General features: G+C 65.0%; 55 protein-coding genes (1 of these 55 cut by a window edge). 39 read left to right on the forward strand and 16 right to left on the reverse strand.

Going from position 1 to position 57,671, the window contains the following annotated elements:
• The first annotated feature begins 10 nt into the window (after nt 1–10).
• Nucleotides 11–499 carry an Lrp/AsnC family transcriptional regulator gene (locus tag CSW57_RS23170; RefSeq protein ID WP_099384958.1) on the forward strand — a complete coding sequence of 163 codons (489 nt, stop codon included), beginning with the start codon at nt 11–13 and terminating at the stop codon, nt 497–499.
• Here the strand turns inward: CSW57_RS23170 and CSW57_RS23175 are convergent.
• Both CSW57_RS23175 and CSW57_RS23180 read right to left on the reverse strand, forming a co-directional pair.
• Complete coding sequence (locus tag CSW57_RS23175) at nt 455–1,699, reverse strand: NAD(P)/FAD-dependent oxidoreductase (protein ID WP_099384959.1); 1,245 nt, start codon at nt 1,697–1,699, stop codon at nt 455–457. The two genes, CSW57_RS23170 and CSW57_RS23175, sit on opposite strands and share 45 nt — an antisense overlap.
• Nucleotides 1,696–2,046 carry a bifunctional 3-phenylpropionate/cinnamic acid dioxygenase ferredoxin subunit gene (locus tag CSW57_RS23180; RefSeq protein ID WP_099385064.1) on the reverse strand — a complete coding sequence of 117 codons (351 nt, stop codon included), beginning with the start codon at nt 2,044–2,046 and terminating at the stop codon, nt 1,696–1,698. The genes CSW57_RS23175 and CSW57_RS23180 overlap by 4 nt, the downstream gene beginning before the upstream one ends.
• Before the next feature lie 161 nt (nt 2,047–2,207).
• Here CSW57_RS23180 and CSW57_RS23185 point away from each other — a divergent pair, with 161 nt between their 5' ends.
• From CSW57_RS23185 to CSW57_RS23275, 19 genes are all read left to right on the forward strand, one after another.
• A complete protein-coding gene (locus CSW57_RS23185) occupies nt 2,208–2,987 on the forward strand; it encodes an IclR family transcriptional regulator (protein WP_099384960.1) in 780 nt (259 codons plus the stop codon).
• A 128-nt stretch (nt 2,988–3,115) separates the two neighbouring features.
• The gene (locus CSW57_RS23190) at nt 3,116–5,587 is read left to right on the forward strand and encodes a GcvT family protein (protein ID WP_099384961.1); all 2,472 of its coding nucleotides are present in this window, start codon (nt 3,116–3,118) and stop codon (nt 5,585–5,587) included.
• A 50-nt stretch (nt 5,588–5,637) separates the two neighbouring features.
• Entirely contained in the window at nt 5,638–6,735 is a 1,098-nt protein-coding gene (gene solA, locus CSW57_RS23195) for an N-methyl-L-tryptophan oxidase (protein ID WP_099385065.1), read from the forward strand.
• Nucleotides 6,732–7,913, forward strand: coding sequence for an aromatic ring-hydroxylating oxygenase subunit alpha (locus CSW57_RS23200; RefSeq protein WP_099384962.1), 1,182 nt, complete (start codon nt 6,732–6,734; stop codon nt 7,911–7,913). Before solA ends, CSW57_RS23200 begins: the two co-directional genes overlap by 4 nt.
• 59 nt (nt 7,914–7,972) lie before the next feature.
• Entirely contained in the window at nt 7,973–9,451 is a 1,479-nt protein-coding gene (locus CSW57_RS23205) for an aldehyde dehydrogenase family protein (protein WP_223249463.1), read from the forward strand.
• Nucleotides 9,452–9,547: 96 nt separating this feature from the next.
• Entirely contained in the window at nt 9,548–11,032 is a 1,485-nt protein-coding gene (locus CSW57_RS23210; protein ID WP_223249482.1) for an APC family permease, read from the forward strand.
• A 6-nt stretch (nt 11,033–11,038) separates the two neighbouring features.
• Nucleotides 11,039–12,589, forward strand: coding sequence for a GMC family oxidoreductase (locus CSW57_RS23215; protein WP_099384964.1), 1,551 nt, complete (start codon nt 11,039–11,041; stop codon nt 12,587–12,589).
• A gap of 88 nt (nt 12,590–12,677) precedes the next feature.
• Nucleotides 12,678–13,430: a 4-hydroxy-tetrahydrodipicolinate reductase gene (dapB, locus tag CSW57_RS23220; RefSeq protein ID WP_099384965.1), complete on the forward strand. Its 753-nt coding sequence runs from the start codon at nt 12,678–12,680 to the stop codon at nt 13,428–13,430.
• A 7-nt stretch (nt 13,431–13,437) separates the two neighbouring features.
• Nucleotides 13,438–13,932 (forward strand): hypothetical protein, encoded by a 495-nt coding sequence (locus tag CSW57_RS23225; protein ID WP_099384966.1) that lies wholly within the window; start codon nt 13,438–13,440, stop codon nt 13,930–13,932.
• Nucleotides 13,925–14,380 (forward strand): flavodoxin family protein, encoded by a 456-nt coding sequence (locus CSW57_RS23230; RefSeq protein ID WP_099385067.1) that lies wholly within the window; start codon nt 13,925–13,927, stop codon nt 14,378–14,380. Before CSW57_RS23225 ends, CSW57_RS23230 begins: the two co-directional genes overlap by 8 nt.
• Before the next feature lie 63 nt (nt 14,381–14,443).
• Nucleotides 14,444–15,289, forward strand: coding sequence for a thymidylate synthase (locus CSW57_RS23235; RefSeq protein WP_099384967.1), 846 nt, complete (start codon nt 14,444–14,446; stop codon nt 15,287–15,289).
• A 7-nt stretch (nt 15,290–15,296) separates the two neighbouring features.
• Nucleotides 15,297–15,797: a dihydrofolate reductase gene (locus tag CSW57_RS23240; protein ID WP_099384968.1), complete on the forward strand. Its 501-nt coding sequence runs from the start codon at nt 15,297–15,299 to the stop codon at nt 15,795–15,797.
• A complete protein-coding gene (locus tag CSW57_RS23245) occupies nt 15,794–17,038 on the forward strand; it encodes a winged helix-turn-helix domain-containing protein (RefSeq protein WP_223249464.1) in 1,245 nt (414 codons plus the stop codon). Before CSW57_RS23240 ends, CSW57_RS23245 begins: the two co-directional genes overlap by 4 nt.
• Before the next feature lie 80 nt (nt 17,039–17,118).
• The gene (gene thyX, locus CSW57_RS23250; RefSeq protein WP_062797859.1) at nt 17,119–17,871 is read left to right on the forward strand and encodes an FAD-dependent thymidylate synthase; all 753 of its coding nucleotides are present in this window, start codon (nt 17,119–17,121) and stop codon (nt 17,869–17,871) included.
• Nucleotides 17,872–17,951: 80 nt separating this feature from the next.
• Nucleotides 17,952–18,857, forward strand: a complete 906-nt coding sequence (gene dapA / locus CSW57_RS23255) for a 4-hydroxy-tetrahydrodipicolinate synthase (RefSeq protein ID WP_099384970.1) — start codon at nt 17,952–17,954, stop codon at nt 18,855–18,857.
• Nucleotides 18,854–20,863 carry a ribonuclease J gene (locus tag CSW57_RS23260; RefSeq protein WP_099384971.1) on the forward strand — a complete coding sequence of 670 codons (2,010 nt, stop codon included), beginning with the start codon at nt 18,854–18,856 and terminating at the stop codon, nt 20,861–20,863. The genes dapA and CSW57_RS23260 overlap by 4 nt, the downstream gene beginning before the upstream one ends.
• Before the next feature lie 27 nt (nt 20,864–20,890).
• Nucleotides 20,891–21,511: a TIGR03085 family metal-binding protein gene (locus CSW57_RS23265; RefSeq protein WP_099384972.1), complete on the forward strand. Its 621-nt coding sequence runs from the start codon at nt 20,891–20,893 to the stop codon at nt 21,509–21,511.
• 79 nt (nt 21,512–21,590) lie between these two features.
• Nucleotides 21,591–24,410, forward strand: coding sequence for an FtsK/SpoIIIE family DNA translocase (locus CSW57_RS23270; protein WP_099384973.1), 2,820 nt, complete (start codon nt 21,591–21,593; stop codon nt 24,408–24,410).
• Between the two features lie 284 nt (nt 24,411–24,694).
• Nucleotides 24,695–25,717: a TerC family protein gene (locus CSW57_RS23275; protein WP_099384974.1), complete on the forward strand. Its 1,023-nt coding sequence runs from the start codon at nt 24,695–24,697 to the stop codon at nt 25,715–25,717.
• Here the strand turns inward: CSW57_RS23275 and CSW57_RS23280 are convergent.
• Nucleotides 25,689–25,973 carry a YciI family protein gene (locus CSW57_RS23280; protein WP_099384975.1) on the reverse strand — a complete coding sequence of 95 codons (285 nt, stop codon included), beginning with the start codon at nt 25,971–25,973 and terminating at the stop codon, nt 25,689–25,691. The genes CSW57_RS23275 and CSW57_RS23280 overlap by 29 nt on opposite strands.
• A gap of 11 nt (nt 25,974–25,984) precedes the next feature.
• Entirely contained in the window at nt 25,985–26,569 is a 585-nt protein-coding gene (locus tag CSW57_RS23285) for an amino-acid N-acetyltransferase (RefSeq protein ID WP_099384976.1), read from the reverse strand.
• A gap of 147 nt (nt 26,570–26,716) precedes the next feature.
• Here CSW57_RS23285 and pgsA point away from each other — a divergent pair, with 147 nt between their 5' ends.
• The 8 genes from pgsA to CSW57_RS23325 all read left to right on the forward strand — a co-directional run bounded on the left by pgsA (nt 26,717) and on the right by CSW57_RS23325 (nt 32,481).
• A complete protein-coding gene (gene pgsA / locus CSW57_RS23290; RefSeq protein ID WP_099384977.1) occupies nt 26,717–27,379 on the forward strand; it encodes a CDP-diacylglycerol--glycerol-3-phosphate 3-phosphatidyltransferase in 663 nt (220 codons plus the stop codon).
• Between the two features lie 274 nt (nt 27,380–27,653).
• A complete protein-coding gene (locus CSW57_RS23300) occupies nt 27,654–27,983 on the forward strand; it encodes a helix-turn-helix domain-containing protein (protein WP_099384979.1) in 330 nt (109 codons plus the stop codon).
• 84 nt (nt 27,984–28,067) lie between these two features.
• Nucleotides 28,068–28,871: a phage shock protein PspA gene (gene pspA, locus CSW57_RS23305; protein WP_023959686.1), complete on the forward strand. Its 804-nt coding sequence runs from the start codon at nt 28,068–28,070 to the stop codon at nt 28,869–28,871.
• Nucleotides 28,872–28,982: 111 nt separating this feature from the next.
• On the forward strand, nt 28,983–29,156 hold the full coding sequence (locus CSW57_RS24575) for a hypothetical protein (RefSeq protein WP_189339415.1): 174 nt from the start codon (nt 28,983–28,985) through the stop codon (nt 29,154–29,156).
• Between the two features lie 21 nt (nt 29,157–29,177).
• Nucleotides 29,178–30,341 (forward strand): glycosyltransferase, encoded by a 1,164-nt coding sequence (locus CSW57_RS23310; protein ID WP_099384980.1) that lies wholly within the window; start codon nt 29,178–29,180, stop codon nt 30,339–30,341.
• A gap of 22 nt (nt 30,342–30,363) precedes the next feature.
• Nucleotides 30,364–30,558 carry a DUF3046 domain-containing protein gene (locus CSW57_RS23315; protein WP_099384981.1) on the forward strand — a complete coding sequence of 65 codons (195 nt, stop codon included), beginning with the start codon at nt 30,364–30,366 and terminating at the stop codon, nt 30,556–30,558.
• Between the two features lie 239 nt (nt 30,559–30,797).
• A complete protein-coding gene (recA, locus tag CSW57_RS23320; protein ID WP_099385068.1) occupies nt 30,798–31,838 on the forward strand; it encodes a recombinase RecA in 1,041 nt (346 codons plus the stop codon).
• A gap of 13 nt (nt 31,839–31,851) precedes the next feature.
• Complete coding sequence (locus CSW57_RS23325) at nt 31,852–32,481, forward strand: regulatory protein RecX (RefSeq protein WP_223249465.1); 630 nt, start codon at nt 31,852–31,854, stop codon at nt 32,479–32,481.
• Between the two features lie 3 nt (nt 32,482–32,484).
• Here the strand turns inward: CSW57_RS23325 and CSW57_RS23330 are convergent, their stop codons facing one another.
• Genes CSW57_RS23330 through CSW57_RS23345 form a run of 4 tightly spaced genes read right to left on the reverse strand, consistent with a single transcriptional unit; the run spans nt 32,485 to nt 35,796 of the window.
• Nucleotides 32,485–33,351, reverse strand: coding sequence for an amino acid ABC transporter permease (locus tag CSW57_RS23330; protein ID WP_099384983.1), 867 nt, complete (start codon nt 33,349–33,351; stop codon nt 32,485–32,487).
• Nucleotides 33,348–34,031, reverse strand: coding sequence for an amino acid ABC transporter permease (locus CSW57_RS23335; RefSeq protein WP_099385069.1), 684 nt, complete (start codon nt 34,029–34,031; stop codon nt 33,348–33,350). The genes CSW57_RS23330 and CSW57_RS23335 overlap by 4 nt, the downstream gene beginning before the upstream one ends.
• On the reverse strand, nt 34,028–35,041 hold the full coding sequence (locus tag CSW57_RS23340; RefSeq protein WP_099384984.1) for a glutamate ABC transporter substrate-binding protein: 1,014 nt from the start codon (nt 35,039–35,041) through the stop codon (nt 34,028–34,030). Before CSW57_RS23340 ends, CSW57_RS23335 begins: the two co-directional genes overlap by 4 nt.
• Before the next feature lie 26 nt (nt 35,042–35,067).
• Nucleotides 35,068–35,796, reverse strand: coding sequence for an amino acid ABC transporter ATP-binding protein (locus CSW57_RS23345; protein WP_143696609.1), 729 nt, complete (start codon nt 35,794–35,796; stop codon nt 35,068–35,070).
• 214 nt (nt 35,797–36,010) lie between these two features.
• On the opposite strand from CSW57_RS23345, the gene miaB reads away from it, so the two are divergent.
• Together miaB and CSW57_RS23355 are read left to right on the forward strand one after the other, a co-directional pair.
• Nucleotides 36,011–37,534: a tRNA (N6-isopentenyl adenosine(37)-C2)-methylthiotransferase MiaB gene (gene miaB, locus CSW57_RS23350; protein WP_099385070.1), complete on the forward strand. Its 1,524-nt coding sequence runs from the start codon at nt 36,011–36,013 to the stop codon at nt 37,532–37,534.
• Complete coding sequence (locus tag CSW57_RS23355) at nt 37,534–38,169, forward strand: Rv2732c family membrane protein (RefSeq protein WP_030163432.1); 636 nt, start codon at nt 37,534–37,536, stop codon at nt 38,167–38,169. Before miaB ends, CSW57_RS23355 begins: the two co-directional genes overlap by 1 nt.
• A gap of 64 nt (nt 38,170–38,233) precedes the next feature.
• On the opposite strand, the gene CSW57_RS23360 is transcribed toward CSW57_RS23355, so the two are convergent.
• Nucleotides 38,234–39,610, reverse strand: coding sequence for a DUF349 domain-containing protein (locus tag CSW57_RS23360; RefSeq protein ID WP_099384986.1), 1,377 nt, complete (start codon nt 39,608–39,610; stop codon nt 38,234–38,236).
• Nucleotides 39,611–39,805: 195 nt separating this feature from the next.
• On the opposite strand from CSW57_RS23360, the gene CSW57_RS23365 reads away from it, so the two are divergent.
• The 5 genes from CSW57_RS23365 to CSW57_RS23385 all read left to right on the forward strand — a co-directional run bounded on the left by CSW57_RS23365 (nt 39,806) and on the right by CSW57_RS23385 (nt 45,056).
• Nucleotides 39,806–40,516 carry a hypothetical protein gene (locus tag CSW57_RS23365; RefSeq protein WP_143696605.1) on the forward strand — a complete coding sequence of 237 codons (711 nt, stop codon included), beginning with the start codon at nt 39,806–39,808 and terminating at the stop codon, nt 40,514–40,516.
• On the forward strand, nt 40,513–41,424 hold the full coding sequence (gene miaA / locus CSW57_RS23370; RefSeq protein WP_099385071.1) for a tRNA (adenosine(37)-N6)-dimethylallyltransferase MiaA: 912 nt from the start codon (nt 40,513–40,515) through the stop codon (nt 41,422–41,424). Before CSW57_RS23365 ends, miaA begins: the two co-directional genes overlap by 4 nt.
• Before the next feature lie 27 nt (nt 41,425–41,451).
• Nucleotides 41,452–42,345 (forward strand): diaminopimelate epimerase, encoded by an 894-nt coding sequence (dapF, locus tag CSW57_RS23375; protein ID WP_099384988.1) that lies wholly within the window; start codon nt 41,452–41,454, stop codon nt 42,343–42,345.
• A gap of 45 nt (nt 42,346–42,390) precedes the next feature.
• A complete protein-coding gene (gene hflX / locus CSW57_RS23380; RefSeq protein WP_099384989.1) occupies nt 42,391–43,827 on the forward strand; it encodes a GTPase HflX in 1,437 nt (478 codons plus the stop codon).
• An 86-nt stretch (nt 43,828–43,913) separates the two neighbouring features.
• Nucleotides 43,914–45,056, forward strand: coding sequence for an acyl-CoA dehydrogenase family protein (locus CSW57_RS23385; protein WP_023959665.1), 1,143 nt, complete (start codon nt 43,914–43,916; stop codon nt 45,054–45,056).
• 108 nt (nt 45,057–45,164) lie between these two features.
• On the opposite strand, the gene lexA is transcribed toward CSW57_RS23385, so the two are convergent.
• Nucleotides 45,165–45,884, reverse strand: coding sequence for a transcriptional repressor LexA (gene lexA / locus CSW57_RS23390; protein WP_189339416.1), 720 nt, complete (start codon nt 45,882–45,884; stop codon nt 45,165–45,167).
• A gap of 222 nt (nt 45,885–46,106) precedes the next feature.
• Between lexA and CSW57_RS23395 the strand changes: the two genes are divergently transcribed.
• Both CSW57_RS23395 and nrdR read left to right on the forward strand, forming a co-directional pair.
• Nucleotides 46,107–46,628 (forward strand): LysM peptidoglycan-binding domain-containing protein, encoded by a 522-nt coding sequence (locus tag CSW57_RS23395; RefSeq protein WP_099384991.1) that lies wholly within the window; start codon nt 46,107–46,109, stop codon nt 46,626–46,628.
• 95 nt (nt 46,629–46,723) lie between these two features.
• On the forward strand, nt 46,724–47,173 hold the full coding sequence (gene nrdR / locus CSW57_RS23400) for a transcriptional regulator NrdR (protein WP_023959662.1): 450 nt from the start codon (nt 46,724–46,726) through the stop codon (nt 47,171–47,173).
• A 31-nt stretch (nt 47,174–47,204) separates the two neighbouring features.
• Here nrdR and hrpA read toward each other — a convergent pair whose 3' ends face one another.
• Complete coding sequence (gene hrpA, locus CSW57_RS23405) at nt 47,205–51,053, reverse strand: ATP-dependent RNA helicase HrpA (RefSeq protein ID WP_099384992.1); 3,849 nt, start codon at nt 51,051–51,053, stop codon at nt 47,205–47,207.
• A gap of 143 nt (nt 51,054–51,196) precedes the next feature.
• Between hrpA and CSW57_RS23410 the strand changes: the two genes are divergently transcribed.
• Nucleotides 51,197–52,435, forward strand: a complete 1,239-nt coding sequence (locus CSW57_RS23410; protein WP_099384993.1) for an aminotransferase family protein — start codon at nt 51,197–51,199, stop codon at nt 52,433–52,435.
• A gap of 90 nt (nt 52,436–52,525) precedes the next feature.
• Here CSW57_RS23410 and CSW57_RS23415 read toward each other — a convergent pair whose 3' ends face one another.
• Nucleotides 52,526–53,056: an alkyl hydroperoxide reductase gene (locus CSW57_RS23415; protein ID WP_099384994.1), complete on the reverse strand. Its 531-nt coding sequence runs from the start codon at nt 53,054–53,056 to the stop codon at nt 52,526–52,528.
• Nucleotides 53,057–53,082: 26 nt separating this feature from the next.
• Nucleotides 53,083–53,670: a peroxiredoxin gene (locus CSW57_RS23420; RefSeq protein WP_099384995.1), complete on the reverse strand. Its 588-nt coding sequence runs from the start codon at nt 53,668–53,670 to the stop codon at nt 53,083–53,085.
• Nucleotides 53,671–53,782: 112 nt separating this feature from the next.
• Here CSW57_RS23420 and CSW57_RS23425 point away from each other — a divergent pair, with 112 nt between their 5' ends.
• Nucleotides 53,783–54,739, forward strand: coding sequence for a hydrogen peroxide-inducible genes activator (locus CSW57_RS23425; RefSeq protein WP_223249466.1), 957 nt, complete (start codon nt 53,783–53,785; stop codon nt 54,737–54,739).
• 24 nt (nt 54,740–54,763) lie between these two features.
• On the opposite strand, the gene CSW57_RS23430 is transcribed toward CSW57_RS23425, so the two are convergent.
• The 3 genes in view from CSW57_RS23430 to CSW57_RS23440 are tightly spaced (at most 39 nt apart) and all read right to left on the reverse strand, a layout consistent with a single transcriptional unit that may run on beyond the window.
• On the reverse strand, nt 54,764–55,219 hold the full coding sequence (locus CSW57_RS23430; RefSeq protein ID WP_099384997.1) for a MarR family winged helix-turn-helix transcriptional regulator: 456 nt from the start codon (nt 55,217–55,219) through the stop codon (nt 54,764–54,766).
• Nucleotides 55,216–55,857, reverse strand: coding sequence for a DJ-1/PfpI family protein (locus tag CSW57_RS23435; protein ID WP_099384998.1), 642 nt, complete (start codon nt 55,855–55,857; stop codon nt 55,216–55,218). The genes CSW57_RS23430 and CSW57_RS23435 overlap by 4 nt, the downstream gene beginning before the upstream one ends.
• A 39-nt stretch (nt 55,858–55,896) precedes the next feature.
• Nucleotides 55,897–57,671: the 3' portion of a DEAD/DEAH box helicase gene (locus CSW57_RS23440; protein ID WP_099385072.1), read on the reverse strand. 730 nt of this gene lie beyond the right edge of the window; only the last 1,775 of its 2,505 coding nucleotides appear in the window; its start codon lies beyond the right edge, outside the window; its stop codon occupies nt 55,897–55,899.

The raw sequence follows: 57,671 nt of genomic DNA on the forward strand, positions 1-57,671 counted from the left end.
GGAGGTTCGCATGTCACCTGAGCCGAATAATGTTCGACCGCGGGCGGCCGGGCTGGACGATGTCGATCGCAAGATCTTGGCGTTGCTGCAAGCCGATGCGCGTATGTCCAACAGTGCCCTGGCTGCCGAGGTGGGCATCGCCGCTTCGACCTGCCATGGCCGGATTCGCCGGTTGGTCGACATGGGAGTGGTGCGCGGGTTCTTCGCCGATATCGACCCGGCTGCGGTTGGACGACCGCTACGGGCGATGGTGGCGGTGAGTCTGCAATCGGACGCGCGCGGCCAGATCCGTCGCTTCGTGGCGGAGATCGGTGTGCACGACGAGGTGATCGACGTTTTCTTTCTCGCAGGTACGGACGATTACTTGCTCCATGTGGCCACGGCCGACACCGAGACGCTTCGTCAGTTCGTGGAGATGCTCAACTCGCGTCCCGAGGTGGCCGGGACCACAACGTCATTGGTGTTCGAGCACCTGCGCGGTTCGGCGCCGATCTTCTGAACGGTCGATGTATTTGCGTAGTCGGGTGAAAGTGCGGCCACCGCCCGCCGCCACCACGGCGACGGGCTCGTCGACGTCGCCATACACCGCCACGAAGCGATCCGACTCCAGATTGCCTTCGACGATGGTGGGCGAGTGCCCCGCGGGTATGGTCCCGCACACCTGAAGCCTCAGATCATACTGATCCGACCAGAAGTACGGCGCCGTGTACTTCGGCGGAGGCAGGCGCAGCAGCGACCGCGCCGCTCGTCGTGCATGATCGAGTGCCGCCGCCCAATGTTCCTGTCGCACATGGGTAGCCGTGATGGGGTTGTACACGCGGGCGCAGTCTCCGACCGCGTATACGCCGGCCACCGCGGTGGCGCACCGTTCGTCGGTGAGGAAGCCGCGGTCGATCGCCATCCCGGATGCGGCAGCCCACTCGGTGTTGGGGAGGGCTCCGATTCCGATCACCACAGTGTCTGCCGGTAGTTCGGTGCCGTCGGCGAGCGTCACCGACTCAACCCGGGCGGTTCCGTTGATCGTCTCGATCGCTGTCCCGGTACGCAAGGTCACCCCGTGGCCGGCGTGCACGCTGTGTAGCCAGTGCGCCAGTCGCGCACCGAGCAGGGCCGCACCGGGGGCCTCGGACGCCTCGACGATGGTCACCGCCATGCCCACTGCTGTTGCACTCGACGCCACTTCACATCCGACGAAACCGGCGCCGATCACAACCATGTGACCGCCACGCTGCATGGATTCGCGGAGCTCGAGGGCATCGTCAAGGGTTCTGAGGGTGTGTACGCCGGTCATGTCTGCGCCGATCAGGGTGCGCGGCCGAGCGCCGGTCGCCACCACCACGGTCGCTGCGGTGACCGAAGTGCCGTCGTCGAGCAGTACATCGTGCCCGGCTGCGTGATGGTCGATGCCGATCGCCGACGATCCCAGGCGCCATCGGAACGCACTCACATCCTCGTCGTCGGTCAGGCCGACGGGTACGCTGACCAACCCTTGGCACAGAACAGCTTTCGACAGTGGTGGCCTGTCATAGGGCAGATGGCCCTCCGCCCCGATGAGGGTGATCTCGCCGGTGTGCCCGAGTGCGCGTAGTTCCCGGGCGGTCGACAGACCGGCAAGCGAGGCCCCGACGATCGCCACGGAGGCGGTGGACGGGTCTGCGAGCGATGGTTCGGCCGTGGTGTCCGATGGCGTCCCGCTCACGCGGCGTCGTGCCCGGAGAGCTGCAGGTAGATCCGGCCGTCCTCGACCAGGGTCTGATGAGTGCGGACCGCGATCTTCGCCGGGGGTCCCGACGGCAGTCCGGTCCGGAGGTCGAAGCAGGCTTCGTGCAGCGGGCACTCCACCGCGCAGCCTTCCACCCAACCGTCGGCCAGCGACGTCTCCTGGTGCGTGCAGGTGTCGTCGATCGCGAACACCCCGTCTTCGGTGTGGAACACAGCGATGGGTGGCTGACCCGGGGGAGTGACACGCGCAACCTCCCCGGCCGGCAGGGCGTCGAGAGTGGACACCAAGTAGTGCTGAACGGCCTGGTCAGGAGTGATTGTCATGGCAGCCTCGATGAAGTCGGTGTACAACTCAATACGGTTGAGTTGCGTCAGTTGCAACTAAGTGCGGTATGCGCAACAGCGTCGCATCCGGCGAAGCGTCAGTCAAGCCGACCGGCCGGTTCCGGCGGTGTCCCGGGAGCGCCGCATTAGGCTGAGCGACGATGACTGAAGCCGAGAGTGAAACCCGTCCCGCATCGATCCAGTCGGTGGACCGCGCCCTCCAGGTGCTGGAGATCCTTGCCCGCCAGGGCCAGGGCGGGGTGTCGGATATTGCCGACACCCTCGGAGTCCACAAGTCGACGGTGTCCCGGATCGTCTCGGTCCTCGAGGCGCGGGGGTTCGTCGAACAGTTGTCTGATCGCGGCAAGTACCGGCTCGGCTTCACGATCGTGCGGTTGGCCGGGGCGACGATGGCGACCCGCGATCTGGGTAAGGAGAGTCGCGAGATCTGTGAGGCGCTTGCCGACGAGGCCGGCGAGACGGTGAATCTGGCGATCCTGGAAGGTGATCGGGCGATCAACATCACCGAGGCGAGCGGCCCGCTCGGGATCGCGCTGCGAACCTGGGTGGGGCAGAGTTCGCCCGCGCACGCGACATCCAGCGGCAAGGTCCTCCTCGCCGCCGTGCCGGAAGGGCGGTTGGGGCAGACCCTCGGTGATGAACTCGAGAGGTTCACCCCTCGCACCATCACCGACCTGACGGAGTTGCGCGAGCAGCTGCAACTGATCTCGGCGCGCGGGTGGTCCTGCGCAGTCGAAGAGCTCGAGGACGGCCTCAATGCGATCGCTGCGCCGGTTCGTGACCACACCGGCGATGTGATTGCGGCGCTGAGTATCTCCGGACCCAGCTTTCGGCTCACACCTGACGCGATGGATGCGTTCTCGCCTCGGTTATGTGGTGCGGCCCTGGACGTGAGCCGGAGACTCGGCTTCCCGGGCTGAGCTGCTCGATTGAGCTGTCCGCTTGACACATGGTTGGCGCGGCTTCACCATTTGTTGCGTAGGGCACGAACGCGTTGCGTAATACGCAACGTTCGGGCCGTCTCGCCGCAAACGTTTGGAGTCCCCGGGTGGTGCAACCGCGATTTCTGATCATCGGTGCGGGTGTGGTCGGATCGGCCTTGGCCGATGAGCTGACAGCGCTGGGATACACAGAGGTGACCGTCGTCGACCGCGGTCCACTCGCCCCTGGTCAGACGCCGATGACAGGTGGGTCAAGTTCGCACGCACCCGGATTGGTGTTCCAGACCAACCCGTCGCGGACCATGGCGGAGTTCGCGCACTACACGGCCACCAAGTTCAGGTCGTTGAACACGGCGGACAGCCTCTGTTTCAACACTGTCGGCGGGCTCGAGGTTGCCACAACGCCCGAGCGACTGGCCGACCTGCACCGGAAGGCGGGCTGGGCGCAGGTCGAGGGAATCGAAGCCGCGGTCGTCGATGTCGACGAGTGCGCGCGACTCCATCCGCTGATTGATCGAGACATCGTTCTGGGTGGCCTTCATACACCCGCCGATGGCCTGGCCGGTGCGCCGGCCGCGATCGGGATGCAGATGCGGCGGGCAATCGACCGGGGCGCAACGTTCTTCGGTGGCCAGCAGGTGATCGAGATCAGCCAACGGGCTGGTGTGGTGACCGGTGTCCGTACTACCGAGCGCACGTTCGAGGCCGACGTCGTGGTCTCGTGTGCCGGGTTCTGGGGCGCCGAACTCGGGAACCTGGTCGGACTGCGCGTGCCCCTGGTCCCGATGGGGCACCAGTACGCCAAAACCACTGCGCTGCCTGTTCTTCGGGATCATCGCGATCAAGCGCGAGGCCACGCCGACGCGAGACTGCCCATTCTTCGGCATCAGGACGCCGACCTCTACTATCGCCAGCACGGCGAGGCGGTGGGCATCGGCTACTACGGGCATCGCCCGATGCCGGTGGACATGGCCTCTCTCGAGGAATTGACCGCGGCCCAGCCGATGCCCTCGATGCTGCCCTTCACCGATACCGACTTCGCTCCTGCCTGGACCGAGTCGGTGCGCCTTCTGCCTGCGCTTGCCGAAGTCGGCGTGGTCGAGGGGTTCAACGGCATCTTCTCGTTCACCCCGGACGGGGGCCCGATGATGGGCGAACATCCCGCGCTGTCCGGATTCTGGGTGGCGGAGGCGGTGTGGGTCACGCATTCGGCCGGTGTGGCCAGGACGATGGCCCGGTGGATCACAGCCGGAACCCCCGACCTCGATCTCCATGGTTGTGACCTCGCCCGGTTCACCACTCCGCAGCTTTCGGTCGATTACGTGGCCGACACGAGTGCACAGGCTTTTGTCGAGGTGTACGACATCATCCATCCCCGCGACCAACGTTCGGTGCAGCGCGGCGTCGCCACGAGCCCGTTCCATGCGAGGCACGTGGACGCGGGAGCGGTGTTCCACACCGGCCGAGAGTGGGAGCGACCGGCCTGGTTCGAGAGCAACGCGGGCTTGGTCGACTGCGACGTCACATACCCCCGCGACGGATGGGCCGGCCGGAACTGGTCGCCGATCGTGCCGGCCGAAGCCCTCGCAACCCGCCGCCGTGTGGGCTTGTATGACATGACGTCGCTCATGCGGATCGAGGTCACGGGCGCCGACGCCACGAACTTCCTCGACAGGATGCTGACCCGTACGGTGCGGCGACCGATCGGGACGGTGATCTACGCGCTGCTCCTGGACGAGTCCGGCGGTGTCCGCAGTGATGTGACGGTTGCCCGGCTGGGCGAGAACACCTTTCAACTCGGTATAAACGGACCGATGGACATCGACTGGCTGCAACGTCATCGAGCCGACGCCGACGTCATCGTCACCGACATCACCGCCGCCACCTGTTGCGTGGGTGTATGGGGGCCGCTGGCCCGTGAACTGGTGGCGCCTCTGTGCTCGATCGATCTGTACGACACCACACTTGGTTACTACCAGGCTGCCCGCGCGATCATCGGCGGCATTCCGGTGACCATGATGCGTATCTCCTACGTCGGCGAGCTGGGTTGGGAGATATACGCCGACGCCGCGCACGGCGAATTGTTGTGGGACACATTGGCGGACGCGGGAGAACCACTCGGTGCGGTGTGGGCGGGGCGCGGGGCGCTGGACGTGTTGCGCCTGGAAAAGGGTTACCGCGCCTGGGGCACCGACGTGGATGCCGAGATGTCTCCCGAGGAAGCAGGGTTGTCCTTCGCGGTGGGAAAGATGCACGACTTCCTCGGCAGGCACGCGCTCGAGGCGAGGGTGGTGCGCTCCAAGCTCCACACCCTCGTCGCTCGAGACCCACAGGCGATCGTCATGGGTGGCGAGCCGGTGTCCGCGACCGGTCAGGTGGTCGGCGTTGTCACCTCGGCTGCATACTCCGCACTGGTGGGCCGGACGATTTGCTATGCCCGACTGGCGCCGCACCTGTCTGTCGGAGACACCGTCGCCGTGGAGTACTTCGGGGAGCTCCTCGACTTCGCCATCACCGAACCGGTGCTCGTCGACCCAGAGGGAGCACGTGTCAAAGGTCTGATCGGAGTGAACAATTGAGTGACCGCAGCGCGGGGAACTACGACGTCATCGTCCTGGGTCTGGGCGGGATGGGATCATCGGCCGCCTATCACCTGGCGCGCCGAGGTATGCGGGTCCTCGGGCTCGAGCGGTTCGCGGCTGCGCACGACAAGGGGTCCAGCCACGGCGGATCGAGGATCATCCGGCAGTCGTATTTCGAAGACCCCGCCTATGTGCCGCTGCTGCTGCGCTCCTACGAACTGTGGGAGGAGCTCAAGCAGAACAGCGGTGTCGACGTCTACTCGATCACCGGTGGTCTGTTCATCGGCCCACCCGACTCGACGACCTTCTCTGGTTCACTGCGGGCATCAGAGCAGTGGGGTCTGGACCACGAGGTACTGACCGATCGTGAGGTGCACCAACGCTTTCCGGCCTTTGAGCCGCCCGCGGGACAGTATGCACTCTGTGAGCGTATGGCGGGTTTCGCACGACCAGAGTTCACCGTCCGGGCCCACATCGGGCTGGCAGAGCGGGCGGGTGCCGACCTCCACTTCGGAGAACCGGCGCTCTCGTGGACCGACGACGTCAACGGGGTGAGCGTCCGCACCGAGGCCGGTACGTATCAGGCCCCGCAGCTCGTCGTGTGCCCGGGCGCGTGGGCACCGAACATACTGTCCGACATCGGGATCCGGATCAAGATCGAGCGACAGGTGATGTACTGGATCGATCACTCGCCGGGGTCGCCGTCGATGGAAGGCGGCCCGATCTACATCCAGGAGAACAACAACGTCGAGCAGATCTACGGGTTCCCGCCGATCGACGGTCCTGCAGGCGGAGCAAAGGTGGCGTTCTTCCGTAAGGGAACCGAATGCACACCGGACACGATCGACCGGAAAGTTCACCCGGATGAGCGCAGGGACATGCTGGACCGGGTTTCGCAGTTGCTTCCGGGGTTGAGCGGTCCGGTTCTGGACACGGCCACGTGCATGTACTCGACGACTCCGGACGAGAACTTTGTCATCGCCCGCCACCCGCTGCACACCAACGTCTCGGTCGCCTGCGGGTTCTCGGGCCACGGGTTCAAGTTCGTGCCAGTGGTCGGGGAGATACTCGCCGATCTGGTCGAGCACGGCACCACCGACCATCCGATCGCCCTGTTCGATCCGGCCAGACTGGCAAGCGCATGACCGTCACCGAGCCGGCGGATTCGCCGGCATCGGGGCGTCATCCCTCGAGGCCCTCTTCTACGTTTTCGGAACCGGCGTTGATTCCCACGCTCGCAGGCGAGGCGTACACCGATCCGAGTTTCTTCGCGGCCGAGCAGGAGCGGATCTTCGAGCGGATGTGGTTCTGCGCCGTGCTCGCCGCCGATGTACCCACGGCAGGCTCGTTCCGCACAGTCGTGGTCGGTCGCGAAAGCGTGCTGGTCGTCCGGGGTCGCGACGGGACATTACGTGCGTTCCTCAACAGTTGCCGTCACCGCGGTGCACTCATCTGTGACCAGCCCGAGGGGCAGGTGCGGCGCAATCTGCAATGCCCGTATCACGCCTGGACCTACGGGCTGGACGGAAAACTCGTCGCTGCACCCAACCTGGCCGATCTCGGTGACATCGACCGGGCCGCTTACGGTCTGATCCCCGTCGCCGCCACCGAGTGGCTCGGCTACCTGTGGGTCTGTCTGGCCGACACCCCGCCGTCGTTTGCCGACGAGGTCGTCGGCGCCGTGACGGACAGGCTCGGGAGCACGGAGTCGATCGAGCGATACGAGGTCGATCAGTTGGTACTGGGCCGACGTGAGCGGTACGAGGTCGCCGCGAACTGGAAGCTCATCATCGAGAACTTCATGGAGTGCTATCACTGCGCCACCATCCACCCGGAGTTGACCGAGGTGCTGCCGGAGTTCGCCGACGGTCTGGCGGCCCAGTACTACGTGGGCCACGGCGCACTGTTCGGCGAGGATGTCGAAGGATTCACCGTCGACGGTTCGGCCGGCCACGGGACGTTGCCGGCGTTGTCGGATGCGCAAGATCGCCGGTACTACGCCATCACGGTACGGCCGCAGGTTTTCATCAACCTGGTACCCGACCATGTGATCGTGCACCGGATGTACCCGGTGGCGGTCGACGCCACGGTTGTCGAATGCGACTGGCTCTATCGGCGAGAAGTGGTGGATTCAGGTGCGGACCTGGACAAGTCGGTCGAGTTGTTCCACCGGGTCAATCTCCAGGACTTCGCCGCGTGTGAGCGCACTCAGCCGGGCATGTCCTCTCGTGCCTACCGCCGCGGCGGCGTACTGGTTCCCGCCGAGCACCACATCGGCGAGTTTCATGATTGGGTACGTACGGAGGTCGATCCGGCGTCATAGTTGTTCCACGACACACCCGGCCGCGCGAGATCGGCCCAGGGCGAGAGGAGTCCGACCGCGTGGCAGATCTGTTGATCGGAGGCAAGTGGGTCGCCTCGTCCTCGGGCGAGCGACGCGATTGCATCAATCCCGCAGACGGTTCGGTGGTGGCCACGGTCGACGAGGCGAGTGCCGATGATGCTCGTGCTGCCGTCGACGCGGCCCGCGCCGCCTTCCCGGTATGGTCTGCCACCGCTGTCGCCGAGCGCGCCGCTGCTCTCGACAGCATCGCGGACCTCCTCGGCCGCGACCGCGAGCAGCTGGCCCGTATCGAAACCCTCGACACGGGGAAGACACTGGCAGAGAGCCACATCGACATCGACGATGTGATCTCGGTGTTCCGGTACTACGCGAATCTGGCACGCACTCAGGCCGACCGGGTCGTCGATGTCGGCAACCCGGAGGTGATCTCGCGGGTGGTGGCCGAACCCGCAGGGGTCTGCGTGATGATCGCCCCGTGGAACTACCCGCTGCTGCAGATCTCGTGGAAGGTGGCTCCGGCGCTGGCGGCAGGTTGCACCATGGTGCTCAAACCCAGTGAGGTGACCCCCCTTTCGACCATCGAGTTCGCAAAGCTGATGTCGGAGGCAGGTGTCCCGGACGGGGTGGTGAACCTGGTCCAGGGGAGCGGCGCTGCGGTCGGCGGTGCGCTCACCGACAACCCCGACGTCGATCTCATCTCGTTCACCGGTGGACTCGCCACCGGTCAGAAGATCTCCGAGGTGGCGGCCAAGCATGTCACCAGGGTTCTCGTCGAACTGGGCGGGAAGAACCCGCACATCGTCTTCGCCGATGCGCTTGCGGACGACCAGGCGTTCGCCAATTCGGTGGACCAGGTGCTCACAGGTGTATTCCTTCATTCCGGCCAGGTGTGCTCGGCCGGAACCCGATTGATCATCGAGGAGTCGGTGGCCGATGACTTCGTCGACGCGCTGGTCACCGCGGCCGAGCAGATCGTGATGGGTCCGGGCCTCGACCCGGCGAGCAGGACCGGCCCCCTGGTGTCCGAAGCGCAGTTGCGCAAGATGCAGGAGTTCGTCCGGGTGGGTGTCGAGGAGGGAGCCGCCCTCGTCGCCGGCGGACGACAGCCCGATGACGAGGAACTCGCGTCCGGGTTCTTCTTCCTGCCGACCATCTTCGACCACTGCGATCGGAGCATGCGGCTGATCCGGGAGGAGACGTTCGGTCCGATCCTCACCGTCGAGCGATTCAGCTCCGAGGCCGAGGCGCTCGAACTCGGCAACGACACGGAGTACGGCCTCGCTGCAGGTGTCCGCACCTTCGATGCCGCCAAGGCCGAGCGCATGGCCCGCGGGCTGCGCCACGGCACCGTGTGGGTCAACGATTTCGGCTACTACACCCCGGCCGCGGAATGGGGTGGTTTCGGGCGATCCGGCAACGGACGCGAACTCGGACCGACAGGGCTGTCGGAATACCAAGAGCTCAAACATATTTGGAACAACACCGCGGCGCCCGCCGCGGGATGGTTTTCCGGCTAGGCGAGGCGTCCTTCGAAAGGTTATGGCCCAATGACCACAACGCAACCTGGGGGCGCGCCCCCGCCCGGATCCACATCTTCGTCCACCGACACCGGGATGGAGCATTTCGGTTACAAGCCCAGCCTTGATCGCAGTATCGGCAAGTTCGCCAGTTTCGCGGCCGGCGTGTCCTACATCTCGATCTTGACCGGCACCTTCCAGTTGTTCTACTTCGGTTTCGGTACCGCCGGTCCGGCGTACCTGTGGTCCTGGCCGCTGGTGTTCATCGGGCAGATGGCCGTGGCTCTGTGTTTCATGGAACTGGCCGCGAAGTACCCGGTCGCGGGCTCGGTCTACAACTGGTCAAAACTGTTGGGCAGCAGGATCGTCGGCTGGTCATCGGGTTGGCTGATGCTCACGGCGTCGATCGTCACGCTCGCGGCCGTGGTTTTGGCACTGCAGCTCAACCTGCCCCGTTTGTGGAGTGGTTTCCAGATCATCGGCGACGGCAGCGGAGAGTACGACTACGCGGGTAACGCGGTCATCCTCGGCACGATACTGATCATCATCACCACGGTCATCAACGCGCTCGGCGTGAAGCTGATGGCCATGATCAACAGCGCGGGTGTGTTCATCGAACTCATCGCGGCTGTCCTGATCGCAATCATTCTGGCGGCCAACATCGAACGTGGCCCTGATGTGTTCTTCTCCACGAACGGCTACGGCACCGGAGAGAGCGGTGGCTACCTCGGTGCGTTCTTGATCGCCTCTCTTGCCTCGGGCTATGTGATGTACGGATTCGACACGGCCAGCTCACTCGGCGAGGAGACGATGGAGCCGCGGCGCACGGCGCCCAAGGCCATCTTTCGAGCGATTCTGGCGTCCTTTGTCATCGGCGGCGCCATCCTCGTGTTCGCGGTCATGGCTGCGCCCGATCTCGACGATCCGGCGCTCGGCGAGCAATCTGGCAGTCTGCAGGGCATCGTCGAGGCCGTGATGTGGGGACCGCTCGGCGACATCTTCCTGGTGTGCATCGTGATCGCGGTGATCGTGTGTTCGCTTGCCGTGCACACTGCGGCGATCCGGCTGACGTTCGCGATGGCGCGCGATAACGCCCTGCCGTTCGGCAATGCCCTGGCCCGCGTTCACCCCAAGACCCAGACCCCGGTGGTGCCGGCCATCGTGATCGGCGTGTTGGCCGTGCTGATCCTGGTCATCAACATCAACCAGCCGAAGATCTTCACGGTCCTGACCTCGATCGCCATCATCATGATCTATCTCGCGTACCTCATGGTGACCGCTCCGTTGCTCAAGAAGCGTCTGCAGGGGCAGTGGCCGCCGAAGGACCTCAAGGAAGACGGATATTTCACCATGGGACGGTGGGGGATGTTCGTCAACATCGTCGCCGTCGTCTGGGGAGCCGCGATGGCGCTGAACCTCGCCTGGCCGCGGGAAGCGGTGTACGGCACCCCTTGGTACAACACCTGGGGTGCGTTCGTGTACATCGGCATCATCCTGGCCGCCGGGCTGCTGTGGTACGGCCTCAAAGGACGTCACCACATCGGGGTGCTCCGATCTCACGCATCGTCCACCAAGGAGTGAATCCCTGTGCCGCAGCAGCATTTCGACTATGTGATCGCCGGGGGAGGCACAGCGGGATGTGTGCTCGCGGCCCGGCTGAGTGAAGATCCGTCGGTGACGGTGTGCCTGGTCGAGGCGGGGCCCACCGATGTCGACAACAAGGACATCCTGGAACTCGCGGCGTGGATGCACCTGCTCGACTCGGGCTATGACTGGGACTACCCGGTCGAACCGCAAGAGATCGGAAACTCGTTCCTGCGGCATGCCCGCGCAAAGGTGTTGGGCGGATGCTCCTCTCACAATTCCTGTATCGCGTTCTGGCCGCCGGCCGAGGGGTTGGCGGAGTGGGAGGCGTCCGGACTGACGGGGTGGGGTCCGGATTCGATCTGGCCGCTGGTGCGCAAGCTCGAACGCAACGACGCCGAGGGCGCACACGGACACGACGGCCCAGTCCGGTTACGGGACGTGCCACCGGGTGACCCTTGCGGCGCAGCCGTTCTCGAGGCGGCCGCCCAGGTCGGGCTGCCCACCGTGGGATTCAACCGCGGTGAGACCGTGCTGAACGGCGCCGGATGGTTCCAGATCAACGCCGACGAAGACGGCACCAGAATGAGCACCTCGCATGCCTATCTGCATCCCATTCTGGGGTCGCGGCCGAACCTCGAGGTACGCACCGGGTGTTTCGTCAGTGAGGTGGTCTTCGAAGGCACCGCAGCCGTCGGGGTGCGCTACCAGCGGCCAGACCTGACCGGGTACGACGTGGTGTCCGCGACGCGCGAGGTGATCGTGACCGCCGGGGCCATCGACACCCCGAAACTGCTCATGCTCTCGGGGATCGGTCCGGCAGAGCACCTACGGGACGTGGGCATCGAGGTTCGCGTCGACGCGCCCGGTGTGGGTGCAAATCTCGACGATCACGTCGAGGGGCTGGTGTTCTGGGAATCCTCGCGTCCGATGGTCACCACGTCGAGCCAGTGGTGGGAGATCGGATTGTTCGCCACCACCGAGCCGGATCTTGTGCTGCCGGACCTGATGATGCACTACGGGAGTGTGCCGTTCGACATGAACACCCTGCGGTGGGGTTATCCGACCACCGACAACGGCTTCTGTCTGACTCCCAATGTCACACAAGGACTTTCGCGCGGAACCGTGCGGCTGCGCAGTCCCGACTTCCGTGACCGCGCGAAGGTGGACCCGCGGTACTTCACCGATCCGGACGGCCACGACGACCGCGTGATGCTGGCCGGTGTGAAGCTCGCACGCACCATCGCCGAGCAATCACCGCTCAAGCAGTGGATCGCGCGCGAGTTGGCCCCGGGGCCCGACGCCGTCACCGATGACGAACTCCTCGACTACATCCACAAGACGCACAACACGGTCTATCACCCGGCGGCCACCGCGCGGATGGGTCCCGACGGTGATCCGATGGCCGTGCTCGATCCGCAATTGCGCGTACGTGGCACCCAGCGGCTCCGGGTCGTGGACGCGTCGGCAATGCCCAAGCTCCCGGCGGTGAACCCGAACATCACCGTGATGGCCATGGGAGAGAAGTGCGCCGAGCTGATCAAGGCAACGTGAACGGCCTGCGCCACCGTCGGGCCCGCTGACCAGATGCCCACTGACCAGATGCCCACTGACCAGATGCCCACTGACTAGACTCGGCCGGGTGAATGACCAGATCAATGTCGGCGTACTCGGTTCCGGCGGCAAAGTCGGGCAGGCCATCGTCGATGCGGTCGAGGCCGCCTCGGACCTGAGGTTCAGCGCCGGCGTCGACAAGGACGACCCGTTGACGCGTTTCGTCGAGACCGGTACGTCGGTGGTGGTCGACTTCACCCACCCCGACGTGGTGATGGACAACCTCGAGTTCCTGATCCACAGCGGCATCCATGCCGTGGTCGGGACAACGGGTTTCGACGACAATCGGCTCGACACCGTCCGCGGCTGGCTGGAGAAGAAGCCGGACGTCGGCGTGCTCATCGCACCCAACTTCGCGATCGGCGCCGTGCTGAGCATGCGGTTTGCCCAGCAGGCTGCCCGCTTCTTCGACTCTGTCGAGGTCGTCGAACTACATCACCCGCACAAGGCCGATGCCCCGTCCGGGACCGCGTACCGGACCGCACGACTGATCGCCGAAGCCCGCGCGGCGGCGGGCGTGCCGATCAGCCCGGATGCCACCAGCACCGAACTCGAAGGCGCACGCGGGGCCGACGTCGAAGGTGTTCGTGTCCACTCGGTTCGTCTGGCGGGCTTGGTCGCCCACCAGGAGGTGCTCCTCGGGACGCAGGGGGAGACGTTGACCATCAGGCATGACTCGATCGACCGGACGTCGTTTGCGCCCGGAGTGCTGCTCGGCGTCCGCCAGATAGCGTCTCGGCCCGGCCTCACCGTGGGTCTCGACGAGTTGATGGACCTGTGAGCAACCGGTGAGTGACAAGCGCGCAGATGCCCGGCCGATCGTCCTCGCGATCGCGGCACTGGTTCTGGTGCTCTGCTTCTATTTCGTTCTGCTGGGCACGCGGGGTGTCGATCTGCTGACCAGTGGCGAGGCTGTCGGAGTCGGTCTCGGAATCGGTGTGCTCATCCTGCCGTTGCTGGGTGTCTGGATGGTGGTCGCAACACTGCGGGCCGGGCTCGCCCATCAGCGGCTCGCCAGACGAATGGCAGAAGAGGGCACCGAGCTGGACGTCTCCGCGTTGCCCAGGCGCCCGTCCGGCCGGATCGAACGCGAGGCGGCGGACGAGTTGTTCGCGCAGGTCAAGGCCGAATGGGAAGCAGACCCCGGCGATTGGCGCGCCACCTACCGCATCGCCCGGGCCTACGACTACGCCGGTGACCGTTCCCGTGCCCGTGAGATGATGAAACGCGCTGTCGCGCAAGAGAAGGAATCGAGTACCGCCGACGGCCGTGCTGATGGCTGACGCGCGGACATTGCTCGTGGTGCATCACACGCCGTCACCGCCGACCCGTGAGCTGCTGGAGAAAGTGCTCGATGGCACGGCCGACCCAGAGATCTCCGGTGTGCGAGTGCGGCCCATCGCGGCGCTTGCGGCCACCGTGCCCGACGTCTTGGCCGCCGACGGTTTCCTGTTCGGCACCCCGGCCAACTTCGGGTACATGTCGGGCGCACTGAAGCACTTCTTCGACACCGTCTACTACCCGGTGCTCGGATCGGTGACCGGCAAGCCGTACGGCTTGTGGGTACACGGCAACAACGACACCGCGGGGGCGGTGGCTTCCGTTCAGCGCCTTGCAACGGGGTTGGAACTCGAGCCTGCGGCTGCGCCGCTCGAGATCACGGCAATCGACCCGTCCATGCGTGAGGCGTGTTACGAGCTGGGGGCAGTGCTGGCGGCCACAATAGCCTGAGCCGCCGTCCTGCTCGAGGGCGTGCGATGACTGGATGGTTCGCCGCGGCGACACGCAAAAACGATGCCGAGTCCGACGCACCCTAGACTTGACCCCGTGACGGACGCGGACAAGATCCCAACCCCGTACGAGGACCTGCTTCGGCTTGTGCTCGACACGGGAACGCCCAAAGCCGACCGCACCGGTACCGGCACCCGGAGCCTGTTCGGTCATCAGCTCCGATACGACCTCGCCGAGGGTTTCCCGCTGATCACCACCAAGCGGGTGCACCTGAAATCGATCGTCTACGAGCTCCTGTGGTTCCTCCGTGGCGATTCGAACGTGCGGTGGCTGCAGGACCGCGGCGTGACCATCTGGGACGAGTGGGCCGACGCCGATGGCGAGCTCGGGCCGGTCTACGGCGTGCAGTGGCGCAGCTGGCCGACCCCGTCGGGCGAACACATCGACCAGGTCTCCGCCGCGCTCGAGCTGCTGCGCAGCGACCCCGACTCCCGGCGCAACATCGTCTCCGCGTGGAACGTGGGCGAGATACCGCAGATGGCTCTGCCTCCGTGCCACGCGTTTTTTCAGTTCTATGTCGCCGACGGCAAACTCTCGTGCCAGCTCTATCAGCGCAGCGCTGACCTGTTTCTCGGGGTGCCGTTCAACATCGCGTCGTATGCGCTCCTGACCCACATGATGGCCGAGCAGGCGGGCCTCGGTGTGGGCGAGTTCGTCTGGACCGGCGGCGATTGCCACATCTACGACAATCATGTCGAGCAGGTCACCACCCAGCTCCAGCGCGACCCGTATCCCTACCCACGCTTGTCGCTGGCGCGGCGGGACTCCATCTTCGACTACGAGTACTCCGATATCGAGGTCCTCGACTACCGCTACCACCCGGGCATCAAGGCGCCGGTGGCGGTCTAGTTCGCCGATGACAATCGCACTCATCTGGGCTCAGGCTGCCGACGGCGCAATCGGTCGTGGTGGCGACATACCGTGGCATCTGCCCGAGGACCAACGGTACTTTCGGCAGATCACCGGTGCGCACCCGGTGGTGATGGGGCGGCGTACCTGGGATTCGCTCCCGGCTCGATTCCGCCCTCTGCCGGGTAGGGCCAACCTTGTCGTCACCCGCAATGTGCAATGGTCCGCAGACGGGGCGCAAACCCACCCGAGCGTGCGCGACGCCCTCGACGCCGGTCTCCACCTCGACGATACGGTCTTTGTCATGGGCGGTGGTGAGATCTACGGCGCAGCAATGGAATCGGCGCACGAGGCGTATGTCACCGAGATCGACCTCGAGGTGTCTGATGCCGATACCTGGGCGCCTGCACTCGATCCCGGCCGATGGTCGCTGGAATCCGACGGAGGCTGGCTCGAGTCGCCCACCGGTGTCCGGTATCGATTTCTTCGGTACTCGGCGTCGCCGTGACAACCGTTCGACGCGCCCGGGCTGAATCGCTGTCGGCGACGCAGGCCCGCAGAATCGCCCTCGCCGCACAGGGTTTCACAGACCGCCGGCCCGAAGGTCCGGTGACCCGGCGTCACCTGCAGCGCGTCTTGGACCGAGCCCGCCTGTTTCAGATGGACTCGGTCAGCGTGGCCGTACGGGCTCATTACATGCCGCTGTACAGCCGGCTCGGTTTCTACGATCGCGGCCTCCTCGAACAGGCCGCGTGGGAACCCACCGCTCGTCGTCCCGCGCTCTTGGCCGAGTACTGGGCACACGAAGCCGCACTGATCCCCATCGAGCATTGGCCGCTGTTCCGTTGGCGGATGGAGGATTTCCAGCACGGGCGCTACAAGGAAGCAGTCGGTGACCCACAAGCCGCCGCGATGCGCACACAGATCCGCGAAGCGGTCGCCGAGTTGGGGCCCTGTACGAGCGGGATGCTCGAAGATCATCTCGGCCACGCGAAGCGGACGCGCAAAGGTACCTGGTGGGACCGCAGCCACGTGAAGTACCTGTGCGAGGTGATGTTCGCTGCGGGTGAGCTGGCTGCGGTGCGCCGCAGCGGTTTCGCCAGGTATTACGACCTCACCGAGAACATCGTCGGGGAGTACGCCGCGGTCACCGTGCCCCGGGACGAGGCAATCCGCGAATTGGTCGCCGGTTCGGTGACCGCGCTCGGTGTCGGCACCGAGGTCGACATCCGCGATTACTACCGCCTCAAGCCGCAGGCGGCCCGCGAGGCACTGAACGATCTCGTCGCCGCCGGGCGTGTCCAGCCGGTGGAGGTCGAGGGCTGGGCGAAGCCGGCATTCCTCGACCCCGCCGCGCGACTACCGCGAAAGGTCGAACGTACGGCCCTGCTCAGCCCATTCGATTCGTTGGTGTTCTTCAGGCCTCGTACCGAGCGGCTGTTCGATTTCCACTACCGGATCGAAATCTATGTTCCCGAGGCCAAGCGCGTGCACGGCTATTACGTCTTCCCGTATCTGATGGGCGAGCGGCTCGTGGCTCGGGTGGACCTCAAGACCGACCGGGCAGGTGATCAGTTGCTGGTGCTCGGTGCGTTCTGCGAGAGCCGGGCCGATCCGCTGCAGGTGGCCACCGCGTTGGCCGCGGACCTGCTGGACATGGCACAGTGGCTCGGCGTCAGCAGGGTCGAGGTCGGTTCGCGGGGCGATTTGGCAGCCCCTCTCACCGCCGCCGTGCACTCTCGACACTGAACCCGTCCCTCGGCCCGACCATCAGGTCCGGGGCGGTGAAGGGGACAATCGGTGCTCCAACACGAAGAAAGAGGAATGCGGTGTCCGAACTGGTGCCATTGAAGGTGCAACTGGTGGCGAAGTCGTCGTTCGACCCGCCTACCGATGTGCCGTGGACCACAGATGCGGACGGGGGTGAAGCCCTCGTCGAGTTCGCCGGGCGCGCCTGTTACCAGAGTTGGGACAAGCCCAATCCGCGGACCGCGACCAACGCCGGATATCTGCGCCACATCCTCGAAGTCGGGCATCTCTCCCTGCTCGAACACGCCACGGTCACGTTCTACATCTCGGGGATCTCCCGGTCGTGCACCCACGAGCTGATCCGCCACCGGCACTTCTCCTATTCCCAGCTGTCGCAACGCTTTGTGCCCGAACACGATTCGAATGTCGTCTGCCCTCCCGCGATCCGGGGCGACGCCGAACTCGAAGCGCTGTTCGTCTCGGCCACCGATGCCAGCCGCGCGGCCTACGCCGAACTGCTGACGGCACTGGAAGAGAAGTTCTCCGATGTGCCCAACAACATCCTGCGGCGGAAGCAGGCCCGCCAGGCCGCGCGTGCGGTCCTGCCGAACGCCACGGAGACCAAGATCGTCGTCACCGGCAACTACCGCGCCTGGCGGCACTTCATCGGTATGCGGGCCACCGAGCACGCCGACGTGGAGATCCGCCAGCTGGCAATCGAATGCCTGCGCCAGCTGCTCGACATCGCCCCAACTGTGTTCGGGGACTTCGAAATCGGGCGGCTCTCCGACGGGTCGGAGGTGGCGACGTCCCCGTTCGTACTGGAGGGGTGAGAGTCGGGCCGGGACCGGCGGACCTCTGACGGCGCCGCGGATGCGGGATCGGCGCAGGGCCTCCGGTAACCTTAGCCACCATGACCACCGGTGAGACGCAACCGCAGAGTTTCCCTTTCGGGACTGTCAGTGTTGCCATGGTTACCCCGTTCACCGTCGATGGAAAGCTCGACCTGGACCGGGCCGGCGAACTCGCCGTGAAGCTCGTGGACGGCGGGTGTGATGGGCTGGTGGTCTCCGGGACCACCGGCGAATCGCCGACGACGACGCCCGCCGAGAAACTCGATCTGCTCAAGACCGTGCTCGCCGCGGTCGGTGACCGGGCCCGCATCGTGCAGGGTGCCGGTAGCTACGACACGCGCGAAAGCGTCTGGTTCGCGAAAGAGGCGGCAGCGCTCGGCGCGCACGGCCTCCTGGTGGTGACCCCGTACTACTCGAGGCCGCCGCAGACCGGTCTGCTCGCACACTTCACAGCGGTCGCCGATGCCACCGACCTGCCGGTGATGCTCTACGACATCCCGCCGCGCTCAGTGGTGCCGATCGAACACCGCACACTGCTCGAACTCTCACGCCACCCGAACATCGTCGGTGTCAAGGATGCCAAGGGTGATCTGAACTCGGCGGCGTCGCTGATGACCGACACCGGGCTCCAGTATCTGTCCGGTGAAGACGCGCTGAACCTGCCCTGGCTCTCGATCGGCGCGGCGGGGTACGTCAGCGTCATCGGACACCTTGTACCCGATCGGCTGCGCGACATGCTCGACGCGGTGAACAAAGGCGACCTGGTTCGTGCCCGCGAACTGAACGTGTCGATGATCCCGCTCGTCAATGCGATGGGCCGACTCGGCGGCGTCACGATGGTCAAGGCCGCACTGCGCATCCTCGGTCTGGATGTCGGAGACCCGAGGCTGCCGCAGGTGCCGGCCACCGGCCCCCAGATCGAAGCCCTGATTGCCGATCTGCGCGTGGCGAAGGTGCTGTCATGACCTCACAGTCCGGCGGTGGATCCGCCGAGCCAACCCGCCGCCGGGGACGAGTCATTCGAAAGGCCGGACCGCCGGCAGAGCCCCGTGTAGAGAAAATCGAGTCGAAACCCCCTGTGGCCAAAGCCCAAGAACCCGTGAACACCCCGCAATCCGCTCCTTCTGCCCCGAGGGAACAGTCGGCCGCCGCGACCAAGGCCCCGAAGGCCGCCGGTTCGAACACCTCTGGCAACAAGCGGTCCTCGCGAGACCGCAAGGGCGGCGGACGTAAGGCCGTCGCAGACAAGCGGTCCGAGCCGAAGATCGTCGATCCCACCGAGAAGCTCGGGGCTCCGCGACGGCTACCGGCCGGTGGCCTCCGGGTCGTAGCCCTCGGCGGCATCGGTGAAATCGGCAGGAACATGACCGTTTTCGAGTACGACGGTCGTCTGCTCATCGTCGACTGCGGTGTGCTCTTCCCCGAGGACGCCCAGCCAGGTGTCGACCTGATCCTCCCGGACTTCCGGTACATCGAAGACCGCATCGACGACGTCGAGGCGATCATCCTCACCCACGGCCACGAGGACCACATCGGTGCGGTCCCGTTCCTGTTGCGACTACGTCCGCAGATCCCTGTCATCGGGTCGAAGTTCACCCTCGCCCTGCTCGCTGCCAAGTGCCGCGAACATCGCCAGCGTCCGAAACTGGTCGAGGTCGTCGAGGGCGAGAAGACCACGCACGGGCCTTTCGAATGCGAATATTTCGCGGTCAATCACTCGATCCCCGATGCTCTCGCAGTGGCGATCCGGACCGGCGCAGGCGTTGTCCTGCACACCGGCGACATCAAGCTCGACCAGTTGCCGCTGGACGGCAGGCTCACCGACCTCGCCGGGTTCAGCCGCCTCGGCGACGAGGGCGTCGACCTGTTCCTGGTCGACTCGACCAACGCCGAGGTACCCGGGTTCGTCACACCGGAGCGCCAGATCGGTGGGGTACTCGACCAAGTGATCGGCAAGGCCCGTCAGCGCGTGATCGTCGCCTCGTTTGCCAGCCATGTGCACCGCATCCAGCAGGTCGTCGACGTGGCCCACACACATGGACGCCGGGTGACCTTCGTCGGACGCTCGATGGTTCGCAACATGCAGATCGCCCAGGAACTCGGCTACCTGCGGGTGCCCGACGGTGTGGTGGTCGATCTCGACACGGCCGCAACACTTCCCGATCACAAGCTGGTCCTCATCTCCACCGGATCGCAGGGCGAACCGCTGTCGGCACTGTCACGGATGGCTCGCGGTGAGCATCGGCAGATCAACATTCGCGCGGATGACCTGGTCGTCTTGGCGTCCTCGCTCATCCCGGGCAACGAGAACTCGGTATTCGCGGTGGTCAACGGCCTGGCGCGACGCGGGGCGACCGTGGTCACCCAACAGAGCGCGAAGGTCCACGTGTCGGGTCACGCATCGGCCGGTGAGCTGCTCTACCTCTACAACGCCGTCCGGCCCTCCAATGTGATGCCCGTGCACGGTGAGTGGCGGCATCTTCGCGCCAATGCGGCACTGGCGGTTGCCACCGGCGTCAAGCCGGAGGCCGTTGTCCTCGCCGAGGACGGTGTGGTGGTGGATCTGATCGATGGTCGCGCCCAGATCTCCGGCCGTGTCCCTGTGGGCTACGTCTACGTCGACGGACTCTCGGTGGGAGACGTGGGGGAGTCGACGCTCTCGGAGCGTTTGGTGCTCGGCGAGGGCGGCTTCATCGCGATCGCCGTGGTGATCGACGCGGACACCGGCAGGGCGATCAATCCGGCCGAGGTTTCCGGACGAGGATTCTCGGATGATCCGACCGCACTGAAAGAGGCTGGCGACCTCGTCGATCAGGCGTTGGCGCAGATGGCGGTCGAACGCGTCACGGACACTCATCGGATCGCCCAGACGATCCGTCGTGTGGTGGGTCGCTGGGTCGCCGACAAGTACCGGCGGCGCCCCATGATCGTGCCGACCGTGATGACCGTCAGCGAGTCTTCGGCGGACTGACGACGCCGCACCTCTTAGGGTGTGTGCATGACCATTGCCCGAGATGAACGCGCCGCGCTGGTGTCGACCCTGCGCAGTGTCGGCCCCGATGCCCCGACGCTGTGCGAAGGGTGGACCACCCGAGACCTGACCGCTCACATGATCGTCCGCGAGTACCGGCTCGATGCGATGCCGGGCATCCTCGTCCCGGCATTGGCGGGCCGGACCCAATCGGCCCAGGACCAGGCCGCGCGCGACGACTGGGACGCGATGCTCGCCAAGTTCGCGGCGGGTCCTCCGCTGTACTCGCCGCTCAAGCTGGTGGACCGCTTCGCCAACGTGACCGAGATGTTCGTCCATCACGAGGACGTCCGGCGTGCGGGCGGACCCTGGGAACCGAGAGACCTCGACCCGGCCACCGAGAAAGCGATTCGGGTACCGCTCAAGGCGATGGGGAAGCGCGCGATCGCGAAGTCGCCCGCCACCGTCGAGATGATCACCACCGACGGACAGAAAGTGGCGACCGGCGGCCGGGGACCGCAGGTCACGGTGACCGGTGATCCCCTCGAACTGCTCATGTTCGCGTTCGGGCGTCACGAGACACTGGTCGAATACGCTGGCGACGCCGATGCTGTTGCTGCGGTCAAATCAGCCAAACGCGGACTCTAGCGTTTCGATTTCAACACATAGCCCGATACGCGTGTTGCAGATGAGGTAGCTGTGACAGTTGCCGACTAGGCTGTCAGCCATGGCAACCAAGTCCACCGCCCGTCGTTCCGGTGCGTCGGGTCGTAGTCCCGCGCGCTCCGGCGCCGCCCCGGCCAAGAAGGCCGGTGCCACCAAGGCTGCACCCCGAAAGGCTTCTCCCAAGAAGGGGTCGTCGGCGAGCGCCGGAAGCCGCAAGACGCCGGCGAAGAAGGCTGCGAGCCGGCCGTCCACCCGCACGTCGGCTGGGGCGAAGCGCGCCTCCACCGCGCGTTCCGGCGCAACATCGCGTGCTTCGGCCCGCCCGCGCAAGTCTGTGGTGAAGTCCGTTGGCAGCGGCGTCGGCGCCGGGTGGGGTCTGCTCGCCAAGGGTGTCGGCGCGATGGCGCGCGCGGGCTCACGCAGTGGCGATCCCGACTATGACGAGCGCGTGTACGGAGCCGACGACGGATGGGACGAGGGCGGCGACGCGGACGGAACGTTCTCTCCGCGACCTGAGCACCCGCACACCCAGGGACGTGACGGCGTTGCGCTCGTGATGATCGCGCTGTCGATCGTCGTGGTCGCGTCGGTGTGGTTCAGCGCGGGCGGCCCGGTGGGTGCTTTCGTGGACTCGGCGACTCGCGCGCTGATCGGGTCGGCTGCGGTACTTCTCCCGATCGTTCTCTTGGTGGGCGGTTTCATCCTGATGCGTCACGGACCCGATCCCTCGGGTCGCGCTCGGCGCATCGGGGCAGGCCTGCTCATCGCGTTGCCCATCGTCGGGCTGTGGCACATCTTTGCCGGTGCACCCACGGATTTCTCCGAGCGACAGCACGCCGGCGGATTCTTCGGAATGGCCGCAGGTGGTCCGCTGACCGACGGTCTGACGGCCTGGTTGTCGGTGCCGATCCTCCTGCTGTGCCTGGCCTTCGGGCTCTTGCTCCTGTCCGGACTCACGGTGCGTGAACTGGTCGACGTCACCCGTGCCTACCTCGGGCTGGGTGACGACGACCACTGGGACGACGAGGACGTGGACGACGACGAAGACGGTGGTTACGCCGACACAGCCTTCGGCGATCCGTACGACAACTACCCGCCCGACGACAACGCGACCCGGGCGACCGAGGCTCTGCGACGTCCGGCGCGTCGGCGTCAGTCCACTGCGGTGACGGCGGGGGAGGCACTGACCGAACCCATCATCGAAGACGAGCCGACGCCTGCTGCCGTGACCGAGGCACTGAGCGCGCCGCCGGTCGGCGCCCAGCCGGTCCGCAAGCGCGCGGTGCCCAAACCTGCGCCGAAACCGGTGCGGCCCGAGCCCGAGCCCGAACCTGATCTCGACTCCGGCAGCGGTCACGATGCACTGGTCGTGGACAAGGCCGTGGAAGGCGACTACCGGCTTCCGCCGGCGAGCCTGCTGATAGAGGGTGACCCGCCCAAGCTCGGCAGCGCGGCCAACGACGAGATGATCGACCGCATCTCGGCGGTCCTGGAACAGTTCAAGATCGACGCGGCCGTCACGGGGTTCACCCGGGGCCCGACGGTCACGCGGTACGAGGTGGAACTCGGACCAGGTGTGAAGGTGGAGAAGATCACCGCCTTGCAGCGCAACATCTCGTACGCTGCGGCAACCGACAACGTGCGGCTGCTGGCACCCATCCCGGGTAAGTCCGCGGTGGGGATCGAGGTCCCCAACAGTGACCGCGAGATGGTGCGGCTCGCCGACGTCCTGACCGCCGGGTCGACGCGCAAGGACAAGCACCCGCTGGTCATCGGTCTGGGTAAGGACATCGAAGGTGACTTCGTCACCGCCAACCTCGCGAAGATGCCTCACTTGCTCGTCGCCGGTTCCACCGGTTCCGGTAAGTCGAGCTTCGTCAACTCGATGCTGGTCTCGCTGTTGACACGGGCCACTCCCGACGAGGTACGGATGATCCTCATCGACCCCAAGATGGTCGAGCTCACCCCTTACGAGGGCATCCCGCACCTGATCACCCCGATCATCACGCAGCCGAAGAAAGCTGCCGCGGCACTCGCGTGGCTCGTGGAGGAGATGGAGCAGCGCTACCAGGACATGAAGTCCTCGCGCGTTCGTCACATCGACGACTTCAACAGCAAGGTGCGCTCGGGGGAGATCTCCACACCGCTGGGATCGGAGCGGGTCTACAAGCCGTATCCGTACATCCTCGCCATCGTGGACGAGCTCGCCGATTTGATGATGACCGCTCCGCGTGATGTGGAGGACGCCATCGTCCGGATCACCCAGAAGGCGCGTGCCGCCGGTATCCACCTCGTGCTGGCCACGCAGCGGCCGTCCGTCGACGTGGTGACCGGTCTGATCAAGACCAACGTCCCGTCGCGGCTGGCGTTCGCCACGTCGTCGCTCACCGATTCCCGGGTCATCCTGGATCAACCGGGCGCCGAGAAGCTGATCGGTATGGGCGACGGGCTCTTCCTCCCGATGGGCGCGAGCAAACCCGTCCGTATGCAGGGCGCATTCATCACCGACGAAGAGATCCAGGCCGTCGTCGACTTCGCCAAGGACCAGAGCGAACCGGATTACACCGAGGGTGTGACAGCGCAGAAGGTCTCGGACAAGAAGGACATCGACTCCGATATCGGCGGCGATCTCGACGACCTGCTGCAGGCGATCGAACTGGTCGTGTCCAGTCAGTTCGGCTCGACGTCCATGCTGCAACGCAAGTTGCGCGTCGGATTCGCCAAGGCCGGACGGCTGATGGATCTGATGGAGACCAGGGGAGTGGTCGGACCCTCCGAGGGTTCGAAGGCACGAGATGTGCTCGTCAAACCCGAGGACCTGGCCGGGGTGATCGCGTCGATCACCGGCGGCGGTGACACGTCGGACGACGGGGACGACTAGCCATACCCGGTTCGTCGCGGTGCCCGTCTTGTCCGTGTTGTCAAAGTCTCACCAGCGAAAAAGTCTGACCGGGTGATGTCGCGGGCGTCGCAGCGCATCTGCGCTGTGACCACCGGAACATCCTCTGCTGCAGGAGAATCCCGGGCTCAACCGTTCACGCCTCGGGTTGGGTCCACACTTACATCGCGATGAGCGGAGTAAGCGGCGGTATTCGGGTGGCCGTGGCCGGTTCGATCCTTCGGTAAAGTGGTCTTTACTTTTCCGAAACTGCTGCTGGAGGCTGCGTGGACGTATCACCACTCGTGTGGATTATCACCTGTCTGGTGATCCTGGGACTCTTCATATTCGACTTCTTCGCCCACGTGAGAACCCCACACGCTCCCTCGTTGAAGGAATCCGGCTCCTGGTCGGCCGTTTACATCACGCTCGCCCTGATCTTCGGTGGCTTCGTGTGGTGGAAATGGGGTGGTACCTCGGGCACCGAGTACTACGCCGGATTCATCACGGAGAAGGCATTGTCGGTCGACAACCTCTTCGTTTTCGTCATCATCATGGCGAAGTTCGCAGTACCGCGTGAATACCAGCAGAAGGTTCTGCTCCTGGGCATCGTGATGGCCCTGGTGATGCGCGGTGCTTTCATCGCAGTCGGTGCGGCCGCCATCAATGCCTACTCGTGGGTCTTCTATCTCTTCGGTGCATTCCTCATCTACACCGCGGTGAAGCTGTTGCGTGAGTCCGGCCATGAGGAAGAGGTCGAAGAGGAACGGGAAAGTCGTATCCAGCGCTTCGTGAAGAAGGCGCTGAGGACCACCGAAAACTACGACCGCGACAAGCTGTTCACCAAGGAGAACGGCAAGCGCCTCGCGACCCCGATGCTCATGGTCCTGATCGTCATCGGGTTCACCGACGTGCTGTTCGCCCTGGATTCGATCCCGGCCATCTACGGCCTCACGGAGGAGCCGTACATCGTCTTCACCGCCAACGCCTTTGCACTGATGGGTCTACGCCAGCTGTACTTCCTGCTCGGCGGCCTGCTCGACAAGCTGGTTTTCCTGTCGTTCGGCTTGTCGTTCATCCTCGGCTTCATCGGCATCAAGCTTGTGTTGCACGCCCTGCACGAGAACACACTGTCGTTCATCAACGGCGGCGAACACATCAAGGTGCCGGAGATCTCGACACCGCTGTCGCTCGGCGTGATCGTCGGAACCCTCGTGATCACGACCATCGCCAGCCTGGCGAAGACACGATTCGACGAGGGACGCGCCGACAAACAGGCGGTCAGTCAGAAAACGGACCAAAAACACTGACCCACTTGTTGATCCGGACCTCACCGACGTAGCCGGCAACCGCGAACGGGTCGGCGGCCAAGATGTCCTTGGCCGCCTGCTCGTCGGCGCAGTCGAGCAGGATCAGCGCGCCGCTTCCATCGGCGTACGGCCCGGCCATCCGCACAACACCTTCGCTGTTCAGCTCCGACAGCCAGGCGCGGTGGTCGGGCCGAGTGGTGTCGCGCCCGTCGGCGGACTCGACGGGGTAGGTGTATTCGACGCTGAACAGCGGCATTGATCGACCTTTCAGAGGTTGGCGAGCATTCGGGTGTTGCCGAGTGTGTTGGGTTTGACGTAACTGAGGTCCAGGAACTCCGCGACGCCGGCGTCGTAGGACCGGCACATCTCCTCGTACACCTCGGCGGTCACCGGTGTGCCGGCGATCTCGGAGAAGCCGTGTTTGGCGAAGAAGCTTGTCTCGAAGGTGAGGACGAACACCCGGGAAAGCTGCAACTCGCGGGCCATGCCCATCAGTCGGCTGACGATCTGATGGCCGATTCCGCGCCCCGCGTAGGACTTGTCGACCGCCACGGTGCGGACCTCACCGAGGTCTGCCCACAAGACGTGGAGTGCGCCGCAGCCGACCACCGTGGCATCGATCTCGGCGACCCAGAACTCCTGGACAGCCTCGTAAAGGGTCACGAGATTCTTCTCGAGCAAAATCCGTCCGGCGTACTGATCGATGAGTTCTTTGATGCGGGGTACGTCAGATGTGCGGGCACGGCGCACACTCACGTCGCCTCGCGAAACGGGGGAATCGTGGTGACCGGCTAGGTCGGCCGGTCCAGATGTCGCGGCATGCTCGTGTGCCGAGCTGTCGTGAGGTGCCATGGATGAACAGTAATACGCGGACACACCGGGGCCGGTGGGCCGCCGTCCGGACCGGGCCGATACCCACGGCCCTGGGTGGCGGGGCCTCCGCCTATCCTGTGGTCGTGGGCATTGGGCAATTCTTATCACCGGAACCAGGTGCAGCCCGTGGCTGATCGTTTACGACGGCAGGTGAACGAGCCGGAGCCCGACCCGATCTCCGATCCGGTCAGCACTGATGTGCCCGTGTTGAACCTTGCCAACGTGCTGACGATGTTCCGCATCGTTCTCGTGCCGGTGTTCGTCGTGGTCCTGTTCATCGACGACGGTGACAACCCGTGGTGGCGGACGATGGCGTGGGGCGTGTTCGCCCTCGCCGCCGTGACGGATCACTACGACGGTCGGATCGCCCGTCAACGGGGCCTGATCACGGACTTCGGCAAGCTGGCCGACCCGATCGCGGACAAGGCGCTGATCGGTTCGGCACTGATCGGGTTGTCTGTGCTTGGTGACCTCCCGTGGTGGGTCACCATCGTCATCCTCGCCAGGGAACTGGGCATCACCGTGCTTCGTTTCTGGGTGCTGCAACATGGCGTGATCCCGGCGAGCCGGGGCGGAAAGCTCAAGACGCTGCTCCAGGCCATCGCGATCGGACTGTTCATCCTGCCGCTGCCCGGGCCGCTGCACTGGCTTGCGATTGCCGTCATGGCTGCCGCGCTGGTGGCGACCGTCGTCACCGGGGTGGACTATGTCTGGCAGGCGCTGGCGAAGCGGGCACAGCGTCGCCGTGACGCAGCTGCCGCGCGCCGGACCGACCGAACCGGTAGGTGAACCGCGGGTTCGTCATCGAGCCGGCGGATGGGTGCATCTCGCTGATCACCCCGGGGCTCGGCCGATCGTCGATTTGGCCGGGCGGGAATGGCTCGTTCGGCATCGGGGTTCTACCGGTGTCGCTACGCGGCGATCGTCGGGATCTTCGTCTAGTCTCGACCACACGGTCGACGGACGAAGCGCTCGGGAGGATCTGCTGCACAGCGCTCGGCGGTTCGGGAACGGATTCGGCCCGTGCGGCGTTGGACTGACTGACGTGTTGAGGAGGACTCATATGGCACTGCTCCTGCGGGAAGCACTCGGTGGCAGCCTACGGCGGGTCCGGATGGATCAAGGCCGTACGTTGCGTGAGGTATCAACCAGTGCCCGGGTCAGCCTGGGTTATCTGTCGGAAGTCGAACGCGGCCAGAAGGAAGCGTCGAGCGAACTGCTCGCTGCCATCTGCGATGCGCTGGAAGTGGAGATCGCCGACGTGTTGCTCGATGTCCGCGATACCCTCCGCACCGGCCCCGACCAGCCCACGACCCCGCCCACGCACACGACGATCGCCACCGAGACCAAGGTGGTCATCCCGCAGCCGGCATCGGCTCTGGCGGCTGCGTGATCGGTGTCTTGTGCCGCCGGGCCGGGCCAGACGATAGATTAGATCGAGACTGCTCGGATTCGGACTTCAAGACAAGGCGGGGCAATGGCTAACCCATTCGTGAAGGCGTGGAAATACTTGATGGCGTTCGGCAACGCCAAGATCGACGAGAACGCCGACCCGAAGATTCAGATCCAGCAGGCGATCGAGGACGCGCAGCGTCAGCACCAGGCGTTGTCGCAGCAGGCTGCGGCGGTCATCGGCAACCAGCGCCAGTTGGAGATGAAGCTGAACCGTCAGCTCGAGGACATCGAACGCCTGCAGGCCAACACCCGTCAGGCGTTGACGCTGGCCGACAAGGCCGCTGCTTCCGGGGACGCTGCCAAGGCGACCGAATACACCAACGCCGCAGAGGCTTTCGCTGCGCAGCTGGTCACCGCGGAACAGAGCGTCGAGGACCTCAAGGCGCTGCACGATCAGTCGCTGCAGGCGGCTGAACAGGCGAAGCGCGCAGTGGAGCAGAACTCGATGACGCTGCAGCAGAAACTCTCCGAGCGCACAAAGCTGCTCAGTCAGCTCGAGCAGGCCAAGATGCAAGAGCAGGTCTCGGCATCGCTCAACCAGATGAGTGAACTCTCCGCCCCCGGCAACACGCCGAGCCTCGATCAGGTGCGGGACAAGATCGAGCGGCGCTACGCGAATGCATTGGGATCGGCCGAGTTGTCGCGCAACTCGGTTCAGGGCCGGATGCTCGAAGTGCAGCAGGCCAGCGTGCAGATGGCAGGACACTCACGACTCGAGCAGATCCGCGCGTCCATGGCGGGCGAATCACTGGCTGCGGGAGACTCGGCCGCGACGCCGGCCGTCGACCAGGCGAAGACGAACATCGAGAAGCCGCAAGCCAACTGACGTCTCCGGAGTCAGGGTAGTCCCTGAACTTCCCCCCATCTTGGTTGTTTTCGACTGACATCGGGACCGAGCACTGGCACCGTTGAGGTCACTCGGACGACAGGAGATGTCATGTGGTGGAAAGTTCTTCTTGCGATACTCGTGGTGTGGCTGGCCTTCGGGCTGATCATGGCCGTGGTGAAGGGTCTGCTCACGGTGCTCGTGGTCGGGCTCGTCGTGATCGGGATCGTCGCGGTGATCAAGTGGGCAGCTTCTGACAAGAGAACGACCAAGATCGGTTCGTGACCGGCGGTACGGGGGACACGCTTGCGGGCAGCACTGGTGGCAGGCTCTGACGCCGGTCACGCCTTTCCGGTGTTCGCGTTGGCGGAGTTGTTGCAAGACAACAACATCGAAGCCGTGGTGTACACAGGTTCGCAGTGGATCGAGAAGGCTACCGCTCGCGGCCTCGACGTCCGAGAGCTACCTGGTCTGACGGCGTCGGCTGCCGACGACGATGCTGATGCGGGCGACAAACTCAGTGCACGCGCGGCGCGGATGAGCCTGCAACTGGCGCCGGTGCTCGCCGAACTCAAGCCCGATCTGGTGGTCGGCGATGTCATCACCGTGTGTGGCGGCTGGGCCGCCGAGACGATCGGTGCCCCATGGGTGGAACTGTCTCCCCATCCGCTGTACCAACCCTCGGTGGGGCTTCCCCCTGTCGGCAGTGGCCTGGAACCGGGTACGGGCCTGGTCGGCAGGGTGCGTGATGGGCTGATGCGCGCGGCCACCGGCCGATCCATTCGAGTCGGACAACAACAGCGTGCGGCCGCCCGGGTGGGCATCGGACTCGATCCCGCGCAGCCACATCCGGGAGCGCGGCTGATCGCCACCCTGCCGGCGCTGGAGGTGCCCCGCCCGGACTGGCCCGACGGCGCCGAGGTGGTCGGCCCCCTGCTGTGGGAACCCACCGACGCCGTCTTCGCACTTCCCCCCGGTGACGCCCCGTTGGTTGTCATCGCACCGTCCACCGCGGTGACCGGTTCGGCAGGCCTGGTGGAGGCGGCGCTGGCTGCGCTCGACCCGCGTGTACTGGGACGCCCGGTGCGGGCGGTGGTCTCGGGGCTCGATCCCGAGGTGGGTGATCTACCGTCGTGGGCCGTGGCCGGACACGGCAGGCAAGACGAGCTCCTTCACGACGCATCGCTCGTCATCTGCGGTGGAGGACACGGAATGCTGGCGAAGTCCATGCTGGCCGGCGTACCTCAGGTGCTCGTTCCCGGCGGCGGAGATCAGTGGGAACTGGCCCAGCGTGCCTGCCGATGGGGCAGTGCCGCGGTGGTCAGGCCCACCACCGTCGAGTCGCTGGCCGCGGCGTGCCGAAAGGTGCTGGACAGCAAGTCATTCACCGAAGCCGCCCAACGCGGCGCCCGCACCGGTGCCGACGTTGTCGACCCGGTGGCGGTATGTGTCGGTGCAGCGCGGTCCTAATGGTTTCGCTACGCTCGGTCACGTGCGATTGACCGAATTCTCCGAACTCGTCAGCACCGAGTTCGGGTCCACCACTGCGAATTCGATGCTTGTCGACCACGTCCTCACCGACCTCGGTGGCCGGACGGCTGCCGAAGCGCTTGATGCCGGCGTCGATCCCAGAGATGTGTGGACAGCGCTGTGCCGGGACTTCGACGTCCCGCGGGAACGCTGGTAGCAGTACTTCATCTGCCCCGGCGTGTCGGATGTCTGGGTGGTTGACTCGAACAACTGTTCGCCTAGAGTGGGTGGTGTTCGACGCGAGGACGGGAACGTCGAGATCCGGGATTGTCAGAGGGCTGATCTAGCGTGACGTCAGTGCGCAAAGAGATGCCGAATACGCGAAAGAAAGCCCGATCCCGCCAGACCGGCGGCACCACCACCGCCGACAACTCGGCGCAAACACTAGGGGAAACCATGGCAGCCCAACCAGACCGCGAAAAGGCCCTCGACCTGGCATTGGCCCAGATCGACAAGAACTACGGCAAGGGCTCGGTGATGCGTCTCGGCGAGAACGCCCGCCAGCCGATCGCCACCATCCCAACCGGCTCGATCGCGCTTGATGTCGCACTCGGCATCGGAGGTCTCCCGCGAGGCCGCGTCGTCGAGATCTACGGGCCGGAATCGTCGGGTAAGACCACCGTTGCGCTGCACGCGGTCGCCAACGCACAGGCCGCCGGTGGCATCGCGGCGTTCATCGACGCAGAGCACGCCCTCGACCCCGACTACGCACAGCGACTGGGAGTCGACACCGACGCGTTGCTGGTGTCACAGCCGGACACCGGTGAGCAGGCACTCGAGATCGCTGACATGTTGATCCGGTCGGGTGCTCTCGACATCCTGGTCATCGACTCGGTCGCGGCGCTCGTGCCGCGTGCGGAGATCGAGGGCGAGATGGGCGACAGCCACGTCGGTCTGCAGGCGCGATTGATGAGCCAGGCACTGCGGAAGATGACCGGTGCCATGAGCAATTCGGGCACCACCGCGATCTTCATCAACCAGCTGCGCGAGAAGATCGGCGTGATGTTCGGGTCTCCCGAGACCACCACCGGTGGTAAGGCGCTGAAGTTCTACGCGTCGGTCCGTCTGGATGTGCGCCGGATCGAGACTCTCAAGGACGGTACCGAGGCAGTCGGTAACCGCACTCGGGTCAAGGTCGTCAAGAACAAGGTCGCGCCTCCGTTCAAGCAGGCCGAGTTCGACATCCTGTACGGGCAGGGCATCAGCAAAGAGGGTTCGCTGATCGACATGGGCGTGCTGCACGGCTTCGTCCGCAAGTCCGGCTCCTGGTTCACCTACGAAGGTGAACAGCTGGGCCAGGGCAAGGAGAACGCTCGTAAGTTCTTGCTCGAGAACACCGAGGTGCGTGACGAAATCGAAAAGAAGATCAAGGAAAAGCTCGGGATCGGCGCTGTCCTGACCGAGGATGCCGTCGCGCCGGCACCGGTCGAGTTCTAGGACGCCGATTCAGGTGAACAGGCCTGCGGGAGAGGACGTCCACGAGAGCACCGCCGAGCTGCGGTCCGCGATCGCAGACATTCTCTCCCGCAGTTCTGTTCCGGTCGATTCGTCTGCGACGCCGCCTGCTCCAGAGAGTTCCGGCGGCCACACCAATACCACCGCATCGGCGTATGACGCCGCGTTACGGCTGCTCGGCGTCCGCGCACGAAGTCAGGCAGAACTGCGCAAGCGGTTGCACGACAAGGACTTTCCGCCCACCGAAATCGAGTCCGTGATGACTCGGCTCACGGCGGCCGGTCTGCTGGACGATGTCGATTTCGCCGAACAATGGGTGCATTCCCGGCACCGCCACAGCGGCAAAGGACGCACTGCTTTACGGCACGAGCTGCGGCAGAAGGGTGTCGCCGACACCGTGATCGAGCACGCACTCGATCAGGTCGACGATGACGCAGAGCGCGAACGGGCAGCCGACCTGTTGCGCCGCAAGACGTCTCGCCTGACGGTCGATGACATCACTGATCGGGCCCAGCGGGACAAACACGTTCGGCGACTGGTCGCGATGCTGGCCAGACGCGGGTACGCCCCGTCCCTGGCCATGAGCCTGGTGCATGAGGAACTGAACCAGCTCACTGCCGAGTGAAGATCAGACAGCAGCGGCCTGTTCGTCCACTTTCACATCTGCGACCGCTCCGCGACTCTTGCCCTCCCTCAATCTCCGCTCGATGACGGTGGCCAACGTAGACAGCCCGAAGTTCAACAGGATCATCACGGCGGCGACCACCACGAGGGCCGGTAGATAGTTGCCGTAGAACGATGCCGACTGGATGCCGGAACGGACCACCTCGACATAACCGATCGCGTACCCGAGGGCGCTGTCCTTCAGTGCGATGACCATCTGCGATATCAGTGCAGGCAACATGGCAGTCACCGCCTGCGGAAGCAAGACCAGTCGCATGGTCTGTGATTTGCGCAGGCCGAGTGAGTTCGCCGCCTCGAGCTGGCCGCTCGGTAGCGATGTGATGCCTGCCCGCAGGATCTCTGCGATGACAGAGCCGTTGTACAGCGTCAGTCCGGTCACCACAGCAGCGAACGCCAGGTCCTCGGCTGGGAAGACGGCGTATTCGGCGAACAGGTAGTAGGCGAAGATCATAAGGATGAGCACGGGAATGGCCCGGAAGAACTCGACCACCGCTCCGCTGAGTCCGCGTATCGCACGGTGATCGGACAGTCGGCCGATGCCGAGAACCGCGCCGAGCAGCAGAGCCAGCACGATCGACAGAACCGCAGCGGAGAGTGTTCCCCACAAACCGGGCAGCAGGTAGGTGGTCCACGTGTCCGGTTCCAGGAACGGCTTCCACTTCTCGCTGGTGAGCTGTCCATTGCCGGCCAGTGCCACGATCACGTAGATCGCGATGGCGAGCAGCACCACCGCGAATCCGACGGCGATGAGCTGGTTGCGACGGCGTGCCCTGGGCCCCGGGGCGTCGTAGAGAACTGTTGCACTGCTCATCGTTTGACCGCCAGACGCTTTGCGAAGAAACCGAAGACATATCCCTCGGTGAGAGTGATCACCATGAACCCGATGGCGATGATGACGAAGATCCCCACCACCTGATCGGCGTGATTCTCGATCTGTTCTTTCATCAGCAACGAGGCCTCGGCCACGCCGATCGCCGAAGCGATCGTGGTGTTCTTGGTCAGCGCGATCAGCACACTGCCCATCGGACCGATCACCGATCTGACCGCCTGGGGCAGCACGATGATGCCGAACACCTTGCTGAACGGCAGGCCGAGCGAGCGAGCCGCCTCGGCCTGTCCGAGTGGCACGGTGTTGAACCCCGACCGCAGCGTCTCGCATACGAACGTGGACGTGTAGAGCACAAAGGCCAGGACGGCGAGCCAGAAATTGTTGTTGGTGATGAACTCGTCGTTCTCCTGGGCCAGCTTCAGCCCGAGGTTTTGGTACAGGCCGACCGAGGCGAAGATGACGATGAGCGTCAGCGGAGTGTTCCGGACGATGTTGACGTACCAGGTTCCGAACACCCGCATGACGGGGACAGGAGAGACCCGCATGCCGGCCAGAACGGTGCCCCAGATGAGGGATCCGATGGCGGAGTAGAAGGTGAGCTTGAGCGTGACCCAGTAGGCAGGCCACAGCTGCGGTCCGATGTCGGACCAGAGTTCACTCATGACAGCTCCGCCGGGCATGGGGTGGATGTCGACTCGAGGAAGCCGAGATCTCCTGGCACGGGGGTGAACTGGTATTTGGAATCGGGACCCTGCGCACGTTCGATCATCGAATCGACTTCGCTGTCGCCGATCTCGTCGCGCAAGGCGATCTCCCAGGCCGACTCGCCGCCGTCGGCAGGCTTTGCCAGCATCGACTCGAGTGCCTCATTCACCGCCGTCACGGAATCGGGATAGTCCTTGGGCATCCCGATGCCATACCGCTCGGTCGAGAACGGGGTGCCGGCCTTCTTGAGCGATTTCTTCCCGCTCGAGGTCACACACGCATCCTTGGGGTACGTCATGTCGACGATCTTGAACTCATCGGGGAAGAAGTCGGAGAACCCGGCAAGGATGGCCTCGTCGGTGGTGAGGGCGTCAACCTTGTTGCGGCGCAGAGCCTCCACACAGGACGAGTACGAGTCGTACTCCTGCAGCTGGATCTTCGGCAATTGGTTCTTCACGTTCTGGGCCGATGTGGAGCCTGTCACCGAACACAGCTTCTTGCCCTTGTTCAGATCCGTGAGCGTGGTGATGCTGTCGTCGTCCTCACGGACCAGCAAACCCTGGTAGTTGATCAGATAGGGGCCGGCGAAACTCACCTTCTTCGATCGCGCCGCGTTGATCGAGTAGGTGGCGGCGATCATGTCGACCTCACCGTTGTCGATGAGCGTCTCGCGTTGCGCCGACGGGGTTTCCCGCCACGTGATCTTCGGCTTCTTCCATCCGTTGTTCTGCGCGATGGTGTTGACCACGTACTCGGACACCGCGACATCGAATCCGGTGAACGACTTGTCGGGGTGCCGCAGACCCAGGCCGGGCTGATCGAACTTGGTGCCGAGGATGACCGAGCCGCTCTCGATCGATTCGATGAGGTTGCGCGGGCTGGTGTTACCGCATGCGGAGAGTGTCGTGCAGAGCACCACGATGGCCAGGGCCGGTAGCAGGATCCAGTGTTTCGAGTTCGCGCGCATGGTGCGCGCCCTCGTTGCCGCCGTTCTCAATGGCCGAGGATCTTGCCAAGGAAGTCACGGGCGCGCCCGGACTCGGGCCGGGTGAAGAACGACTCGGGATCGGTGTCCTCCACGATGGCGCCATCAGCCATGAAGACCACTCGGTCGGCCGCCTTGCGGGCAAATCCCATCTCGTGGGTGACGACCAGCATCGTCATGCCCTCTTTCGCGAGTGAGACCATCACGTCGAGGACCTCGTTGACCATTTCCGGGTCCAGAGCGGATGTCGGCTCATCGAACAGCATGACCTTGGGATCCATCGCCAGTGATCGTGCGATCGCAACGCGTTGCTGCTGCCCGCCGGAAAGTTGCGCCGGGTACTTGTCCTTCTGGCTCGCGATGCCGACTCGCTCCAGCAATTCCATCCCGCGCTTGTTCGCCGCAGCCTTGTCCTTGCCACGCACCTTGATCGGTGCCAGCGTCACATTGTCGAGAATTGTCTTGTGCGCGAACAGGTTGAACGATTGGAAGACCATTCCGACGTCGGCGCGCAGGGCGGCGAGCGCCTTGCCTTCGGCGGGCAACAACTTGCCGTCGATACGAATCTCGCCGCTGTCGATCGGCTCGAGCCGGTTGATCGTGCGGCACAGGGTGGACTTGCCCGATCCCGACGGACCGAGGATGACCACGACCTGGCCGGCGGGCACCTCGAGGTCGATGTCCTTGAGCACGTGGAGGTCGTCGAAGTGCTTCTGCACGTCGCGCAGAGCGATCATCGGTGGGGCGGTCTGTGTGGCGGCCGGCCCGTCGGGGTGAGGCGCGGACGAGCCCGCTCGAGGTGCTGTCATAACTGTCGACCTTAAGGTGCCGGTGTCGGCGGGCAGCGGGGGACTGGGAACATCGCCGGCTGGAGGGGTGGATCGCTGCAGCTCAGCCGCCAATTTCACCTGGTCTGATGGGCCAAGTACCCTGGTAGGAGTGACAATCTCGATGACGGATCCGCAGACCGGGCACCCCGACACCCTGGGGCGCTCCTACCAGGTCCGCACCTACGGCTGTCAGATGAATGTCCACGACTCCGAACGTATTTCCGGTCTCCTCGAAGAAGCCGGTTATGTCCGCGCATCCGACGATGGGGATGCCGACCTGGTGGTCTTCAACACCTGCGCTGTGCGGGAGAACGCCGACAACAAGCTGTACGGCAACCTCTCGCATCTGGCACCGGTCAAGGCGAGTCGTCCCGGAATGCAGATCGCTGTCGGCGGCTGTCTTGCCCAGAAGGATCGCGGCACCGTCCTCGAGAAGGCCCCGTGGGTCGACGTCGTGTTCGGAACACACAACCTCGGATCTCTGCCGGTGCTGCTCGAACGCGCTCGCCACAATGCGCAGGCCCAGGTCGAGATCATCGATGCACTGGAGGCCTTTCCGTCCACCTTGCCCGCCAAACGCGAGTCCGCGTATTCGGGGTGGGTGTCGATCTCGGTCGGTTGCAACAACACCTGCACGTTCTGCATCGTTCCGGCTCTTCGCGGCAAGGAGGTCGATCGCCGGCCCGGAGACGTCCTCGCCGAGGTGCAGGCGCTGGTGAACGAAGGAGTTGTCGAGGTCACCTTGCTCGGCCAGAACGTGAACGCCTACGGGATGTCGTTCGCCGATCCGGATCTGGGACGTGATCGGGGAGCATTCGCCGCGCTGCTGCGTGCCTGCGGTGACATCGACGGTCTCGAACGTGTGCGGTTCACGTCGCCGCACCCCGCAGAATTCACCGACGACGTGATCGAGGCGATGGCGCAGACCCCGAACGTCTGTCCCCAACTTCACATGCCGTTGCAGTCAGGTTCTGACCAGATCCTCAAGGCGATGCGCCGCAGCTACCGCAGCACCAAGTTCCTCGGAATCATCGAGCGGGTGCGGGCGGCGATGCCGCACGCATCCATCACCACCGACATCATCGTCGGATTCCCCGGTGAGACCGAAGAGGATTTCCAGGCGACCCTCGACGTGGTCGCCGCGGCCAGATTCACCAGCGCGTACACCTTCCAGTACTCGCCCAGGCCGGGGACACCGGCGGCCGACATGGCCGACCAGGTACCCAAACATGTGGTGAGTGAGCGCTACATGCGGCTGACCGACCTGCAGGACCGGATCTGCCTGGAGGAGAACCAGAAGCTCATCGGGGCGCCGGTGGAGGTTCTGGTGACCGCCGACGGCCGGAAAGATCAGGGCCGGATGACCGGCCGTGCGCGCGACGGCCGGCTCGTCCATTTCGTCACCGAGGGCGACACCATCCGCCCGGGCGATCTGGTGGACACGGTCGTGACCGGTGCGGCACCGCACTATCTGCTGGCCGATGACGGTATCCGCGGCCATCGGCGCACCCGGGCCGGCGACGCGCACGCGGCCGGTACCACCCCCCAAACCCCGCCGATCGGAGTCGGACTCGGTCTGCCGCCGATCGGGAAGCCTGTCGAAGCGCCGGTTGAATCTGCCTGTGGCGCAGGATGCGAGCTCTGATGACCGAGAAGAACAACGGACCGGACCCAGCGGGTTTCGATCAGTTCAAGGGCGATCTGCGCAAAGCCGAACGCAAGGTCGCAGGCGAGATCGACCCCGGGGCCCGCGCCGTGGTGGTGGCGGTTGCGGTGCTGGTGGCAATCCTGTCCTTCGTGCTCCCCCACACCGGGTCCGTGACCGGCATCGACGTGATCACGTTCAGCTCGGACGCGGCGGCCGAGCGGGTGACCATCACCTCGCGCGTGTTCGTGGTCTTGCAGCTGGTCTTCGGGATCGGCTTCTCGGCGCTCGCGCTGCTCACCCGCCGGTGGGTCTTCGCCTGGATCGCCCTGTGTGGCAGTGCGGTGTCTTGTTTCGCCGGTCTGCTGGCGTGGTGGTCGCGCAACACTCCGGGAGTGTCCGGAGAGGAGCCGCCCAGCGGCGTCGGCATCGGCTTGATCATCGGATGGGTGGCGATGTTCGTGATCACCTTCCACTGGTCGCGCGTGGTGTGGGCCCGTACCAACTATCAGTTGGCTCTCGAGGCGCAGCGTCGCGACGAGGCTGCGGCCGAGGAAGAGCGGGCGCTCGCGCTCCAGCGGCGAACATCCGAACGCCGGCGTGAAAGCCGTCGCTCAGAGGGCGACGACCTCTAGCAAGCTGTCCGGCCCGCCGGCATCCGTCCAATCCGCCGGCATCCGTGAGGATGCCAGGTCGACGTCAGTCCCCGATGGCGCCTTCGGCTGCACGCGCCCATTCGCGCCACTGTTCGGCCTGTTCGCGTAGCTTGCGCGCATCCTTGCTCTTGCCGTTGGCTTCCGCCTTGGCAGCCTGATCCTCGAGCTGGGCCACGCGGTCAGCGAATTGCTGTGCACGCGCCTTCACCGCGGGATCGGTGCGCTGCCACTGAGCGGACTCGGCGTCGCGAATCCGCTTCTCCACAGCCTTGATTCGTGCCTCGAGGGAGTGCATCTGTTCGCGCGGGACCTTGCCGATCTCGTCCCACTGGTCCCGGATGGTGCGGAACTCGCGACGAGCCGCCTCGAGATCAGCTTGCGGATCGATGGACTTCTCGGCTCGCGCAAGTAGTTCGAGCTTTGCCTTCGCATTGGTCTCGAACTCGGCGTCGCGTTGTGACGACGCGGCGTTGCGGGCGCTGAAGAAGACATCCTGGGCGGCCTTGAACCGCGCCCACAATGCGTCGTCCTGGTCGCGTGGTGCGCGCCCGGCGGCCTTCCACTGGGTCAGCAGGTCGCGGAATTTCGCTGCGGTGTCGGCCCATTCGGTCGACGACGACAAGGCCTCGGCCTCGACGATCAGCTCTTCCTTGCGCGAACGGGCGCCGGCGCGTTCGCGGTCCATCTCGGCGAAATGTGCACCGCGACGGCGGTTGAAGGTGTCACGGGCCTTGGAGTAGCGCTTCCACAGCTGGTCGTCGGTCTTGCGGTCGACGCCTTTGATGGTCTTCCACTCTTCGAGGATGACCCGCATGCGGTCGCCGGCGACTTTCCATTGGGTCGACTCCGACCCGATCTGCTCTGCTTCGGCGGCGAGCTCTTCTTTGCGGGCGACGGCCTTTGCACGGGCTTCGTCCCGGTCGTGTTTGACCTTTTCGGCGGCGCCGTCCGCGCCGTCGATGATCAGCTTCAGTCGCGATGCGACGGCATCGACATCTCCGATGACCGCTGCCGTGGGCAACGTGTCGAGTAGTGCGGCCGCTGCGGTCTTGGTCTTGCGGGGATCGCCGGTACCGGCGTCAAGGCGCTCCTCGAGCAACTCGACCTCGACCACGAGGTCGTCGAATCGCCGACCGAAGTGCGCCAGGCCTTCGGCGGCTGTGCCCGCCTGCCACGAGGCGATCTGGTGTTCGCCCTCGGAGGTTTTGAGCCACACGGCGCCGTCATCGTCGATACGCCCGAACTTCGAGGGATCCGAAGCGGGACGTATCACCTCCGCAGGTGCGGGGTGGACCTTGGCCGGGGGGTGCTGACCGGGGCGCGGGCCCGGTCGCGGGCCGGGCCGGGGACCAGGCTTGGGTCCCGGGGCGGGCGCCGGTGTCTCTGCTGCGGCCGGTGCGGGCGTGTGCTGCTCGGTCATCTCAGTACCTAGTTCCTGCCGCGCGACACGGCTGCCAGTTGCGTTTGTCTACCGGCGGTGAACGGCCTCCACACCCGGGTGGCGGCGCACCGCCTCTATCATTGAAGCAGGTCACCGGCTTGTGTGTGGACACTCGTGGACAATCGGCCGGTCGGGCGCATTCTGGGTTCACGCGCGTCGGCTAGCGTGGCGCAGGTGTTGGTTGCCGCTGCATTTGTCCCGGGCGCGCCGGTATTGGTGCCAGAACTGTCCGGGCCGGCGCTCTCGGAGGTCGCGCCGGTGCGGGCCGCGGCATTCGACGTCTGTGGACAACTCGCCGAAATGTGCAGTCGCTGGGTACTTGTCGGTGCCGGAAACCCTCGACGTCAGATGTCTCCGCGGGGAACCCTGGCGGGTTTCGGTGTCGATGTGGCAGTGGACTTGGTCCCGGGTTCTGATGAACCGACTGATGCCGCCATGCCCACCACAGTGTTGATCGGGGGATGGCTCCGGACCCGGACGGCTCCACACGTCGCACTCGCGGTGGAGGTCGTGGACCCGGCTGCGCCCGCGCAGTCGTGTCTACGGCAAGGGGCCGACCTGAGGTCGCGGCTCGCGTCGGCCCCGGAGCCTGTCGGTTTGCTCGTGGTGGCCGACGGTGCAACAACGATCACCGAGAAGTCGCCCGGTGGGCAGAAGCGCGGTGCGGTCGAGTTCCAGGACATGATCGACGGCGCGCTCGCAGCGGCCGACCACAACACGATCTCGGGGCTCGACGAATCGCGGTGTACCGAGTTCGGCGTCGAGGGCAGGGCGGCGTGGCAGGTGGCATCTGGAGCCTTTGCCGGACCACCTCTGGCGTCCGAGGTCCGCTACGCGGGGGCGCCGTTCGGTGTGGGTTACACGGTGGCGTGGTGGAACACGTGACCGCCGGGACGAAGCCCATCGCGGTGATCGGGCCCACGGCCAGTGGCAAGTCCGACCTCGCGCTCGATCTGGCGGTCGAGCTGGGCGGGGACATCGTGAACGTCGACGCGATGCAGCAGTACCGGGGGATGGACATCGGTACGGCCAAGGTTCCCGTGCACGAGCGTCGCGGGATCACTCATCATCAGATCGACGTCCTCGACGTCACCGAGACGGCGACCGTCGCCAGGTATCAGCAGGCCGCCCGCGAGGACATCGAGCGTCTCCTGGCGCAGGGGCGAACGCCGGTGGTGGTGGGTGGATCGATGATGTACATCCAGGCACTCCTCGACGACTGGAACTTCCCGGCCACTGATCCGGTCGTCCGACGGCGCCACGAAGACGAAATGGAGCGAATCGGGACACGAGCAATGCATGACCGGCTGGCGCAGATGGATCCGGAAGCCGCCCGGCAGATCCTGGACACCGATGGTCGCCGGATCGTCCGGGCGCTGGAAGTCGTGGAGCTGACGGGTCGGCCCTTCGCCGCGTCGGCTCCGACGATCGGTGCCCCCAGGTGGGACACGACGGTGATCGCGCTCGATCGCGACACCGCAGAGCTCGACGAGCGGATCGAGCGACGCACGAGTGCGATGTTCGGGTCGGGCTTCGTCGACGAGGTGGAGACACTGCTGTCGGCGGGCCTCCGGAACGGTGTCACCGCGGCTCGCGCCATCGGATACGCACAGGTCATGGCGGCCATCGACGGTGACTATGACTTGGCCCGCGCGCAGGAGCTGACCTTCATCGGTACGCGGCGTTACGTACGCAGGCAACGGTCCTGGTTCCGCCGTGACCCTCGCATCCACTGGCTCGACGCCTCGACGCCGGACCTCACGGGTCAGGCGCTGCGCGCGGCAGGCAGATGAGGAGGTCGGGCGCGTATCGTTGACAGAATGTTCGCACGCGTCGACTTCGTCAAAGGGCACGGCACACAGAACGATTTTGTGCTGTTGCCCGACCCCGGCGTGCAGTTGGACCTCACCCCGGAGTTCGTGTCGGCGCTGTGTGATCGTCACCGTGGCATCGGGGCGGACGGGGTTCTCAGGGTCGCCACAGCCGGGGCACTTCGCGATGCGGGCGTGCTCATAGCGCTCGGCGCCGGCATAGCCGACGACGATTGGTTCATGGACTACCGCAACGGCGACGGCTCGATCGCGGAGATGTGCGGCAACGGTGTCCGGGTGTTCGCGCATTTCCTTGCCGCGCATGAGCTTGTGTCCGAACGCTCCTTCACCGTCGGGTCGCGCGCGGGTGCGCGGCCGGTGACGGTGCACACTGTGACGGGTTCGTCGGCCGACGTCACCGTGAACATGGGCCCTGCCCGTCTCGGCGTCGACAGCAAAGCCCAGATCGACGGCCGGCGGTACGCCGGGGTGTCGGTGGATGTCGGCAATCCCCATCTCGCGTGCGTGGTCGACGGATTGACGCCGGGGGATCTGGCGGACATCGATCTGTGCGGGTCGATCACGTTCGACCACGCAGTCTTTCCCGATGGTGTGAACATCGAGCTGATCACCGCACCGTTGTCCGCAGGCGCTGCGGACGCCGAGGACGCCGAGATCACGATGCGTGTCCACGAACGCGGAGTCGGTGAGACCCGCAGCTGCGGTACCGGAGTCGTCGCTGCGGCCGCCGCCGCTCTCCGGTTCATGGGAAGGTCCGAGGGGACGGTACTCGTCAACGTTCCCGGGGGTCAGATCACGGTGACGGTCGATGACGAGAACACAACGCTGCGCGGCCCGTCGGTACTCGTCGGCGCCGGAGTGCTCAACGAGGGATGGCTCTAAAATCGGTATGCACCACACCTACCCGAGTGTCACCATGGTGATCTCATGACCGAAATCAACAAGGCCGGCAATGATCAGCGCGACGCGCCGACGATCGGCGAACTCCAGCTCGACGAACGCAGTTCGCTGCAGCGCGTCGCCGGATTGTCCACAGAGCTCACCGACGTCACCGAGGTCGAGTACCGCCAGCTGCGACTCGAACGGGTTGTCCTGGTGGGGGTCTGGACGCAGGGCAGCACCACTGCGCAGGCCAATTCCAGTCTCGCTGAGCTCAAGGCCCTCGCCGAGACGGCAGGGTCCGAAGTTCTAGAAGGTGTCATCCAGCGTCGTGAAAAGCCCGATCCGGCAACCTATATCGGGTCCGGCAAAGCTCACGAGCTGCGTGAGATCGTCTTGGCCACCGGCGCCGACACCGTCATCTGCGATGGCGAGCTGACCCCTGCGCAGCTGACTGCTCTGGAAAAAGTGGTCAAGGTCAAGGTCGTCGATCGAACTGCGCTGATCCTCGACATCTTCGCCCAGCACGCGACGTCGCGAGAAGGCAAGGCGCAGGTCGCGCTGGCGCAGATGGAGTACATGCTCCCGCGGCTTCGTGGCTGGGGCGAATCCATGTCCCGGCAGGCGGGTGGACGTGCCGGCAGCAATGGCGGCGTGGGACTGCGCGGACCCGGTGAGACGAAGATCGAGACCGACCGTCGACGGATCCGCGAACGCACAGCGAAGCTGCGGCGCGAGATCCGCGAAATGAAGACGTCACGAACCACCAAGCGCGCCAGGCGAAAGCAGGCTGCCGCGTCGGCGGTGACCATCGTCGGGTACACCAACGCCGGCAAATCGAGTTTGATCAACGCGCTGACCGGATCGGGCGTGCTGGTCCAGAACGCCTTGTTCGCAACCCTCGATCCGACAACCCGTCAGATGTCCCTCGAGGATGGCCGTGAACTGGTCATCACCGACACCGTCGGATTTGTCCGGCATCTGCCCACCCAGCTGGTCGAGGCCTTCCGTTCAACCCTCGAGGAGGTCGCCGACGCCGATCTGCTCCTGCACATCGTTGATGGTTCGGACCCGGTTCCGACCGACCAGATCATGGCGGTGCGGAAGGTGATCGAATCCGTGCTCGAGGAGGAGAAGGCGACAGCTCCGCCCGAATTGCTCGTGATCAACAAGATCGATGCCGCCGACCCGCTGGTACTGGCGCAACTCAAAGGACTGTTCCCGACAGCCGTGTTCATCTCGGCAGCCACCGGCGAGGGCATCGACGTACTCCTCGATCGCATCCGGGAGTCGGTGGCCCGGAACGACGTGCACGTCAGTGTTCGGGTGCCGTATGAGCGTGGCGACCTCGTGTCGCGGATCCATGCCGAGGGTGATGTGTTGACCGAACGCCACGAGCCGGACGGGACTGCGATCACCGCCACGGTGCCTGCTGCGCTGTCGCGCCAGCTGGCATCTCTGGCCATTCCCGAGGCGGCCGAATAACGCTCTCAACTGCAGCTTTGGGCCAGATGTAGAATCCGGTTACAGTTGGATATCCAACCAATGCCACCTGTAATGGAGACCTGACGATGGAACGCACCCTTTTCGAGCCCGAGCACCTTCTCTTCCGCGATTCGTACCGGAGCTTCCTCGAGCAGCACGTGGCGCCGAACCACGAACGCTGGGAAGAGCAGAACCTGGTGGACCGGGATGTCTGGGTCGAAGCAGGCAAGAACGGATTCCTCGCGGTGGAGGCGCCCGAGGAGTTCGGCGGCGGGGGAGTCGACGACTTCCGTTACAACACCATCATCGACGAAGAGACCGTCCGCGGTGGCTACAGCGGTATCGGCTTCGCGCTGCACAACGACGTGGTGGCGCCGTACCTGCTCGACCTCTGCAACGACGAGCAGAAGGCACGCTGGCTGCCCGGCTTCGTCTCCGGCGAGCTGATCACCGCGATCGCGATGACCGAGCCCGGCACCGGTTCCGATCTCCAGGGCATCAAGACCAACGCCAAGAAAGACGGCGACAACTGGGTGCTGAACGGTTCCAAGACGTTCATCACCAACGGCATCAACGCCGACCTCGTCATCGTGGTGGCCCGCACCGACCCCGAGGCCGGTGCGAAGGGGTTCAGCCTGCTGGTGGTCGAGCGCGGTATGGAGGGATTCGAACGCGGCCGCAATCTCGACAAGGTCGGGATGAAGGCGCAGGACACCGCCGAGCTGAGCTTCGACAACGTCAAGGTGCCCGCCGAGAACCTGCTGGGCGAGGAGGGCATGGGCTTCATCTACCTGATGCAGAACCTCCCGCGGGAGCGCCTGTCGATCGCTGTTGTGGCGGCCGGTGCCATGGAGTCGGTTCTCGAGACGACGATCCAGTACACCAAGGACCGCAAGGCATTTGGTCGCCCGATCGGTAGCTTCCAGAACTCGCGGTTCCTGCTCGCCGAACTGGCGACGTCCACCGCTACCACCCGTGTGTTCGTCGACCGGTGTATCGAACTGCTGAACGAGAAGAAGCTCACCGTTCCGGACGCGGCGATGGCGAAGTACTACGCCACCGAGAACCAGGTCCACCTCATCGATCGTTGCCTGCAACTGCACGGCGGCTACGGCTACATGCGTGAGTACTCGGTGGCCAAGGCCTTCCTCGATTCACGCGTTCAGACCATCTACGGCGGTACCACCGAGATCATGAAGGAAGTCATCGGCCGAAGCCTCGGCGTCTGAGTACGAGTTTCAGAACTACGCGAAGTGGGGTGCACCGGAAGGTGCACCCCACTCGTGTCTGCGTAGTCTCCGCGTTTGTTCGGTTGCCGAGAGTGTTGCCGGACCGCCTCAGAGGCGCCGCATCACGGTGACGACTTTGCCCAACACAACGGCGTTGTCGCCGGGAATGGGGTCGAACACCGGGTTGTGCGGCATCAGCCACACCGCATCCTTGGTGCGTTTGAACGTCTTGACGGTCGCCTCCCCGTCGATCATGGCCGCAACGATGTCGCCGTTGTCTGCGACATTCTGCTGCCGGACGACCACCCAGTCGCCGTCACAGATGGCGGCATCGATCATCGACTCGCCGACCACCCGCAGAAGGAACAAAGATCCTTCCCCGACAAGCTCTTTCGGTAGCGGGAACACGTCTTCGACGGCTTCCTCGGCCAGGATCGGCCCGCCGGCCGCGATGCGGCCGAGGACCGGAACGAACGTCGGTGTCGGCAGGGATTCGTCAGGTACCTGGACCTGGCCGGCCGCCGTAGCCGGATTGAGGTCGGTGTCCTGGATGTTGACCGCCCGGGGACGGTTGTTCTCGCGCTGGAGGAATCCTTTGCGCTCGAGGGTTCGGAGCTGATGAGCGACCGACGACGTGGAGGTCAGGCCGACATCATCACCGATCTCGCGGATGGAAGGGGGATAACCGCGATCGCGGACCGACGCCCGGATCACCTCCAGCACGGCTTTCTGGCGCGGGGTCAGAGACCCCTCGGCCAGCGGTTCGGAAGTGACCACCGTCGCGGCCGCCTCGTCCGGCGGCGTCCGGGTGTCTGTCGTATCGGCCATCAGGTCCTCCAGTTCGTACGGTGTCCGGCCAAGGTGTCGTAGCTGTCGAGAGAAGGAAACGCACACGTTGTTCGTTGGATTATGGCGATCACGCTAATGCAATCTGTCACAACTCTCAAACATTTGTTCGATTGGGCGTGGCGTGTGTCGGACCTCCGTGATACAACTCGAACATTCGTTCAATCGAACGAGTGATCGAACTGTTGACCCGAGGATCGAACAATGACTGCAGCCACCACCATCAGCCGCCCGGCCGCTGAGCGGCCCCGTCGCCGCCTCGCCCGAGTCGGTGGGCCCGTCGCCTCCGATCAGTACCGCACGGCGCGAGCGCGTGTCGACAGTACTCGCCGGCCGGCCGACCGTAGGCTCGCCGCAGACCGCCGTGTCGTGGTGGGCTGCCCCGAGCCTGGCAGTTCCGCGCCGTCGGCTGCTGTCGCCGAGCGCGATGTGTATTTCCGCCGACGTGCCTGGGCCGGGGCCGCCGTGGCCGGAATCGGCCTGATGATGCTCGTGTTGTTCCTCATGTTCTTCGGCCGGGTTGTCGAGAGCGGCGCCGCTCCGGCGAACACCGGGACGGCGGTCGTCCATGTGCAGTCGGGAGAATCGTTGGGCGACATCGCCTCTCGGATCGCACCCGAGATGCCGACCGAAGCTGTGGTGGAGAAGATCATGGACCTCAACGCGATGAGCAATTCAGCGTTGTCGCCGGGGCAATCCCTGGTGACGCCGATCTACGCGCGGTAGCTGCGGTGTTGGGGCAAGCAATCGGCCGGGCGGTATCCTCTACAACAGAGTGTCCGGTCATTCCGACGGGGCCGCTGACGTCCGAGGAACCCTGCATGCACTGCCCGTTTTGCAAGAACGAGGACACGCGGGTCGTCGACTCACGGGTGGCCGACGAGGGCCAGGCGATTCGTCGTCGGCGGGCCTGCTCGCAATGCGGACGGCGGTTCACCACGGTGGAGAGTGCAGTCCTTGCGGTCGTCAAACGCAACGGCGTCACCGAACCTTTCAGTCGCGAGAAGGTGATGAGGGGCGTGAGGCGGGCCTGCCAGGGCCGCGCGGTAGACGATGACCGTCTGCACCTGCTCGCACAGCAAGTCGAAGAGGCTGTCCGCGCCTCCGGATCGGCCGAGGTTCCCAGCAACGAAGTGGGCCTGGCGATCCTGGGCCCGTTACGGGATCTCGACGAGGTCGCATACCTTCGGTTTGCGTCGGTGTATCGCTCGTTCGACTCAGTCGAAGACTTCCAGAAAGAGATCGACGATCTGCGAGCCGCCAAACCCTGACCGGTTTCGTCCGGCATGTGGTGCCGCCGGATCAGCGCAGGTCCCGGATGGCCTTGATCGCCCGTTTCTCCGACACGGGATACGCAGTACGCAGATGCTGCGCGAACAATCCGACTCTCAGTTCTTCGACGATCCATCCAGCTTGTTCGTTGACTGCGTCCCGCCGACCGGGCGGCACGTGTCGCAGGTGATCAGTCCACGCCGACACCACCCGGTCGATGGCCGCCATCGCCTGGGCATCGCGAGCGGCGCCTGCCGGGAGCTGTTCCAGCCTCGACCTCGCAGCATCGAGGTAGCGGGGGATCTCCGAGAGGTGTTCGTCGCGTGTCGCAGAGACGAACCCGTCGAACAGCAGCTCGTCCAGCTGGTCCCGCACGTCGTCGGCGGCGATCGATCTGCCGGCCGCGGAAATCGCCGTGCGTAGGGGCGCCACGCGGGTCAGGATCGTCGCCACGCTGCGTAGCTTGTCCGTTGCCCTCCCGGTTGCCTGGCGGGCCACACTTTCCCGAAGTGCAGCGAATTCGCCTGGCGTCCAGACATTCGGCGGGTTGGGTACAAGATCCACCACGGCAGCCCGAACGCAATCTGCCAGAAGAGCAGCGGTGTCCGGGTAGGGGCTCTGACTGAGGGCGAGTCGCTCGGCGGTGCTCAGAGTCGATGTCACCGACGGTCGCAGTGGCGGAACGCTGGAGACGATCATCTCGACGACAGCGTCGTACATGTTCGCAGCCTGCTCGGCCTGGGTGGGTACGGCGACCACCGTGAAACCACTGCCTCGGCGGGTCAGTGCGGGATAGCTCGTAATGTCCTGTCCGGCAACCGAACTGCGCAATGTGCGGCTGATGTCTCCGAAAGTGTCAGCGGTCCACGTGGTGGCCACGGGTCGGGATGCGGTCCCGGCCTCAGTCTCCAGAGCCGCGCGAGATCTACCGGCCAGTCGATCCTGCAGTTCGCGCAGCGACTTGGAACGTCCGAGAACTTCGCCGTCGGTGGTGACCGCGGTAAAGGTCATCCGCAGGTGGTCGGGAAGTGCGGCAAGTCGTAAATCTGAAGCTGCGACGTCGACACCCGTGCGCGCACGGATCTCAGCGGCCACCGCCTCGGTGAGAGGCTTGCTCCTCGGCGTCACCGACTCCAGTATTTGCGCGGCCAGGTCAGGGGCCGGTCCCACTTGCCGCCGTAGGGATTTCGGCAGGGTGCGGATCAGCTCGGTGATCAGTTCCGAGCGCATGCCAGGGACCAGCCAGTCGAATCCAGAGGGCCGGGCACGCACGAGCAGCGACAACGGGATCAGCACACTCACGCCGTCATCGACGGTGCCGGGCTCGAACCGATACCTCAAGGCATAACTCGTGTCTCCCTGACGCCAGTGGTCGGGAAACCCGGCCGGGTCGGTGGCAGCAGTGTCGGCCACGAGGTCGGCGGGATCCAGATCCAGCAAGGTGGGGTCAGCTTTGCGTGCGGTCTTCCACCACGTGTCGAAGTGTCTGCCCGACACCACTTCTGCGCCGATGTGTCGGTCGTAGAAGGCGAAGAGTTGGTCGTCGTCGACGATGACGTCGGTGCGCCTCACCCGGTGCACCGACTCCTCGGCGTCCTCGAGCAACGCGCGATTGCGGTGGAAGAACGGGTGTTGTGTACGCCAGTCGCCCTCCACGAGCGCGTGGCGGATGAACAACTCGCGGGCAACCGCGGGATCGATCGAGCCGTAGTTCACCCGTCGTTTGGTGACCAGCGGGACGCCGTAGAGGGTGACCCGCTCGTAGGCCATGGCCGCTGAGTGTTTCCCGGACCAATGAGGCTCGCTGTATTGACGTTTGACGAGGTGCCCGGCCAGGCGCTCGGCCCATTCCGGTTCGATGCGGGCGGCGGTACGCGCCCAGAGCCGAGAGGTCTCCACGATCTCGGCCGCCATCACGAACCGTGGTGGTTTCGACGAGAGATGAGATCCCGGGAAGATCATGAACTTCGTGCCGCGAGCGCCCAGGAACTCCTTGGCGTCGCCCTCGCGGACGCCGATCTGGCTGAGCAGACCGGACAGGATGGATTGATGAATCGATGCCGCCGATGGCGATTCATGGTCGGGTGCGGTCACCGTCGCAGGAACCGACCACCCGAGGTCCCTGGCGATCCGGACCAGCTGCGCGTGCAGGTCTCGCCATTCGCGGATTCGCAAGCTGTGCAGATACTCTCGACCGCACCGCTTCCGGAACTGGTTCGTCGACAACTCCGAGCGGAGTTCGTCCAGGTAGGTCCACAGATTCAGCAGGGTCAGGAACTCCGACCCCGGAGCAGCGAAGCGCGCATGCGAGGCATCGGCCGCCTGGCGATGCTCGGCCGGCCGCTCGCGTACGTCCGGAATCGACAGTGCGGCCGCCAACACGAGCATCGGGCCGACCACGCCCTGTTTGTCGGCCTCGACCAGCATGCGCGCCAGCCGCGGATCGACAGGTATACGAGCGAGCGACCGTCCGATCGGGGTCAGTCGGCGTACGGGGTTGTCGGCCGAGGCTGGTTCGAGCGCCCCGAGTTCGTCCAGTAGTTGCTGGCCGTCTCGGATCGCCCGCTGATCCGGCGGCTGGACGAACGGGAACCGGCCGACGTCGCCGAGCCCCAGAGAGGTCATCGTGAGGATCACCGACGCGAGGTTGGTGCGCAGGATCTCGGGCTCGGTGTACTCGGGCCTGCTCTCGAAGTCCTCTTCGCTGTAGAGCCGGATGCACACACCGGCGGCCACGCGGCCACACCGCCCCGCCCGCTGCCGTGCGCTGGCCTGCGAGATCGGCTCGATCGGCAGCCGCTGCACCTTGGTGCGCGTGGAGTAGCGCGACATCCGGGCGGTGCCGGCGTCGATGACGTAGTGGATTCCCGGTACGGTCAGCGATGTCTCGGCAACGTTGGTGGACAACACGATTCGCCGACCTCGATGACTGGAGAACACCTTGTGCTGGTCTGCCGCCGACAGCCGGGCGAACAACGAGACGATCTCGATCCCACGGGATTCGAGGTGCGCAAGCGATTTCGCGGTATCGGTGATCTCGCGCTCGGTGGGCAGGAACACCAGGATGTCGCCTGGGCCGTGAGAGCACAGCTCGTCGACGGCGGCCCCGATGGCCTGTAGCTGATCGAGGTCGGCTTCGTCCTCGTCATCGACCACGAGTGGGCGATAGCGGATCTCCACAGGATAGGTGCGGCCGGACACTTCGATGATCGGCACCGGCGCGTCATCGGTCGCGAAGTGGTCGGCGAACCGGCCGGGTTCGATGGTTGCCGAAGTGATGATGATCTTCAGGTCGGGGCGGCGTGGCAGCAGTTGCTTGAGGTAGCCGAGGATGAAGTCGATGTTGAGGCTTCGCTCGTGGGCCTCGTCGATGATCAGGGTGTCGTATTCACGGAGCATCCGGTCCTGGGACAATTCTCGCAGGAGTATGCCGTCGGTCATCACCTTGACCAGCGTGTCCTCGCCTGCCTTGTCGGTGAAGCGCACCGAGTATCCGATGACGCCGCCGAGTTCGGTCTCGGTCTCCTCGGCGATCCGTTCGGCAACCGACCGCGCAGCGAGTCGGCGAGGCTGAGTGTGACCGATCTTGCCGGCCAGTCCGCGCCCCAGCTCGAGACAGATCTTGGGTAGCTGTGTGGTCTTACCGGAACCGGTTTCACCGGCGACGACGACGACTTGATGCTCCGAGATCGCCTCGGCGATGGCATCGCGGGCCTCGGACACCGGCAGTTGCGGCGGGTAACTGATCGTGGGGACGAGCGCGCGCCGACGCTCGATCACGGCCGGATCCGGCCGGTCGGTGCGAGTGGAGCGGCTGCTCGGACGTCGTCGCCGCTTACGCCGGGCGGAGTGTTCCGGCTGGTTGGACGAAGTCGACATAACTGATCAAGCCTACCTGAGCGGCGGATCCGGCAATGTCCGGCGGACCCGTGGCCCCGCTCCCGGCGCGCCCGAACACGGATGGACACGAGAGTGGCTGCGGCCCCGGAGGAAACCCGGGGGACACCAGGCATGATGTTCACATGACAGTCTCAACTTCTGCCGGTCTCTGGCACGGATTCGCCGATATGGGCGCGGTGAGCACCACGGGACCCTTTGTGGTCACCAAGGGTGAAGGCGTCCACATCTGGGACGACAAGGGGAACAAGTATCTCGACGCCACAGCAGGCCTGTGGTTCACCAATGTCGGGCACGGACGCGCGCAGATCGCCGACGCGGTGGCGAACCAGTTGAGCACTCTGGCGCACTACTCCGGCTTCGGTGACATCACTTCCGACGTGACGGCGGCATTGGCCGACCGCCTGTCCGGCCTCGCTCCGGTACCTGGGAGCAAGGTGTTCTTCACCTCGGGCGGCAGCGATTCGATCGACTCGGCCGTCAAACTGGCGCGCCGCTACTGGCATGAGATGGGCAGGCCCGAGAAGAAGATCGTGGTCGGCCGCACGAAGGCGTATCACGGTATGCACGTCGGCGGCACAGCGCTGTCCGGGTTGCCCCCGAACCGCGAGAACTACGGCGATCTGATGGCCGATGCGGCCACCGTCGACTGGGATGACGCCAAAGGGCTGCTGGGGTTGATCGAGCGGGTCGGTGCCGAGAACATCGCCGCGTTCTTCTGTGAGCCGATCATCGGGGCGGGCGGGATCTACCTCCCGCCGGAGGGTTACCTCGCCGAGGTGCGCCAGATCTGCCGCGACCACGATGTGCTGTTCGTCGCCGACGAGGTGGTCACCGGCTTCGGCCGGATCGGCGGATCGTGGTTCGCCTCGAGTCGATTCGACCTGCAACCCGACATGATCGCCACCGCCAAGGGATTGACGTCGGGGTACGTGCCGATGGGAGCGGTGTTCATCGCCCCGAACGTCGCCGAGCCGTTCTATTCCGGTGGAGTCTGGTGGCGCCACGGTTACACCTACGGAGGTCACGCCGGGGCCGCGGCAGCAGCCATGGCGAACCTCGACATCATCGAGACCGAAGGTCTGCTCGAAGATGCTGCCCGCTTGGAGTCCGATCTGCATGTGGCGCTTGCGCCGCTTGCTGATCTGGACGCGGTCAGCGAGGTCCGAAGCGGGCTCGGTGCGGTGAGCGCCGTCCAGCTCGAGGAGCCTTCGCGGGCACCTGCTGCCGTCGCAGCTCTGCGCGCACACGGCGTCAGCGGACGGGCGGCAGGCCAAGGCGCACTGCAGATCTCGCCGGCATTTGTGATGACAGGCGCGCAGGTGGCCGAGCTCGCCGAGCGGATCTCCGACGCCCTGAGCTAGGCACTCGACAACAGAACCCACCGGTTCCGGTGAGTCGGCCGACAACGTCGACCGGCTGCGATCGGAACGGGTGGGTTCTGTGTGTTGGATCTATCCGACGAGTACGTCGGCCGTGCTCAGTGCGGCTGCCACGCCGGCGATGATCGAAGCCACCTTGAGTGCCTCGAGAATGGCCTCGCGGTCGACGCCGGCCTCGCGCAGGGTGTTCTCGTGAGCGGCCACACAGTGACCGCACCCGTTGATGGATGACACCGCGAACGACCACAGCTCGAAATAGGCCTTGTCGACGCCGGGATTGCCGATGATGTTCATCCGCAGCCCGGGTCGCAGGTCGTCGTACTTGCCGTCGAGAAAGCCCCGGCCCCGGTAGAACACGTTGTTCATGCCCATGATCGACGCGGCGCCTAATGCGGCGTTGTACGCCTCGGCCGAAAGCGTGTCGGCCGCTTCGTCGGCGATCTCCTTGAGCACCACCGCGTTCTTGGTCGCGGCTGCGGTGGACAGGAGGGTGCCCCACAATTGCTCGTCTTTGAGAACCGTTGTGCGAGCGATCGACCCGAGATTGAGCTTGAGGTCTTTCGCGTACTCGGGCAGCGCGTTCTTCAGGTTGTCGATACTCATGTCTCACCCAATTCTTGTTGCGACTGTCAGACGCTTGCGGTCAGCAGTTCACCAGCGTTGATGGTCGGATCGCCCTTCTTCCAGTTGCAGGCGCACAACTCGTCGGACTGAAGTGCATCCAGCACCCGTAGGACCTCGTCGACGTTGCGGCCGACGGAACCGGCCGTCACCGAGACGAACTGGATCTCGTTGTTCGGGTCCGCGATGAACGTCGCACGATCGGCGACACCGTCGGCGTTGAGCACGCCGGCTGCCGATGCGAGTTCACGCTTGAGGTCCGAAAGCATCGGAAAGGGAAGCGTTTTCAGATCTTCGTGCTGCGCACGCCACTGGAAGTGCACGAACTCGTTGTCCACGGACGCTCCGAGGACCTGGGCGTCGCGGTCTGCGAACTCGTCGTTCAACTTGCCGAAGGCGGCGATCTCCGTGGGGCACACGAAGGTGAAGTCCTTGGGCCAGAAGAACACGATGCGCCACTTGCCCGGGTGGTCGTCGCTGCTGATGGTGGTGAAGTAGTCATCGGGCTGCTGGGCGTCGACCTTCGAGAGGTCGCCACCGATCACGGCCGTCAGGTTGTAGGAAGGAAATTGGTCGCCGATGGTCAGCAAAGCCATGGTGCTCCTTGGTATTCGACTAGAGATGCGAGATTTTCAGATCTTCGATGTGTGCGGACGCGTCAGTGCGCACTGAACCATCGTGCCCAAGAACGGGCGAAAAGGAAACGTGATGAGTAGCACTAAGGTGATAGGTATGGCCGATCAAAGTTATCAACCGACCATCGCCGGACTCAAGGCCTTTGCGGCCGTCGCCGAGAGACGTCATTTCGGCTCTGCGGCAACCAGTCTCGGAATCAGTCAGCCGTCGCTGTCCCAAGCACTCGCAGCCCTGGAGGCCGGACTGGGGGTCAAACTGGTAGAGAGGTCGACCCGGCGTGTTTTCCTGACGAACGAGGGAAATACCTTGCTGCTGAAGGCCATGTCCGCCATCGACGCCGTTGACTCATTCACCCACGCCGCCGCGGGAGTCACCCAGCCGATGACGGGTACTCTCCGGCTGGGTCTGATCCCGACTGTCGCGCCGTATGTCTTGCCGACTGTGTTGCGCGGACTGAGTGAACACGTTCCTGCTCTGACGGTGAGGGTGGTCGAAGACCGGACGGGCCCGTTGCTCGAAGCGCTGCGCCACAATTCGATCGACGCGGCGGTGATCGCGTTGCCGTCCGACGTACCGGGGATGATGGAGATCCCGATGTACGACGAGGATTTTGTCCTCGCCCTGCCGGCGGGCCATCCACTCGCCGGTGCACGTGAGGTCAATCCGGCTGCGCTGGCTGAACTTCCGCTGCTGTTGCTGGACGAAGGGCACTGCCTGCGCGAACAGGCCCTGGAGGTCTGCCGCCTCGCGGGGGTGCGTCCGGATATGGGCTCCACACGGGCGGCGTCGCTGGCCACTGCTGTGCAGTGTGTAGAAGGTGGCTTGGGGGTCACGTTGATACCCGCGACGGCCGAACGCGCCGAAACTGCCCGGGGTTCGCTGGCAACGGCACGGTTCGACTCGCCGCGCCCGGGGCGTCGCATTGGTCTGGTGTGGCGCGTGACAAGCGGACGAGAAGCCGAATATCGAACGCTTGCAACACTGATCGGCGACCTGATCACCGAGTCCGGTGCTGCGCGCCCCGTGTAGTTGCTGCGTGCCGTTCGAGTCCGGTCACCTCGGCGACTTCGCCGACTCCAGCGACTCCAGTGCGGCGGACAGGTCCCGCAGACCGGCGAGCGCGGCCTCCCAGCGTTCGACACCCAGGTGGCCACACAACTGCGCGGCGAGGGCTGCATGCCCCGGGTTGATCCGGTGCACGGCATCGCGCCCGGCATCGGTGGCCTCCACGAGCTTGGCCCGACGGTGGGCCGGGTTGTCGTGATAGGCGACGAGGCCTTGTGCGGCAAGCACATCGGCGGTGCGTTGCACACTCTGTCTCGTGATACCCATCGTCCGTGCGATGTCGGAGACCGTCAACGGCTCACCGAGGATGGCGCCGAGCACTTGCCAACGGGTCGCGGTCAGCCCGGCAGGCTCGGCCAATTGTTCTGCCACGGCCATGAACTGACCGTTGAGCCGAAAGGTGGTGAGGGCCGAATCGCTCAGGAGGTCTTGGGGATCTGTCATGCCTGAAGGGCCATCAGGTCGTGATACCCGGCGGGGTCGCCGCTGTAGAGCCGGAACCAGGCCGCAAGGACCTCGGGGGTATAGAGGTCGAGCTCGGCGAAGATCTCGCGGGCGAACGCCACCGGCTGCATGGCGGCGGCGGTGATGAGGTGGCCGGGCGTGCTGGTGTCGGTGACCGCTGGTTCGTCCACGTACTCCACCGCACCCGAGTATCCGGTCCACGACAACGCCTCGGCGGCATTGCTGGTGTGGCGCCGACCGTCGAGCAACCCGGCTCGGGCCAGCCCGACGGTTGCGCCGCAGATCGCGGCGACGGGAACGCCCGCGGCCAGGAACGCGGCCGCGGCGTTCGTGAAGTCGCCGAGGTCGCCGGTCATCCACGCGCCCGCTCCGGGGAGGATCAGCATTGCACTGTCATCGGGATCCAGGTCACCGATCGCGAGGTCGGGCACGATGCGCACGCCGCCCGCGGTGGTCACCGCGTCGGTGGTGGGGCCCACCGTACGAATCCGGTAGCGACCGGGTCTCTTCTGATGCTCCGGGTCGTTGATGTGCGCGACGGCATGACCGGCTTCCCAGTCGGCGAGTGTGTTGTAGACGGCGAGGTGGACGACGGAGGTCGCGGGGTCTGAGGACATGACAACATACTGTCAATATGACAGCTTGCTGTCAATCGGTCATCCGGCCTGGATGAGCAGGTCGAGCAACTCGGGTTCGTCCTCGGCCGTGCCGGGTTTGCTGTACCTGGCAACGATCGACCATCCGTGGTCACCGTCGGGGTCGTCGAGGACCTGGCGGGCAACCCACTCGTCACCGTCGGCCTCAACCGAGAACAAGGCCGGGCTCCTGGCTGCCGGCCCTGCGCCCGGAGCGCCGTACTCGTCGAAGAACTCCGCGGTCTCGTCGAACCAGTCGAGATCGGGGTAGGCGGCATGCAGTGCGGTCCAATTCCGGTTGGCCAGCAGGTTGACGAACCGGAACATGTTGTTGCGCAATTCGACTCGGGTGGCTCGAGTGTTCGGCGCCCGGCCCGGTGGCGTCACGGCCGCCAGCGGGTCGGCGATCGCCTGGTCGGGGTGTGTCAGCTGCTCCCATTCGTCCAGCAGGCTCGAGTCCACCCGGCGAACCAGCTCGCCCAGCCATTCGATCACGTCGTCGAGTTCGTCTGTCCGTGCCGAATTGGGAACACTCTGCCGCAGGGTGCGATAAGCGTCGGTCAAGTACCGCAGCACCACGCCCTCGCTGCGGGCCAGTGCATAGCGCGAGATGAGGTCGCCCCAGTCCATCCCTTGTTCGATCATGTCGCGAAGTATCGACTTGGGGCGTGGGGGAGTGTCGATCACCCACGGGTGGCCTTGCTGGTAAGTGCCGAACGCCTCGAAGATGAAATCGCGCAGCGGTCGTGGCCAGGTCACCTCTGTGAGGAGTTCCATCCGCTCCTCGTACTCGATCCCGTCGGCCTTCATCTGCGCGATGGCCGCGTCCCTCGCGACCTTCTGTTGGCCCATCAGCACTGGACGCGGATCTTCCAGTGTCGCTTCGACAATTGAGATCAGATCGAGGGTGTAGGTGTCTGAGTCGGTGTCCAGGAGCTCGAATGCCGCCAGGGAGAAGGGCGACAACGGGTTGTTCAGCGCAAAATTGTTCGGCAGGTCGACAGCCAGCACGGCGTAGCGACCCAGGTCGTCGGGTTCGTCGAGTCGCAGGACCACGCCGCTGTTGACCAGGGATCGATACAGCGACAACGCTCGTAGGATGTGCCAGCGTTGCCGTGCCCGGGTCTCGTGGTTGTCTTCGAGTAGGTGACGCATGGCCGTGAAGCAATTGCCCGGGCGGGCAATCACTTCCAGCAGCATGGACGTGCTGACACCGAACCGGGACCGCAGGGGTTCGGGCGGAGCGTCGATGAGCTTGTCGAATGTCGCCTCGCCCCAGGAGACGAATCCCTCCGGCGCCTTCTTGCGCTGGATCTTCTTGAGCTTCTTCGGATCGTCACCGGCCTTGGCGACCAGCCGGGCGTTCTCGACGTCGTGATCGGGCGCTTGGGCGACCACGAAACCACGGACGTCGTACCCGGCCCGGCCCGCCCTTCCGGCGATCTGATGGAACTCGCGGGCACGCAGGTGGCGCTGACGCACGCCGTCGTACTTGGTCAGCCCGGTCAGCAGGACGGTGCGGATCGGCACGTTGATGCCGACACCCAGGGTGTCCGTCCCGCACACCACGCGCAGAAGCCCTTGCTGGGCAAGGCGTTCGACAAGGCGTCGATAGCGCGGCAACATGCCGGCATGATGCACGCCGATTCCTGCGCGGACCGTCTTCGACAGTGTTTTGCCGAAGCCCGTGCTGAAACGGAAGTCGCCGATCTCCGCCGCGATCGCATCGCGTTCGGACCGGCTGCAGATGTTGGCGCTGAGCAGCGACTGTGCGCGTTCCATCGCGGAGACCTGGG

The organism is Williamsia muralis (assembly GCF_002735905.1).
GTDB classification, from domain to species: Bacteria; Actinomycetota; Actinomycetes; order Mycobacteriales; family Mycobacteriaceae; genus Williamsia; species Williamsia muralis_A.

Coding starts and splice junctions, on each gene's coding strand:
- CSW57_RS23300 (WP_099384979.1), top strand. CDS start 27,654: ATGGCACTGCTCCTGCGGGAAGCACTCGGTGGCAGCCTACGGCGGGTC.
- CSW57_RS23270 (WP_099384973.1), top strand. CDS start 21,591: ATGGCAACCAAGTCCACCGCCCGTCGTTCCGGTGCGTCGGGTCGTAGT.
- CSW57_RS23340 (WP_099384984.1), bottom strand. CDS start 35,041: ATGCGCGCGAACTCGAAACACTGGATCCTGCTACCGGCCCTGGCCATC.
- CSW57_RS23330 (WP_099384983.1), bottom strand. CDS start 33,351: ATGAGCAGTGCAACAGTTCTCTACGACGCCCCGGGGCCCAGGGCACGC.
- CSW57_RS23210 (WP_223249482.1), top strand. CDS start 9,548: ATGGAGCATTTCGGTTACAAGCCCAGCCTTGATCGCAGTATCGGCAAG.
- CSW57_RS23430 (WP_099384997.1), bottom strand. CDS start 55,219: ATGACAGATCCCCAAGACCTCCTGAGCGATTCGGCCCTCACCACCTTT.
- CSW57_RS23355 (WP_030163432.1), top strand. CDS start 37,534: ATGACCGAGAAGAACAACGGACCGGACCCAGCGGGTTTCGATCAGTTC.
- CSW57_RS23385 (WP_023959665.1), top strand. CDS start 43,914: ATGGAACGCACCCTTTTCGAGCCCGAGCACCTTCTCTTCCGCGATTCG.
- CSW57_RS23235 (WP_099384967.1), top strand. CDS start 14,444: ATGCCGAGTCCGACGCACCCTAGACTTGACCCCGTGACGGACGCGGAC.
- CSW57_RS23410 (WP_099384993.1), top strand. CDS start 51,197: ATGACAGTCTCAACTTCTGCCGGTCTCTGGCACGGATTCGCCGATATG.
- CSW57_RS23280 (WP_099384975.1), bottom strand. CDS start 25,973: ATGCCGCTGTTCAGCGTCGAATACACCTACCCCGTCGAGTCCGCCGAC.
- hrpA (WP_099384992.1), bottom strand. CDS start 51,053: ATGTCGACTTCGTCCAACCAGCCGGAACACTCCGCCCGGCGTAAGCGG.
- solA (WP_099385065.1), top strand. CDS start 5,638: ATGGGATCATCGGCCGCCTATCACCTGGCGCGCCGAGGTATGCGGGTC.
- CSW57_RS23260 (WP_099384971.1), top strand. CDS start 18,854: ATGACCTCACAGTCCGGCGGTGGATCCGCCGAGCCAACCCGCCGCCGG.
- dapA (WP_099384970.1), top strand. CDS start 17,952: ATGACCACCGGTGAGACGCAACCGCAGAGTTTCCCTTTCGGGACTGTC.
- CSW57_RS23230 (WP_099385067.1), top strand. CDS start 13,925: ATGGCTGACGCGCGGACATTGCTCGTGGTGCATCACACGCCGTCACCG.
- CSW57_RS23420 (WP_099384995.1), bottom strand. CDS start 53,670: ATGGCTTTGCTGACCATCGGCGACCAATTTCCTTCCTACAACCTGACG.
- CSW57_RS23435 (WP_099384998.1), bottom strand. CDS start 55,857: ATGTCCTCAGACCCCGCGACCTCCGTCGTCCACCTCGCCGTCTACAAC.
- CSW57_RS23180 (WP_099385064.1), bottom strand. CDS start 2,046: ATGACAATCACTCCTGACCAGGCCGTTCAGCACTACTTGGTGTCCACT.
- miaB (WP_099385070.1), top strand. CDS start 36,011: ATGACGGATCCGCAGACCGGGCACCCCGACACCCTGGGGCGCTCCTAC.
- CSW57_RS23345 (WP_143696609.1), bottom strand. CDS start 35,796: ATGATCGCTCTGCGCGACGTGCAGAAGCACTTCGACGACCTCCACGTG.
- hflX (WP_099384989.1), top strand. CDS start 42,391: ATGACCGAAATCAACAAGGCCGGCAATGATCAGCGCGACGCGCCGACG.
- nrdR (WP_023959662.1), top strand. CDS start 46,724: ATGCACTGCCCGTTTTGCAAGAACGAGGACACGCGGGTCGTCGACTCA.
- CSW57_RS23360 (WP_099384986.1), bottom strand. CDS start 39,610: ATGACCGAGCAGCACACGCCCGCACCGGCCGCAGCAGAGACACCGGCG.
- CSW57_RS23170 (WP_099384958.1), top strand. CDS start 11: ATGTCACCTGAGCCGAATAATGTTCGACCGCGGGCGGCCGGGCTGGAC.
- lexA (WP_189339416.1), bottom strand. CDS start 45,884: ATGGCCGATACGACAGACACCCGGACGCCGCCGGACGAGGCGGCCGCG.
- CSW57_RS23425 (WP_223249466.1), top strand. CDS start 53,783: ATGAGTAGCACTAAGGTGATAGGTATGGCCGATCAAAGTTATCAACCG.
- CSW57_RS23185 (WP_099384960.1), top strand. CDS start 2,208: ATGACTGAAGCCGAGAGTGAAACCCGTCCCGCATCGATCCAGTCGGTG.
- CSW57_RS23335 (WP_099385069.1), bottom strand. CDS start 34,031: ATGAGTGAACTCTGGTCCGACATCGGACCGCAGCTGTGGCCTGCCTAC.
- dapF (WP_099384988.1), top strand. CDS start 41,452: ATGTTCGCACGCGTCGACTTCGTCAAAGGGCACGGCACACAGAACGAT.
- CSW57_RS23240 (WP_099384968.1), top strand. CDS start 15,297: ATGACAATCGCACTCATCTGGGCTCAGGCTGCCGACGGCGCAATCGGT.
- CSW57_RS23395 (WP_099384991.1), top strand. CDS start 46,107: ATGACTGCAGCCACCACCATCAGCCGCCCGGCCGCTGAGCGGCCCCGT.
- pspA (WP_023959686.1), top strand. CDS start 28,068: ATGGCTAACCCATTCGTGAAGGCGTGGAAATACTTGATGGCGTTCGGC.
- CSW57_RS23200 (WP_099384962.1), top strand. CDS start 6,732: ATGACCGTCACCGAGCCGGCGGATTCGCCGGCATCGGGGCGTCATCCC.
- recA (WP_099385068.1), top strand. CDS start 30,798: ATGGCAGCCCAACCAGACCGCGAAAAGGCCCTCGACCTGGCATTGGCC.
- CSW57_RS23285 (WP_099384976.1), bottom strand. CDS start 26,569: ATGGCACCTCACGACAGCTCGGCACACGAGCATGCCGCGACATCTGGA.
- CSW57_RS23415 (WP_099384994.1), bottom strand. CDS start 53,056: ATGAGTATCGACAACCTGAAGAACGCGCTGCCCGAGTACGCGAAAGAC.
- CSW57_RS23265 (WP_099384972.1), top strand. CDS start 20,891: ATGACCATTGCCCGAGATGAACGCGCCGCGCTGGTGTCGACCCTGCGC.
- CSW57_RS24575 (WP_189339415.1), top strand. CDS start 28,983: ATGTGGTGGAAAGTTCTTCTTGCGATACTCGTGGTGTGGCTGGCCTTC.